At 45.9% G+C, this 57,671-nt stretch carries 33 protein-coding genes, 1 tRNA gene and 2 pseudogenes (1 of these 36 running past the window's edge); 9 read left to right on the top strand and 27 right to left on the bottom strand.

All coding sequences use genetic code 11. The annotated features are described in order from the left end of the window. Window positions 1-136: the end of a glutathione S-transferase N-terminal domain-containing protein gene (locus QT979_RS18195; protein WP_333311318.1), read on the top strand. The gene continues 473 nt to the left of window position 1, outside the view; only the last 136 of its 609 coding nucleotides appear in the window; its start codon lies off the left edge, out of view; its stop codon occupies window positions 134-136. A gap of 182 nt (window positions 137-318) precedes the next feature. Here the strand turns inward: QT979_RS18195 and QT979_RS18190 are convergent, their stop codons facing one another. From QT979_RS18190 to ahcY, 3 genes are all read right to left on the bottom strand, one after another. Next, window positions 319-1,743, bottom strand: a complete 1,425-nt coding sequence (locus tag QT979_RS18190; protein ID WP_333210758.1) for an NADP-dependent isocitrate dehydrogenase — start codon at window positions 1,741-1,743, stop codon at window positions 319-321. A gap of 174 nt (window positions 1,744-1,917) precedes the next feature. After that, window positions 1,918-2,520, bottom strand: coding sequence for a DedA family protein (locus QT979_RS18185; RefSeq protein ID WP_333210756.1), 603 nt, complete (start codon window positions 2,518-2,520; stop codon window positions 1,918-1,920). Between the two features lie 168 nt (window positions 2,521-2,688). After that, window positions 2,689-3,966, bottom strand: a complete 1,278-nt coding sequence (gene ahcY / locus QT979_RS18180; protein ID WP_333035008.1) for an adenosylhomocysteinase — start codon at window positions 3,964-3,966, stop codon at window positions 2,689-2,691. Between the two features lie 401 nt (window positions 3,967-4,367). Here ahcY and QT979_RS18175 point away from each other — a divergent pair. Beyond that, window positions 4,368-6,124, top strand: a pseudogene (locus QT979_RS18175) (IS1634 family transposase). Between the two features lie 374 nt (window positions 6,125-6,498). On the opposite strand, the gene QT979_RS18170 reads toward QT979_RS18175, so the two are convergent. The 15 genes from QT979_RS18170 to QT979_RS18100 all read right to left on the bottom strand — a co-directional run bounded on the left by QT979_RS18170 (window position 6,499) and on the right by QT979_RS18100 (window position 28,537). Continuing rightward, window positions 6,499-6,580: transfer RNA gene (locus QT979_RS18170), tRNA-Leu, on the bottom strand. 223 nt (window positions 6,581-6,803) lie between these two features. Beyond that, window positions 6,804-7,514 carry a peptidoglycan-binding protein gene (locus QT979_RS18165; RefSeq protein ID WP_333311317.1) on the bottom strand — a complete coding sequence of 237 codons (711 nt, stop codon included), beginning with the start codon at window positions 7,512-7,514 and terminating at the stop codon, window positions 6,804-6,806. 609 nt (window positions 7,515-8,123) lie between these two features. After that, window positions 8,124-10,544 carry a sucrose synthase gene (locus QT979_RS18160; protein WP_333311316.1) on the bottom strand — a complete coding sequence of 807 codons (2,421 nt, stop codon included), beginning with the start codon at window positions 10,542-10,544 and terminating at the stop codon, window positions 8,124-8,126. 133 nt (window positions 10,545-10,677) lie between these two features. Continuing rightward, window positions 10,678-12,201 carry a carboxypeptidase M32 gene (locus QT979_RS18155; protein ID WP_333230442.1) on the bottom strand — a complete coding sequence of 508 codons (1,524 nt, stop codon included), beginning with the start codon at window positions 12,199-12,201 and terminating at the stop codon, window positions 10,678-10,680. 79 nt (window positions 12,202-12,280) lie between these two features. Then, window positions 12,281-13,483 carry a tetratricopeptide repeat protein gene (locus QT979_RS18150; protein WP_333311315.1) on the bottom strand — a complete coding sequence of 401 codons (1,203 nt, stop codon included), beginning with the start codon at window positions 13,481-13,483 and terminating at the stop codon, window positions 12,281-12,283. A 355-nt stretch (window positions 13,484-13,838) separates the two neighbouring features. Next, complete coding sequence (locus tag QT979_RS18145) at window positions 13,839-14,234, bottom strand: type II toxin-antitoxin system Phd/YefM family antitoxin (RefSeq protein WP_333311314.1); 396 nt, start codon at window positions 14,232-14,234, stop codon at window positions 13,839-13,841. A gap of 147 nt (window positions 14,235-14,381) precedes the next feature. After that, window positions 14,382-16,265: a tetratricopeptide repeat protein gene (locus QT979_RS18140; RefSeq protein ID WP_333311313.1), complete on the bottom strand. Its 1,884-nt coding sequence runs from the start codon at window positions 16,263-16,265 to the stop codon at window positions 14,382-14,384. Continuing rightward, window positions 16,262-17,605, bottom strand: coding sequence for an ATP-binding protein (locus tag QT979_RS18135; protein WP_333311312.1), 1,344 nt, complete (start codon window positions 17,603-17,605; stop codon window positions 16,262-16,264). Before QT979_RS18135 ends, QT979_RS18140 begins: the two co-directional genes overlap by 4 nt. Before the next feature lie 170 nt (window positions 17,606-17,775). Further along, the gene (locus QT979_RS18130) at window positions 17,776-18,294 is read right to left on the bottom strand and encodes a Ycf51 family protein (RefSeq protein WP_333082593.1); all 519 of its coding nucleotides are present in this window, start codon (window positions 18,292-18,294) and stop codon (window positions 17,776-17,778) included. Window positions 18,295-18,371: 77 nt separating this feature from the next. Continuing rightward, window positions 18,372-19,430 carry an adenylate/guanylate cyclase domain-containing protein gene (locus QT979_RS18125; protein ID WP_333210738.1) on the bottom strand — a complete coding sequence of 353 codons (1,059 nt, stop codon included), beginning with the start codon at window positions 19,428-19,430 and terminating at the stop codon, window positions 18,372-18,374. Next, window positions 19,427-19,801, bottom strand: a complete 375-nt coding sequence (locus tag QT979_RS18120) for a response regulator (RefSeq protein ID WP_015177895.1) — start codon at window positions 19,799-19,801, stop codon at window positions 19,427-19,429. The genes QT979_RS18125 and QT979_RS18120 overlap by 4 nt, the downstream gene beginning before the upstream one ends. Beyond that, window positions 19,794-23,513, bottom strand: a complete 3,720-nt coding sequence (locus tag QT979_RS18115; protein ID WP_333311311.1) for a response regulator — start codon at window positions 23,511-23,513, stop codon at window positions 19,794-19,796. The genes QT979_RS18120 and QT979_RS18115 overlap by 8 nt, the downstream gene beginning before the upstream one ends. Before the next feature lie 296 nt (window positions 23,514-23,809). Further along, window positions 23,810-26,323 (bottom strand): MASE1 domain-containing protein, encoded by a 2,514-nt coding sequence (locus QT979_RS18110; protein WP_333210736.1) that lies wholly within the window; start codon window positions 26,321-26,323, stop codon window positions 23,810-23,812. A gap of 547 nt (window positions 26,324-26,870) precedes the next feature. After that, entirely contained in the window at window positions 26,871-28,211 is a 1,341-nt protein-coding gene (locus QT979_RS18105; RefSeq protein ID WP_333311310.1) for an ABC transporter substrate-binding protein, read from the bottom strand. A gap of 182 nt (window positions 28,212-28,393) precedes the next feature. Beyond that, the gene (locus tag QT979_RS18100; protein ID WP_333311309.1) at window positions 28,394-28,537 is read right to left on the bottom strand and encodes a hypothetical protein; all 144 of its coding nucleotides are present in this window, start codon (window positions 28,535-28,537) and stop codon (window positions 28,394-28,396) included. Between the two features lie 802 nt (window positions 28,538-29,339). Between QT979_RS18100 and fmt the strand changes: the two genes are divergently transcribed. Then, the gene (fmt, locus tag QT979_RS18095; RefSeq protein ID WP_333311308.1) at window positions 29,340-30,353 is read left to right on the top strand and encodes a methionyl-tRNA formyltransferase; all 1,014 of its coding nucleotides are present in this window, start codon (window positions 29,340-29,342) and stop codon (window positions 30,351-30,353) included. Here fmt and QT979_RS18090 read toward each other — a convergent pair. The 5 genes from QT979_RS18090 to QT979_RS18070 all read right to left on the bottom strand — a co-directional run bounded on the left by QT979_RS18090 (window position 30,343) and on the right by QT979_RS18070 (window position 35,945). Beyond that, window positions 30,343-31,221: a DUF4435 domain-containing protein gene (locus QT979_RS18090; protein WP_333311307.1), complete on the bottom strand. Its 879-nt coding sequence runs from the start codon at window positions 31,219-31,221 to the stop codon at window positions 30,343-30,345. The genes fmt and QT979_RS18090 overlap by 11 nt on opposite strands. Next, entirely contained in the window at window positions 31,218-32,543 is a 1,326-nt protein-coding gene (locus QT979_RS18085; protein WP_333311306.1) for an AAA family ATPase, read from the bottom strand. The genes QT979_RS18090 and QT979_RS18085 overlap by 4 nt, the downstream gene beginning before the upstream one ends. Before the next feature lie 105 nt (window positions 32,544-32,648). After that, window positions 32,649-33,890 (bottom strand): exonuclease subunit SbcD, encoded by a 1,242-nt coding sequence (sbcD, locus tag QT979_RS18080; RefSeq protein WP_333311305.1) that lies wholly within the window; start codon window positions 33,888-33,890, stop codon window positions 32,649-32,651. Between the two features lie 109 nt (window positions 33,891-33,999). Further along, window positions 34,000-34,575 (bottom strand): Uma2 family endonuclease, encoded by a 576-nt coding sequence (locus QT979_RS18075; protein ID WP_333311304.1) that lies wholly within the window; start codon window positions 34,573-34,575, stop codon window positions 34,000-34,002. 92 nt (window positions 34,576-34,667) lie between these two features. Next, on the bottom strand, window positions 34,668-35,945 hold the full coding sequence (locus QT979_RS18070) for an ATP-dependent DNA ligase (RefSeq protein ID WP_333311303.1): 1,278 nt from the start codon (window positions 35,943-35,945) through the stop codon (window positions 34,668-34,670). Between the two features lie 328 nt (window positions 35,946-36,273). On the opposite strand from QT979_RS18070, the gene QT979_RS18065 reads away from it, so the two are divergent. The 3 genes from QT979_RS18065 (at window position 36,274) to QT979_RS18055 (ending at window position 43,991) form a co-directional block, all read left to right on the top strand. Further along, window positions 36,274-36,579 (top strand): glutaredoxin family protein, encoded by a 306-nt coding sequence (locus QT979_RS18065; RefSeq protein WP_333311320.1) that lies wholly within the window; start codon window positions 36,274-36,276, stop codon window positions 36,577-36,579. A 199-nt stretch (window positions 36,580-36,778) separates the two neighbouring features. Next, complete coding sequence (locus QT979_RS18060; protein ID WP_333311302.1) at window positions 36,779-38,305, top strand: UDP-N-acetylmuramoyl-L-alanyl-D-glutamate--2,6-diaminopimelate ligase; 1,527 nt, start codon at window positions 36,779-36,781, stop codon at window positions 38,303-38,305. Between the two features lie 169 nt (window positions 38,306-38,474). Further along, window positions 38,475-43,991: an AAA family ATPase gene (locus QT979_RS18055; RefSeq protein WP_333311301.1), complete on the top strand. Its 5,517-nt coding sequence runs from the start codon at window positions 38,475-38,477 to the stop codon at window positions 43,989-43,991. 172 nt (window positions 43,992-44,163) lie between these two features. Here the strand turns inward: QT979_RS18055 and QT979_RS18050 are convergent, their stop codons facing one another. Further along, window positions 44,164-45,780, bottom strand: coding sequence for a HAMP domain-containing sensor histidine kinase (locus QT979_RS18050; RefSeq protein WP_333311300.1), 1,617 nt, complete (start codon window positions 45,778-45,780; stop codon window positions 44,164-44,166). Window positions 45,781-46,182: 402 nt separating this feature from the next. Here QT979_RS18050 and QT979_RS18045 point away from each other — a divergent pair, with 402 nt between their 5' ends. Then, entirely contained in the window at window positions 46,183-47,589 is a 1,407-nt protein-coding gene (locus tag QT979_RS18045; RefSeq protein ID WP_333210718.1) for a TldD/PmbA family protein, read from the top strand. Between the two features lie 311 nt (window positions 47,590-47,900). Here QT979_RS18045 and patX read toward each other — a convergent pair whose 3' ends face one another. Continuing rightward, window positions 47,901-48,101: a heterocyst-inhibiting protein PatX gene (patX, locus tag QT979_RS18040; RefSeq protein WP_333210716.1), complete on the bottom strand. Its 201-nt coding sequence runs from the start codon at window positions 48,099-48,101 to the stop codon at window positions 47,901-47,903. Between the two features lie 808 nt (window positions 48,102-48,909). Continuing rightward, entirely contained in the window at window positions 48,910-49,647 is a 738-nt protein-coding gene (gene coaE, locus QT979_RS18035) for a dephospho-CoA kinase (protein WP_333210714.1), read from the bottom strand. Window positions 49,648-49,852: 205 nt separating this feature from the next. Here coaE and QT979_RS18030 point away from each other — a divergent pair, with 205 nt between their 5' ends. Then, entirely contained in the window at window positions 49,853-55,000 is a 5,148-nt protein-coding gene (locus tag QT979_RS18030) for a CHAT domain-containing protein (RefSeq protein WP_333311299.1), read from the top strand. A 490-nt stretch (window positions 55,001-55,490) separates the two neighbouring features. Here QT979_RS18030 and QT979_RS18025 read toward each other — a convergent pair whose 3' ends face one another. Beyond that, on the bottom strand, window positions 55,491-56,915 hold the full coding sequence (locus QT979_RS18025) for a diguanylate cyclase domain-containing protein (protein ID WP_333311298.1): 1,425 nt from the start codon (window positions 56,913-56,915) through the stop codon (window positions 55,491-55,493). Between the two features lie 419 nt (window positions 56,916-57,334). Here QT979_RS18025 and QT979_RS18020 point away from each other — a divergent pair. Then, a pseudogene (locus QT979_RS18020) lies at window positions 57,335-57,592 on the top strand (sensor histidine kinase); the annotation flags it as partial. Window positions 57,593-57,671 lie beyond the last annotated feature (79 nt).

The raw sequence follows: 57,671 nt of genomic DNA, 5'->3' as shown, positions 1-57,671 counted from the left end.
TGCTATCTATCCCTGGGTTGCTATTTACGAATTTCAAGGATTAACCCTCGACAACCACCCCCACCTCAAACGTTGGGTAGAAACCTTGCAGAAACGTCCCGCAGTTGAGCGCGGAATGGCTGTTCCATCATTATAAACCCCCCATCTAAATTGTATTTTCGGGCGGGCTAGAAGCCCACCCCACAAGCAAATGGACTTTTGTGGAACCGGCTTCTAGCCCGTTCTTACGAAATAGCGGGCGGGCTAGAAGCCCACCCTATAAGCAAATTGACTGGTTGTGGAACGGGCTTCTAGCCTGTTCAAAAAAAGCCCTCAAACTCAATCGGCGAAATGCTTAATAATCGCCTCAGCAAACTCCGAACACTTCAACTCAGGCACCGGAGGCTCCATCAACCTCGCCAAATCGTAAGTAACTTCACCATTAGAAATTGCCGCTCCCAAACCCTTCTTAATCAAGTCTGCTGCTTCCTGCCATCCCATGTATTCTAACATCATCACCCCGGACAAAATCAGGGAACCGGGATTGACTTTATCCAAACCAGCGTGTTTCGGTGCAGTGCCGTGAGTGGCCTCAAAAACTGCACATTCATCACCAATATTCGCACCGGGGCCCATGCCCAATCCACCGACAATGGCGGCGGCCGCATCGGACAAATAATCCCCGTTTAGATTCATTGTCGCCAAAATCGAATACTCGGCCGGTCGGGTTTGAATTTGTTGGAAAATACTGTCAGCAATTCGGTCGTTGACCATGATTTTTTCTTTCCACTGGCCGCTGCCGTGACTGTCCCAAATTGCAAACAGAACGTCGGCTACTTCTTGACGAATTTTGGCTTGTTTTTCGGGGGTCAAAGCATCGTATCCCGGGTCTATTTGGCGAGCATTATCTTCTAAGCTAATGTCGGATTTTTTTTCTTTGTTTCCCAGAATCCAAGACTCTCTTTCCGTTACGCACTGTTCGCGAAATTCGGTGGTTGCTAATTCATAACCCCAATCTCGGAAAGCTCCTTCGGTATATTTCATGATGTTGCCTTTGTGCACCAAAGTCACTTGCTGCTTATCTTTCGGCAACCGTAAAGCGTGGGTAATGGCGCGCCGTACTAAACGCTGAGAACCTGTTTTGCTAATGGGTTTAATTCCGATTCCCGAATCGAGGCGAATTTGTTTTTTGCCATGTTCTGGTGTTGCTGGAATTAGCTCATTATTGAGGAATTCAATCAATTTTTTGCCAATTTCGCTGCCTTTAGCCCATTCAATTCCGAGGTAAATATCTTCTGTATTTTCCCGGTAAATAATTACATCTAGGAGTTCAGGAGTTTTGTGTAGCGATGGTGTTCCAGCATAATATTTGCAGGGCCGCACGCAGGCGTAAAGGTCAAAGATTTGCCGCAAAGCTACGTTTAGCGATCGAATTCCGCCCCCGATTGGGGTTGTCAGTGGCCCTTTGATGGCGACTCCGTATTCTTTGATGGCGTCTAAGGAATCCTGGGGCAGATATTGGTAAGTACCGTAGACATCGCAAGCTTCGTCGCCTACATAGATTTTAAACCAGTTGATTTTTCGATCGCCACCGTAAGCCTTTTCTACCGCAGCATCCATGACTTTCTGGGATGCAGGCCACAAGTCAACGCCGGTACCGTCGCCGCGAATGAAGGGAATAATCGGGTCATTGGGGACAATCGGCGAACCGTCTTTGAAAGTAATTTTAGAACCTGTTGTTGGGGCTACAATTTTTTCGTACATATCTTAACAGCGCGGATAGGAATGTTCCCTATTTTGCCACGATTGTCTGCCTAAACCTCAATCAATCCTAAATATTTGTATAAATTTTTGATAACTTGATTTTTAACCGTAGATAATAGCAGATAAACGCAGATAAACGCAGATAAACGCAGATGTCTGCATTTATCTATGATTTTATTCTTTTTGCATATTCTTCTTCACTATCCATAAAATACACCAGATGACTATAATCACCACAACTATTTTGGAAATCGGCCCGAGATAATCCTCTACAAGTGTATAATTTTCCCCTAGTTTATATCCGGCAAAGGTCAGAAAACTTACCCATAAAAGAGTGCCGCCTGTTGAGTAGATTAAAAAAGGAATTAAAGGCATATTATTGATGCCAGCGGGCAGAGAAATTAGGGTACGAACTCCCGGTACGAGGCGACACAAAAACACGGCTTTGTTGCCGTGTCTATTAAACCATCTATTTGCTTTGTCAATATCGGCGCCCGATACTGTGATCCACTTCCCGTATTTATCGGCTAAATTCCTCAAGCGTTCTTCGCTCAATAATTTACCAGCATAGTACCAGGGAAGCGCCCCCAGAACTGTACCGATTACTCCTGCTGCGATCGCCGGTGAAAACTCCATTCTGTTCTGGAATACCGTGAATCCTGCCAGCGGCATAATCAATTCTGAGGGTATGGGGGGGAAAAGATTTTCTAAAAACATCAACAGCCCTATTCCGAAATAGCCCATAGACTGCATTGTGTTAGTTATCCATTCAACCATTTTGATTCCCTAATTTGGTAAGAAGAAGTCATTAGTCATTAGTCATTGCTCGTTCCCAGGCACAGCCGCGGAACACATATCTAAAGGCTCTGCCTCGACTCCCCTTGAGGGAGGCAGAGCCTCCTTGTATTCATTCCCAGGCCGAGTCCGGGAACGAGAATACTATGATTAAGTGCCCGAAGTCCAAGAGTTTGTGTACTCAATTTGTTCGGCAGTCAAAGTATCAATGTGAATACCCATTGCTTCCAATTTGAGACGGGCAATTTCTTTGTCAACTTCCACGGGAATTGAGTGAATACCAGGCTCTAGTTTGCCTTTGTTAGTAACTAGATATTCGCAGGCTAAAGCTTGGTTAGCAAAGCTCATATCCATCACGGCACTGGGGTGTCCTTCGGCTGCTGCCAAGTTGATCAAACGACCTTCGCCCAACACAATAATCGATTTGCCATTATTGAGGTGATATTCTTGAGTGAAAGACCGGACTGTTTTCACGTCGGTGCTTTTTGCGCCGAGGGATTTGAGGTCAATTTCAATGTCGAAGTGACCGGAATTGCAAACAATTGCGCCGTCTTTCATTGTCTCGAAATGTTCGGCACGAATGACGTGTTTGTTGCCGGTAACGGTAATGAATATATCTCCGACTGTTGCTGCTTCGTCCATCGGCATGACGCGGAAACCGTCCATCACTGCTTCGATCGCCCGAATCGGATCAATTTCGGTGACAATTACGTTAGCACCCATACCACGGGCGCGCAGTGCCGTGCCTTTGCCGCACCAACCGTAACCTGCAACCACAATATTTTTACCGGCTAACAAAATATTGGTAGCGCGGATAATGCCGTCTAGGGTAGATTGACCGGTACCGTAGCGGTTGTCGAAGAAGTGCTTGGTGTCGGCGTCGTTGACGTTCATCGCGGGGAAAGTCAGCACACCGTCTTTCAACATGGCCCGCAGGCGCACGATGCCTGTGGTAGTTTCTTCGGTAGTTCCGATTAAGTCGGAAATTTGGTTGGGGCGGTGCTGGATTAGTGCGGCTACAACGTCGCTGCCGTCGTCGATGATAATATTGGGGCGGTGGTCTAGGGCTGTGTAGACGTGACGTTCGTAGGTAGCCGCATCTTCTCCTTTGAGGGCGAAGACGGAAATGCCGTAGTCTTGAACTAAGCAAGCTGCTACGTCATCTTGAGTGCTCAAGGGGTTGCTGGCGATCAGTACGGCGTCGCCACCGCCGAGTTTGATGGCGATTGCCAAATGAGCGGTTTCTGTGGTTACGTGGCAGCAAGCGGCCAAGCGAATGCCAGCGAAAGGCTTTTCTTTAGCGAAGCGTTCTTGAATTTGCCGCAAAACGGGCATTTCCCGGCCTGCCCACTCGATGCGTTGCTTTCCCAAGGGGGCGAGGGACAAGTCTTTGACTTCGTGTTTAATCTTGACGGATGTAGCAACCATGTATGTTATTTCTCAGAAATCATCAAACTTTGTTAGTTTTAGCAGATTAACCCATCGGGGGGCAAGTGCTGTGATTTTACTCGATCGGGGTCGGCGCGGCTAATCTTAAATTTTGATTGTGTTTTAATGATTAGCGAGCTAGTCGATGGAGTCACCCGCACAGTGATAGTCAAACATCCTTGTCGGGCGATCGATCTCAATCTTTTGTGTTAGCGTGGCGTTCTGGAATTATTTGACACTCTCACTTGGGCTTCTGGCAGTTTGAGCCCAGATTCCGCAGGTCTTTAAATACAATTGAGGGTTATAAATTTTAAAAATTAAAGCCTGAAGTGATTGCCCCGTAATCACTTCAGGCTTTTTTGAGATACAATGAACGAACTAGGAGCCAAGAGGAAAAAACCATGAATGAGCATCAAGAAGCCATAAAAGTCCTAAATTTAGACCATTTAGGAATAGTAGCAGGCATAATAGACGAGATGGAATTAGTAGAAGAAGTCAATAAAATAGTAGGAATAACAACCCAAGAAATGCTCAGCCCAGGACAAGTCATGAAAGCAATGATTTTGAATGGACTAGGATTTTTAAGCGCCCCATTATACATATTTGAGGAATTTTCCGTAGGAAAAGCAACATCACATCTAATAGGAAAGGGAATATTACCCGAACATCTAAACGACGATAGACTGGGAAGAACCCTTGATAAATATTATCAAGTGGGAACCACAAAACTCTTCACAACAATCGCCATAAAAGCCGCCCATAAATTCCAAGTAAAAATGAACAGCATCCATTTAGATGGAAGTTCAATGTATGTACAAGGAGAATATAAAACTCAAGTTGAAAACAGCGACCAAACAGAAAAAGAGCCCGGACCAGAAACATCACAAATGAAACCAATAGAAATAGTTCACGGATACTCGAGAGACCATCGACCCGACCTCAAACAATTTATCATATAGCAAGTCTATTTGAGTCGTGAATGTAGAACAACCTGAAACGCTTGTGATGATTGAATCGATTGTTTACAAATCAAATGGTTTTGCTATAGACATGATTGTAACAGGAGACGGAGACATACCACTATATCTAAAAATAGATTCAGGAAACATCGACGACAAAAGCGTATTCGTATCAAGACTAAAAAAAATCAAAAAACAGTGGACATTTGAAGGAATCTGCGTAGCAGACAGCGCCTTATACACCAGGAAAAACCTATCAGCAATGACAGGAATCAAATGGATAACAAGAGTTTCATTAAGCATAAAATCAGCCCAAGATCAAATCGTAGACATCCAAGAAAGCGAATGGCCATCAAGCTCAAAAAAAGGATATAAGATAGCCGAAATAGCTAGCGAATATGGAAACATAAAACAAAGATTGTTAGTCATAGAAAGTGAACTCAGGAAACAAGCAAGCATCAAACAAATAGACAAACAAGTAAACAAACAAGAATCAAGCGCCCAAGCCGCACTACGCAAGCTGTCCCGGTAAAACTTTGCCTGTGTTGCCGACGCAGAAACCGCAATAAAAAATCTATCAGACACATGGAAATATCACCAAGTTACCGAAATTGAATGTCAAGAAAAAAGCCATAAAAAACAAAAACAAACCACCAAAAGAGCTAGTAATATAGACAAAATATCCTATGAAATAATCGGTAAAATAGAAACCAGACCCGAAATAATATCAGCCGAAAAAATCAAAGCAGGGAGAGTTATACTGGCAACAAACATTTTAGATAAAAACGAAATAACCAACCAGCAAATATTAGAAGAATACAAAGCTCAACAAAGTAACGAAAGAGGATTTATATTTTTAAAAGACCCATTATTTTTCACATCAAGCGTCTTCGTGAAAAAACCCCAGAGAGTAGAAGCAATTGCCATGATAATGGGAGTATGTTTATTAGTATATAATCTCGCGAATAAGAAAGTTGAGACAAGAATTAGAATCAGCCAATGCCAGCATCAGAAACCAGGTCAAGAAATTGACAAATAAACCGACGATGTGGTGGGTATTTTAGAGGTTTCAAGCCGTACATTTAGTCAACCTAAATGGAGCCGAACAAATAAGCAACTTAACAAAGGAACGTCGGGAGATATTAAATTATTTAGGAAAGGTTTGCGGTCAATATTATTTAATAGTTGAAGATGGGTAACTCGGAAAACAAACCGGAGAATATTGTTAAATAAATTCAAATAAGTGGCAACCGAACACTCATGTTGCCGGAATTGTGATGGCTAATTTAGGAAGAATGAGTTCAGATATTGCCGAAGGAATATATTAGAAAATATCTGTGAATTCAAATTTCTTATATGTCGCCAAAATCGGGAAATAATGATACTAAAATTAGAAAAGATAGGCACAGACATTTTTCCTACACTGAATGTATGAAAATCCTTAGTCATCAAAGCCAGAACTGCGGAATGTGGGTTGTAATACAACCTTCAATTCCGGGATGCCGTTCACAAGGCAGCACAAACTCTGCTAAACCAAGGGTGGGGGTTTTTAGTTTGGGAATACAATCTGTTATGCGGATAAAAGGACTTGAACCTTCACTCCTCTCGGAACCAGAACCTAAATCTGGCGCGTCTGCCAATTCCGCCATATCCGCATTTTGACATTTTAATACTATAGCACACAACAGAGCGATCGGTCAATCGATTTTAGATTTTAGATTTTAGATTTTAGATAAAACACAGCGACCCACTGATAAATCCGCAGGCGGATGACCAAATTGCTCGATCGCCCAACATCGAGAAACCCGGTCATTTTGGCACACCGGGTTCAATCATGAGTTATCGCCACAGCAATTTTCCGTATGTTTCACTCGTCGCTTACTTTTGGCCCAGCGCCTTCCAGGTTGTTTCGTCAACCATGCCGTCAACCGTCAAACCCTTAAATTTCTGAAAGTTCTTGACAGCCGTAGCAGTGCGAGCGCCAAAAATGCCGTCGATCGGGCCCGGATCGTAACCCTGCATTTCCAAACGCACCTGTAGCGTCTTCACCTTGGAACCTACAGCGCCTTTATTTAGAAGAGTTGGAGGATTGCCAGCAACAGCAGCATTGCTCAGAATTGGAGCATTGTTCTGCACAGTTTCAGGAGCAGGCACCGGATCTGCTGCTAAAGCTGTCCAAGTTTCTTTGTCCACAATGCCGTCTGAGTTCAAACCCTTAGACTGCTGAAAGGCACGAACCGCCGATGTAGTGCGAGAGCCATAGGAACCGTCGATCGTCCCCACCTTGAAACTGTGCACCTGCAACCGTTGCTGTATGGCAGCAACTTCTGGCCCATCAGCTCCCGCCGAGATAGTTTTTTCCTTTCTGACTGGCGCCTGCTCGCCCGCGTAAAAAGGCTTGTTAAACATATCTGCTTCGGACTTTCCCTCGGGCGATGCTGACGCACCCGGATCGGCGGGAGCCGTAAAGTCTCTGCGGTACTGTTCCTGCACCAAAGGCTCGGAGTCAAAAGCAGCAATTGCCTTTCGGGTTAAGCCGGGAGCGAGCAGAGCGATCAAGCTGAAAATCGTAACAGTAGTCACACGCATAAATTTCATCCTGTTAGTAAGGTTTGACAGGGTTTCCCTGTTTTCAAGTTTCTAAATCTAATTGTATTACCCGGACAGCTTTCTGAGACATATAGCAAAAGCAAGAGGGAAGAATGCCCTTCTACTTCGCCATCGGGTAAGAAGAAGTCCGAGGGAAGGGGTAATAGACCGCATTGGTTTGAGCCATTAAGAAAGTTCTAAGCGTCTGGCGCGGTTGCTATATCTGCCCCGGTCTCTAGAATTTCAGCACTCGGGACACCAGCACTCACAACTTACCTGTTAGAAGTAGGGGCCGGTTCGCACTATTCCTAATAAACCCACTTGATTCCGAGATGTTTCGTTACCAAAGCTCATATTTTCGTATAAACCACGTCTTTTAGCCTCAGTCTTATGGTACAAAACCTGCCGTCATTCACAAATCTTTACAGGCGAATTTTCTACAAAGTTGATCTATGAAAAGCGAAGTTTTTTCCTTCAATCTCCCCGTAATATCAATTTCGGTTGTATGGGAATTATTAAACCCCTCTTGACGCAGAGGATACAGAGAAAGGGAAGAGAGAGATGAATAATGGCGATACCAAGGGATTTGATATAAGCAAAACTCGCGACTTATCGATTTGCGTGTTCTGCCAATAAAGCCTTTGCTCTTGGCTTGTAAATGAGATAAAACAGCGATTCTACGTAGCGGAGCATATCTTCGCGGTTTTCCTTGGACGAGTAGTTCCAAAAACCGTAAGTCCGCGCCAGAGTCAGCAGCTTGGTAGTATGAATTTTCCAGGTATACGTGCTGTAAACTCGGTCAATGCCTCGCGTTGAAATTTCATACCAATAGTTGGGATCGTGTTCGCATTTCGATAAAAAAGCTAGAATTTTTTGGGCAGTCTCCTGGTGGTTGGTCGGGTTGATATAAAACCCATTTACGCCATCTTGAATAATTTCCCGCGGGCCACCAAACTGTGTCCCGAAAGTAGGAATACCGGTAATCATTGCTTCGAGAATTGTCAAGCCGAAAGCTTCAAATAAGGCTGGCTGAACAAATATACCTTGGGTGTCGGCGATTACCCGGTAGATTTCGCCGGACAGGCTTTTGGAAAGCCTCACTCCCAGCCAGCGAATTTTACCGTGAAGGTTGTATTGGTCGATAATTGCGTAGAGTTTTTTAATTTCTTCTGCTTCTTCGTAGTCTTCGGTTTCTTCGACCCGCAGCTTGCCGGCTACTAGAATTAAGTTGCATTTTTCTTGCAATTCCTGGCTTTTTCCAAACAATTCTGCTAAGCCTGTCATGTTTTTAATGCGATCGAGCCGGGCCATCGAAAATAAAGGGCGCTTGTGCGGAGCGTCGAGTTTTCCAAAGACTTGTTCCGGGTCTTCTAGAGTAAACAGCAGTTCGTTGAGCCGATCGCGATCGCCTTGGACCCGGTCTTCGATCCGCGTGTAGGGAAAGTACACACTTTCGTTAACTCCCGGCGGCACGACGTTGAATTTAGGGCTGAACAGTTCAATCCCGTTCACAACGTGGTACAAATCCGGCATGGTAAAACACTTGTAAGATTCGTACTGACCAACACTATCGGATTGGCCCACAATCTCTTGATAGGTGCTGCTAACAATACAATTAGCTGCATTCATGGCAATTATATCGGCCGTAAATTGCAGCGAAAAATGGTACTTTTCCTCTGATTCTTGCCAGTAAAGATTGCTGAGCAAATATTTGGATTTTTCCAGCGCATGGGCAATATTGCACTGAGTAACCTTGAGTTTTCTAGATAGCAAAAACGCTACCAAGTTGCCGTCTGAATAGTTGCCGACAATTAAATCTGGCTTGCCCTCAAGCTCAGCCCACAGTTCTTTTTCTGCATCGATCGCGTAAGTTTCTAAATAAGGCCAAATCTCGAACCTCGAAATCCAATTTTGAGTCAGTTTGGGATTGAACTCGCGGAAGGGAACCCGCAAAATCCAAGCATTGTCTGTGCCGTGAACTTTTTCCAAACGTTTGTTGCAGGGCGTGCCGTCGCTGTTAGGAATTAACCGGGTGAGAATAATTACTTTAGGTTTGACTCCTAAACTATCGAGACCGGCAAGATGAATGTCTTCTTGCAGTTGTTTCTCTAAACTCTTGGCTTGATCGAGGACATAAACTACCTGACCTCCCGTATCCGGTCGCCCCAAAACTCCTTCTTGGCCGAACCAGCCGTGAGGAGAAACTAGGACGATTTTGAAAATCATCGGGATGCGAGAAATAAATGCTTCTAGGGTTTGTGGATCGGGGGCATCAATTAATTCGTCAAGAAGTGCTAGGGTTTCATGCACGCGGGCGGCGGTATTTCCCCAACCTGCCTCGAAACCCATCATTTGCAAAACCGCTCGAAATCTCTCGTAGGGTTCTTCTTCAGAAAGTTCGCTAACAAAGGTGAGGGCTTTTTTGACTTGTTCTGAAAGTTGTTCTTGGGATTTTATGCGATCGTTAATTAGTAATTGTACGCCGTTGTAGCGGTGAATCCGCAAGAAATTAAATAGAGCTTCCTGCCACTGTCTGGCGTCTTGAAATAGTTTGCTAGACAGGTATCGGTTGAGGAATTGCACTCCTTTGCCGATGTTTTTGGGGTCGCGAATTGTGGGGGAATAATCGTAAAAAGGGCCGAAATCTAGTTCGAGAATGTCGCCTTCTTGGGGGTGAAAGTGGTTGACGAAGCGATCGCGCACATCGAGCAAGTCTTGCACTGTCATCTGCTCAACAGTCAAGTCGTCTGCAACTCGCACTATTTCCATACTAGCAATTTTTGGTCGCAGCAGGACGCAAAGGCTGCCATCTTCGAGGATAATTTCCTGAACGTAGTAAATTAATTTGCTTAAATGAGAAGATTGATGGAACTCTTCAGGCTTTTCGTATTTGGTGCAGTAGGTGGCAAAAGCGTTAACTATGTCGTTTCGCAGTAAATATTTGTTTCCCAAAGCGCGCAAATCGCTGACAAACTGACGGAAGTCGGTTTTTTCGTCGCTGGCGATAACAGCCTGAAAGAGTTCCGACATACATACTCCCTTATTTAGAATTTTTGATTTTCGTTGTAAAACAGGGCGATACTTTGTGAGTATCGCCCTTTATTTTTAGGGGGCTACTTTTTTTAATGCCATTTTAAAATCTGCAAAGTGAAGTTGCTATCCCTCAAATGACATAAAACTCCCCGTATTTATGGCGAATGTAACGGACAAAGGGATCGATAGTTAAAGGTGAACCTGTAACGCGATCGATCAATTCGACAGCAGTGTATTTGCGGCCGTGCTGGTAGATATTTTGTTTGAGCCAGTCGTGGAGTACGCTAAAATTGCCCTGTTCTATTTCTACGGGAATTTCAGGATTGATTTTTACTGCTGTTTCGTAGAATTGGGCGCTCATCAAGTTGCCGAGGGTGTAACCTTGGAACATTCCGCCGATCGTACCAACATACCAGTGAACATCTTGCATCGCGCCTTCGCTATCGGTGGCTGGGACAACGCCGAGGTCGGTTTTATAACGTTCGTTCCAGGCTTCGGGGAGGTCTCGCACTGCTAGTTTTCCCTCTACCATTGCCAATTCTAGGTCAAAGCGGATAGCGACGTGGAGGTTGTAGGTTACTTCGTCGGCGTCGGTGCGGATGAGCGATCGTGAGACTTTGTTAATTGCCCGGTAAAATGCGTCAGTGGATACGTGTCCCAACTGTCGCAAAAATACGCCTTGGAGTTGCGGATAGAAACATTCCCAAAAACCGCGGCTGCGCCCGACCAAATTTTCCCAAAGTCGCGATTGACTTTCGTGGACGCCGGAGGAAATGCCGCCTGCCAGAAGCGTGCCTTCAAATTCCGGGGAATTTCCGAGTTCGTAGAGGGCGTGTCCGGCTTCGTGGATGCTGCTGAAGAGTGCTTGATCCAAGTGGTCTTCATAGACGCGGGTGGTAATTCGTACGTCGTCTATGGAGAAGTTGGTCATGAACGGGTGCAGGGTGGTGTCTTGCCGTCCCCGTTGGAAGTCGTACCCCATTCGTTCTACGACTTTACGGGTAAATTCTAGTTGCTGGGATTCTGGGAAGTCTTGGTGCAAGCAGGAGTCGTCGGCGGGAGGTTGCGAGGTGATGGCTTCGACTATCGGCACTAATTCTTCACGCAGTTTGGCGAAAAGCGGGCGCAGCAGGGATACTTTCATGCCGTAGTCGCTACGATCTATCAACGGATCGGCAATGTGTTCGTAGCCGGGGAAAAAGTCGGCGTATTGCCTGCTTAATTCTAGGGTTTTTTCGAGATACGGCTCAACGGCTGCGAAATTGTTGGCTGCCCTGGCCGCAGCCCAAGCTTCGTAGCTGTCGGCTTGGTGGCGGCAGAGTGCGGACATAAAGGTTGCGGGGACTCTGGCGGCGCGATCGTAGTCTCTGCGGGCGATGCGGATCAGGCTGGCTGCGGTGGAGTCGTAGGGGAGGGTTTGTTCGTAGAAACGCAAGTCTTCTAGGAGTTCACCTATTTTGGGGTCGGTAAATTTTTCGTGGGATATTTGTTTGAGAGTAGCCAACTGGCGGCCTCTGGCATTTGCACCTTTGGCGGGCATATAAGTTGATTGATCCCAATGCAGCAGCGACGAGGCTGATTCGATGTCGTTAACTTCTCTGAGGTGGGCTGCCAGTTGAGCGAATTTTGCTTGAGTTTTGTCTAGGGTTTGCATGATTGGGGTTTATGGTGCTGTTTTGCCTACAAAGGTTGCAGTGCGGCATCCGTCTCCATCAATCATTGCTACCCTGAAATCAAGCTAAAAACCGCACTTCTTCCCGTATTGTACGCAATTTAGAGTCATTTTTGCACAATTTCCGGTATTTATGCGGATTGAGTTCGATCGCCTTGGATAAGTTTTCGATCGCCAGCCGGATGCTGCTGGCTACAAGTTCGGGGCTGTTTGTGAGTTCGCCTGCTGCTTTTTCCAGGGCGTAAACGCAAGCTTTTTGATAGTACAGGTTGGGATCGTCGGGTGTGAGTGCGATGATTTTATCGTAGGAGGCGATCGCTTCGGTAAATCGTTGAATTTTTTTGAGGGCTATGGCGCGGTTGTACCAGGCTTCGGTGTTGTCTGGCTGCAACTCTAAGGTTTTGTCCCAAGAGGTGACTGCTTCTTCAAAGCGTTCTAAGTTGGCAAGGGCTAAGCCACGGTTGTACCAGGTTTCGCTGTTGTCTGGCTTGAGTGCGAGGGCTTTGTCCCAGGATGCGATCGCTGATTCAAATTGTCCCATTTGTGCGATCGCCCTGCCGCGTTTGTTCCAGGCTTCGGCGGAATTCGGCCGCAGTTGCAGGGTTTTGTCGTAGGAGGCGACGGCTTCGGGGTATAGTTTTTCATCGGCTAGGGCTAAGCCGCGGTTGTACCAGGCTTGATGCAAGTCTGGTTTGAGTTCGATCGCTTTGTCGTAGGAGGTGATCGCCGCTGTATTTTGGTCGGATTTTCTTAGGGCGAATGCTTTGTTGTACCAAGCTTCGCAGTAGTCTGGTTTGATGGCTATAGCTTTCTCGTAGGAGGCGATCGCTTCTGATAATTTCTCTAAGCTGACGAGGGTGTTACCGCGGTTCGTCCAAGCTTCGGGGTAGCTGGGGTTGAGTTGGAGCGCCTTTTCGTAGGATGCGATCGCTTCTGAGAGTCTGTTGATCTTCCGCAAAACGTTGGCCCGATTATACCACGCTTCGGGATTGTTTGGTTTGATTTTTAGGGATTGGTTGTAGGCTGCGATCGCTTCTTCTAGCTGGCCCAATTTTTTGAGGGCTACGCCTTGGTTGTACCACGCTTCATAAAATTTTGGTTCAAGTTCGATCGCTTCTTGCCAAGATTCGATCGCAGCTTGGAATCGTCCCATTGCTTCTAGGGCGTTGCCGCGTTCGTATAAGGTTTGAGCCTTTTGGGTGTTGACTGCTATGGATTTTTCCCCTGAGTCGATCGGCTTTTCTATGCTGGCTAATTTTTGCAAGGGGTTTCACCTCTTTATTTTCTGTCTAATTGATTCTTTTCTTTTTTATATGCGATATTTTTCGCCTGTGAGTGCTTTTGATCGCGACTATTTGGTTATTTATGGCAATTTTACAGGAATTTGGGGACTTTTTCAATTTTTTTCATTATAATTCTAGATATGGGATTTGTAGGTATAGATTAATACTATTTTTTTTATATGACTGCGTTGAAAATAGGAAAGGGCGATCGCGCTGAGGTGTGACAAACCTCACCCAAGATATCATTTTAACGTAACCCTTTTGAGCGATCGGCGGTTGAAACCGCGTCGATTCAAGCGAAGTCCGCCTTTGCAGACTAACAAATAAGAGGGATATTTAAGGTAGATATGGTTTACCGTCAGCTATAGTATAAATGTCTTCTTCTGGGTCGAGTATCGAACGAAAATTAGGATTGATCGCTACTGTTTTAATCCATTCAGGGTCGTGGAATGGCACGCCATCAGCTAAAGTGTAGATATCTTCTGCTGAGTCTCTCAGAGAATCAAAGGCTGGATTGCGGATCGCAGCTTTTAGCGATTCATATTCTTCTAGTTTTGCTTTGTTAATTAGGGCGGCTTCTAGTGCTTCTAGTCGCTTCAGATCGGCATAAGTAATGATAGCAGCGATCGCCCTTCCTTCCTGTTCTATGACAATTCGTTCTCCAGTATCCTCGACACGGGCGATGAGTTCGGGAAATCTGTCATTGGTTACGGTTACATTTAGTTGAGTCATCTTTTACCTCGCTACTAATTCTTATATCATATCGTGTCCGCTAGCTTCGGTTGAAAAGTGTTTTTGATGCTGTAGCGGCGGGTTTTACCAACAATAACTGCCTAAAACCGACAATCTCGTAAACCCGCCCCGCCCAAGGGCAAATCTCTATTCTTGAATCAAGGCTTGAAACCGAGTATGCGATCGAATGCTGTCAAAATCCGAGTCAGTTTTTGCCATTTCTCGCCATTCGTCAGGGTTCAGATTGATGGCTTGCTGCAAATTCTGAATCGCTTGGTCGATCTGACCTTGGAGCGCATAGCAGACAGCTTTATTATAAAATGAGTAGTCATCATCTGGTTTGATTTCTAAGGCTTTGTCGTAGGAAGCGAGCGCTGCTTCTAAGAAGCCTAATTTACCCAGTGCATTGCCCCGATTGTTCCAGGCTTTGTCGTCATCTGGTTTGAATTCTAAGGCTTTGTCGTAGGAGGCGATTGCCTCTTTTAACCTACCTAAAGTAACCAGTACATTGCCCCTATTGTACCAGGCTTTGTGGTCATCTGGTTTGAATTCTAAAGCTTTGTCGTAAGAGGCACTCGCATCTTCTAATCTTCCTAATTTACACAGTGCAATGCCCCGATTGTTCCAGGATTCGTGATAATCTGGTTTGAATTCTAAGGTTTTGTCGTAAGAGGCGACCGCAGCTTCTAAGAAGCCTAAATTATACAGTGCAATGCCTCGATTGTTCCAGGCAACATGATAATATGGTTGGAATTCTAAGGCTTTGTCCCAGGAGGCGATCGCAGCTTCTAATCTTCCTAATTTACCCAGTGCATTGCCCCGATTGTTCCAGGCGTCGTGATAATCTGGTTTGAATTCTAAGGCTTTATCGTAGGAGGCGATCGCAGCTTCTAAGAAGCCTAAATTATACAGTGCAATGCCCCGATTGTACCAGGCTTCGTCTTTATCTGGTTTGAATTCTAAGGCTTTGTCGTAGGAGGCGATCGCTTCTTCCAATCTTCCTAAATTACGCAGTGCAATGCCCCGATTGTACCAGGCTTCGTGGTCATTTGGTTTGAATTCTAAAGCTTTGTCGTAGGAGGCGATCGCAGCTTCTAATCTTCCTAAAATATACAGTGCAATGCCCCGATTGTACCAGGCTTCGTGGTCATTTGGTTTGAATTCTAAAGTTTTGTCGTAGGAGGCTACCGCATCTTCTAATCTTCCTGCATTATACAGTGTATTACCCCGATTGTACCAGGCTTCGTGTTGATCTGGTTTGAATTCTAAGGCTTTGTCGTAGGAGGCGATGGCCCTTGTATATTGTTCGGCAAAATTATACAATAAAGCCTGTTCGTAAAACAATTGAGCTTTTCGTTCTGGTGTTTGCCCATCTTCATCAATTAAAGTTTGAATCCTCACCAATTCCCGTTTCCGTTCTTCAGGAGTTAAAGATAAATAATCTTCTGATTTCCATCTTTGCGAACAAGCTTGCATTGATTCGGTTTGCAAGCTTTCTTTATCCATCGACAACTTAAATAAGCTCGATCGCCAATCAAAGAAATCCGGGGCTCGCTGGATCAAATAATTGACTGCAAAACGAGGCAAAATAAACACAAAACAAATTTTAAAATCATCTCTAAACCTTTCCCGCTGCTGGTTTAAATTAATTAAAACAGGCGGCACACCCCGCCAACTATAAGAATAAATATCCTTGCTTTCCCATCCGATATCTTTTTTTTCTTTCTCATATTCATAAAGTGAATATTCTAAGCCTTTCACAAACAGGATATTAATTGCATCTCGTTCTGGCAAATCTTCAATTATCTTATAAAAATTATAAACCGACTCATCCAGCGCCAAAACTTCAATCTTTTGCGGCACATCTGCTTGAACTTTCGCAATCAAGCGTTCACCTTCCGCGGGCGAACACTCAACAAACAACAACCGGAAACCATTTGTCCGTTTGAGAGTCCGTACCAGAGTTTGATATTCTTCCTCTGGTTCTGCTTCTGGTAAATCCGCATCCCAATCAATTATTTCGGCTGTCATGGCTGAAGTATAGCGACTGCTTCCGTAAATTCCTGAATGCCTTTAATTAGGGGGTGAACGTCATACCAATTCTGCATTTCTTCATCATCATCATAGTATCGATATTCCAAAATACAGCGGTTAAATAGCAACTTGCGGTGCAGTTCGTCATTGACTATCCGGCGAGAAACAGATACTTTCGCTAAAATTGACCAGTCATCTTTGTCGGCGGTTCTGCGGTAAATATTCCGCAAGTTCGTAATCGCCCTTTGCGCCGCTTTTGCAGTAATTGGCAACTCTTGGGTGCGATTTATAGCTTCTTGCAACATCGACAGTAAATTCCTGACGTGACCCCCACTCATCAAGCACAGCTTTTCTAGCGTTTCTCTGGTGTCAAACCATTCTGTTTCTAATTCTAAAGATAAATCTGGAGCGACTTGTTTCACCCGCTTCTCAATAACCTCTTTCATTTTAGCAAGTCCCGCTTGATTAACTTCACCGCTGGGATTGCGTAGCATAATCATCGGCAGGACTTGCGGAGCATTATTATAATTATTGCTCAAATCGGCCGCGCGGTTGGAATGCACCATCGAAATCGGTACGGTGTAAACGACATGACAATCTAAAGCTTTGAGTTGTTCGCTGCGGTCTAAAAAAATTTCGTCAAGATTGCTGCGCGCCCCTCCGTCTTTAGAAAACGGCACAATCTTATCTAAATTATCGGCAATTATTGCCAGTTGCGAATATTTATCTGGCAACTTTTTTTTAGCATCGCGAATAAACTGATTCAGCGCATCAATCAGGGTTGTGGTGTAGGGATTAACTTTTTCTCTAATTTTTTGGCGCAGACTCGGTTCGGTTCTCACATTCGCCGTCAGTTTGGAAAACTGAGCAATTTGCATTTCTAAGCTCAAGGTTTCAAAAGACACTTCTGTCAAAGCTAAATCTTTTAAATCGTTCCAGCGGTTTTTCATCCAATCGAGCAAAGGTTTGGAGTCAGCATCTTTAATTATTTCTAACAAGTGTCTGGTGCAAGCCAGTAAAATATCTGTATATTCAGTATCTTCGGGATTAATATCTTGTTCGTCAGCCGCGAAATAAACTACAAAATAGCCTTGTTCTTTTAAATATTTTTCTAGCCTCCGCAATTCGGTTGATTTTCCCCCACCGAAATGTCCAGCATACAATTGACACGTCATCTCTTGGGAACGCTGAATAGAGCTACCCAAGTCTAAAGTAATATTGTCATCTCCCCGCACTTCTCGACAGTCAACATATCGCGGGTCGCCTGCAGGCAAAGGATAATATGGGTTGCAAGCATTGAAGAGGTTTGTTAGTAATTTTTCGGAATTTTGAGTCATAATTTGATATTTATTTTAAAATATTTAATTTTGGTTTCACCACTTACACAACACCACCAAAGAAACCGGGTTTTTTACCGAATCTGCGCGTTACAACGAAGTTTTTTCGTAAAAAACCCGGTTTCTGATCCCCCATGCGTAAGTCCTAAGAATGCTGCTGCACCCTACTTTTAAGCTTGGTATTTTTTCAGAATAGCAACTTTTTCGGGGAAGATTTCGATCGCCATTTTGTCATCATAACGAGTCGCGAGCGATCGCCTCACCTCGCCCAAAAACAGTGGCTGCGACAGCCCAGGTTCAGGATGTACCACTGTACGAACCCGGATTGTCATGTAGTCTCTGCCCCGCCCAGAGCGCCCTGGAGAGTACAAATCCGCAGCCGCTTGCTGCATCGTTGCTTCTAATTCCGATTCGGTGATCGTAGGTGGCACAGTAACTACTGTTTGAGCGCCGCCAGTATCGTAAACTAAAGAATAGCGAACTGCACCCGGAATTTCTGTACGAGAAAACAGTCCCAAACCCAGACCAAATATACTCGCAGCAATTACGCCCATAAAGCTTGTCACTCCTACCAATCGGAAGCGAAAACCCCATTTGAAGATAAATGCTATAACTGTTAAAATAGCCAAAGCTACTGTCAGAATTCCCGCCCATTGGGCGTACATTAAAAGGTTAGAATTTACGCTCATTTGATGATTTGTTGACTGTTGACTGTTGACTGTTGATATTAGTTACCGCTACTCGATGCCCAATGCCCAATGATTAATTAAGCGTTTCGGGCCACAAGCAGATAAGTCATCATATCGCCTTTCCCCTTCACGGGAATCACGCCACGCTCCTCAAAAACGTACTTACCCCGCAAGCGTTCGTAGGTAGCAACTGTCACCTGAATGCTGCCGGGGACGCCTTGAGATTCCATCCGGGAAGCTGTATTTACCGTATCTCCCCACAAATCGTAAGTAAATTTTTTAGTACCGATTACCCCAGCTTCTACCGGGCCTGTGTGGATGCCGATGCGGATGCTGAGTGGCTGACCTCCCTTGGTATGTATCTTAGTCATTGCTGCTTGAATTTCCAGCGCCATTTCGGCGATCGACTCGGCGTGATCCTCGCTGGGCGTCGGCAAACCGCCAACCACCATATAAGCATCGCCGATCGTCTTAATTTTCTCAAGTCCGTAGCGCTCGGCCAACTCGTCAAAAGCCGAAAAAATCTCGTTGAGCAACTCCACCAATTGGGCCGGCGATAAATGAGCCGAAAGCTTAGTAAAACCGACCAAATCGGCAAACATCACTGTTACCTCAGCGAAACTGTCGGCGATCGTAATTTCCCCGTGTTTGAGGCGCTGTGCGATCGCCCTCGGTAAAATATTTAACAGCAAACGCTCAGACTTTTCCTTTTCCTGCGCCAACTCATGTAAATATGCCTGTTCCTTATCCCGCAGTCGCTTCTTTTCCAGACAAGCGCTAATCCGAGCCTTAAGCAATACCGGATTGAACGGTTTAGAAAGATAATCCTCCGCGCCCAACTCTATACACCGGACGATACTGTCGATATCGTCCACCGCCGAAATCATAATCACCGGGATATGGCGCAACTTTTCATCCGCCTTCAGACTTTCGAGCACTTGATAGCCGTTCATTTGCGGCATCATAATGTCTAGCAGAACCAAATCAAAAGGCTCTGTTCGCAACATTTCCAGAGCTTGGAGACCATCTTCAGCAACAGTCACCAGATGGCCTTGACGCTGAAGTCGGCGGGCCAGCAAATCGCGGTTTACCTCATTGTCGTCAACAACCAGCACGCTGCCCTCGTCACCTTTCATGTCAGGGCCTCTTTCAGAAGAGTTTCAATTTTACCCAAAAGTCGGGGAAACTCGACCGGTTTAGTGTCATAGTCATTGCAGCCTGCAGCCAGACACTTTTCACGATCGCCCGCCATTGCGTGAGCCGTCAGCGCAATCACCGGAATCCTGCTAGTTTCAGGAGCCGCCTTAATTTGCTGCGTTGCTTGCCACCCGTCTAGAACCGGCAGACTCATATCCATCAGAATCAAATCCGGTACTTTCGCGAGCGCCATCGACACTCCCTCAGCACCGTCAACAGCAATAAAGACCTCGTGTCCCTTGCGGGCCAGACGCCTGGAAAGCATATCCCTATTCATTTCGTTATCTTCGACCAACAGGATTTTAGCCATTGGTGTTCTCCTTGCCTTTCGAGTCGTACCTGCGATCGAACCTGTCATTCACTATAGAGCGAACATCGCGCAACAAACTATCGCAACTGTAGACTCCCTTTTGTAGCACCCGCTCGACGTAGCCGTTTAGCTGCTGGCTTTCAGCCGGTGTCAAGTTTTTCCCCGTGATCACAACAATCGGTATAGGATCTCCCGAATGAGATTTGCGAATTTCGCTGAGCAACTCAAAACCATCCATTTCTGGCAACATCAAATCCAGTAATATCAGGTGCGGGCGAGCAACTTTTAGCCGATCGAGAGCAGCGCGTCCGCTGTCAGCTTCCGTTACTGCCCAGCCTTGTGTTTCTAGTACGCATCGCAGTATTTCGCGCGTGGCAACGTCGTCTTCCACAATGAGAATCTGACAGGTCAAATTGTTACTTGCAACGCCGTCTTGGTCGCGTCGGTACTTGTTCAACAAGGCAGCCAGCCGTTTGCCGTCCACTGGTTTGGTGAGGTAGTCCGAGGCACCCAATGCAAAGCCGAGGCTTTTGTTGCCCACAAAGGATAGCAGGATTACGGGAATTTCGGCAAGGTCAGGGTCTGCCTTCAGCGCTGAGAGTACCGCCCAGCCGTCCATTCCGGGCATGATCACATCCAGGGTGATGGCGTCTGGCCGTAGTTGCTTAGCGAGCCGGAGAGCTTGCTCGCCACCGCCGGCGACTTCTACGTGCAGTCCTTGGCGACTGAGGGCGCGCTCGATTAAATCCCGCGAGATCGGGTCGTCGTCAACTACCAGCACCGTGCCGACAGCGGGGGCATCGGGAGGGCTAATGCTGTCGTGGACTTTGTTGGGGATTTCCGGATGTGTGATGGCTTTGGGCAAGAGCACGGTGAAAGTGGTGCCGGAGCCCAAGGTGCTGCTGACCTCAATGCTGCCGCCCATCATTTGACAGAAGCGCTGGCTGATTGCTAGTCCCAAACCGGTGCCACCGTACTCGCGGGTAGTCGAGGCATCACCTTGGGTGAAAGGTTGGAAAACTCGCTGCAATTGCTCTTGTGTCATGCCGATGCCGGTGTCGGCGACGCGGAAACTTAAAAATTCGGAGTTGGAAATTAAAATTTCGGAAGATTCCTCTTGATTTTTCATTTTTAATTGTTCATTTTTAATTCTTTCCACTCCGATCGCAATTTTCCCGTTTTGTGTGAACTTGGCAGCGTTGCTGAGCAAATTAAGCAGCACTTGCCGCACTTTTGTCATGTCCGCGTGCATGGTGTCGAGGTTGTCTGGACAGTACACTTCTAGGGTATTACCGTTTTTCTCGACCAGCGGCCTGGCCGTGGCAACAGCACTTTCAATTAAGGTATGAATGTCGAATGTTTCTAAGTAGAGATCCATTCGGCCTGCTTCAATTTTAGAAATATCTAGGATGTCGTCAATCAGGGACAGCAGGTGTTTGCCGGCGCTGCAGATTTTTTCGAGGTCGGGGACGGATTCGCAACTGCCCAATTCTTCGGCTTCTTCTTTAAGCATTTCGCTGTAGCCGATGATGGCATTGAGGGGTGTGCGAAGTTCGTGGCTCATGTTGGCGAGAAATGTGCTTTTTGCCCGGTTGGCTGATTCTGCTGCTTCTAGGGCCAACTGCATGGCGGATTCTGCCTGTTTGCGATCGGTGATGTCTTGGACTGTGCCTTCGTAGTACAAAACGCTGCCGTTTTCGTCGCAGATACTGCGCGCGTTTTCGGAAATCCAAATCGTGCTACCGTCTCGGCGGTATATTTGGGATTCAAATTTTGACACTTGGTGGCGCGCGCCCAATAGGGCCATAAACTCGGCGCGCCGATGGGGGTTAACGTAAAATTGACGGTTGATATCGGTGAGTTCCGCGAGCATTTGGGTACAGGATTCGTAGCCGTAAATTCGGGCTAGTGCGTTATTGCCGCTGAGGTAGTGCCCGGTCGGCGTTGTCTGGAATATGCCTTCGACTGCGTTTTCAAAGATGCTGCGGTATTTTGTTTCGGATTCTCTCAAGGCTGCTTCTGCTCGCTTGCGCTCTAGGGCATTGGCGAGCATTTCTCCTACCATTTTTAGCTGTGTGGATATTGTGGATATTTCGGTGGCTCGACCTGCTGTTTGCTGTAAGCCCTCGAATCCGATAAATCCTACTAGGTTTTTACTACAAATTAGGGGAATAATTATCAAGGATTGAATATTTCTTAGCTGTTCTTTTAATTCTAAATTATTTAGGGAAGCGTCACTCGAAGGTATTAAGGCGGTTGCTGTTTGATTGATTGTTTGGGATGGGGATTCTGTCTGGAATTCGCCTGAATTGTGACCGATCAAATAGCCAATTTCGGCGATTGCTGGGGGCGGGAGTTCGCCGATTTCTGGAATATAGAGGCATTCGGCGCGATCGAGTTTTTCTGCGATCCAAGGGATTTGTGCGATCTCTATTGGTTTGTCGGTGCTGTTTTTGACTGCCGGAATGCTTTCGCCGCACCACTCGTAGGTTTTGTGGGCGCGGGTTTTGTCGAATGATAACAGGTAGATGTAACTGCGGTCAAACCCGCTCAAGGTGGAGATCGATTGCAGGGTTCGATCGATGCTTTTATCTATTTCTGATAAGGGCTGGCTGATGAAATGGGTTGACAAACGGGCAATCAACTGAGCGAATTCTATTCGATACTGCAAAGATTGTTCTACTTTTTTGAGTTTTGTAACGTCTCGAAAGCTCCAGACCCTACCGACTGTTTTCGCTCCGACTTTTGAGGGCAACGAATTTAATTCAAGAATTCTTCCGTCTTTAAATTCTAATAATTCGCTGATTTGAGTATCTGAATCTGCCGACACTTTAATCACGTTTGGGAGAAATCTTTGCGGGTATTTTAATTGTTCCCTGTCGAAGGGGAATCCTGTTTTGAGCGTGTTTTTGAGTATGGCTAAGGTCGATCGGCTCAACTTTCCTTGGCTGGAGGACAAGCCCCACATCTCTATAAATTTCTGATTATAATTACATATATTGCCGTTTCTGTCAACCGCCAGAATTCCTGCATCTGTAGATTTTAGAACTGCTTGCAGTATCGAGAGCGATTGCTTGTATTCTCTAATGTCAAAAAACATCAAGACTGATATTTCGCTGCCCTCAACTGCGGGATAGAAAAAATAGGAAACTGGTAACATCTTGCCGTCGCTACACAAAAACTCGTCGTCCCAATTGTTGCAACGTTGACTGGAAGCGATCGCCTGTTGTAAATCTAGTGTAGGTGCGATCTTCCCATCTTCAGTATTGCTGGGTGACTGTTTCGTAGCCATCAAAACTTGGGATTTGTTACCTTTCTTTTGCTTCCCGATGCGTTCTAGCAGAGAAATGCCTGCAAGTTCCGACTCTCGCCACCCCAGCAAGCGTTCTGCCTCTGGATTCACCGAGATTACACAGCCCTTCGCGTCAAGGATACATAATCCCGCTCCCAAGTTGTTGAGACTCATCGGCAGTCGATCGAATTCTGAAGCTGTTGGAGAGTCTTTAGGGGACTGGGGCGAGGAGGCAAAATCCTGCTGCGCCATCGACTGGGAACTCAAACAAGCTTGCAGCAGCGGTTCCTGCTGGCTCCGGGTTCCGTCGTAGCTACAACTTACCTGCTCTAAGAATAGCTGCCACTGCTCGGCAGTGGGAGGGGGAGACTCGCTGGCTAAACCGAGCTGTTCGAGTTGGCGCTGGAGGTCGGGATGCATAATTTCTGGCGCTTTGTAGGCAACTTTCTACAGTATATCTTTTTAATTAATAATATTATATATACGCAGCTATACAGTTAGTCGAAAGCTACGGGATCAAGCAAATCCTAGGTTTGATCGAAAAGCCTATTGAGCATCTCTGCTCTCCAAAAAACTTTAAACTGCGCTAATTATATCCTAACGGCTTTAATGATTTGGCTATATGTTTAAAATCTCGATACCTGCTAGCGAAAGAATCAGCGAATTGCGGAGGCTAATAAAACTGGCAACGCTCGAAAAGAAATGTCAATAAATTATTATTTATCAGAATTTTCGGTTAAAATTGAAAGGTCGGTGAAAATAGCTGGCAGTCGAATGATAAAGGTAGAACCTTTGTCCACCTCGCTGAATGCGGTAATGTCTCCGCCCATCATTTCGCAGAATTTCTTAGTAATCGTCAGCCCCAAACCAGTGCCGCCGTACTTCTTAGTAGTTGAGGAATCGGCTTGGGTGAAAGGCTCAAAGATTCTGGCTAACTGTTCGGGACTCATGCCAATGCCGGTATCTTTGACCGTAAAAATGATCCAATCTTGAGCGGAAGATAAGAGAGACAAGCTATTTTCAGCTTGGCCACCTCCTCTATACGCTCCCAGTTTTTTGCCTTTGTTTGCAGCGTCGGCGGGGATTTCGCCGGATCGGGTAACGGCGAAGGTAATCGCACCGGAGCAAGTAAATTTCGCGGCATTGCTGAGGAGGTTGAGCAGAGACTGCCGGAGTTTAGTCAAGTCTGTCTGCATCGAGCCAATATCCTCGGAGCATTGTATTTCTAGGATATTGCTATTTTTGTCTGCCATCGGCGCGATCGTGGCAACTACTTCCTCAACCAGAGTTGGAATGGTGAAGGTTTCGACGTGCAAGTCGGTGCGGCCTGCTTCAATTTTGGTCAAGTCGAGAATATCTTTAATCAGCGCGAGTAGGTGCTGACCGGCCGTGTTAATTCTCTGGAGGTCGTCGATGAACTCTTCGGCACCAAGGTCTCGGGCGTCTTCTTGCAGAATCTCGCTGTAGCCAATGATGGCGTTGAGGGGGGTTCTGAGTTCGTGACTCATGTTGGCGAGAAAAATGCTTTTAGATCTATTTGCAGCTTCGGCGGCTAATGCGGCCCGGCGGAATTCTTCGGAACGCAAGCGTTCGGTGATGTCGGTGGTCATGATTAAAACGCACTGAGTGCTGCCGAGGTGGATGAGTTCCACTGACAGCAGCCAGTCACGCACTTCGCCAGCTTTGGTGCGAATTTTGATTTCTTGGTTGCTGATCGAATTTTGTGATTGCAAAATCTGGGCGAGCCTCCCCCCGTCTTCTGAATTGAGAAATATACCTAAGTCGCTGGGAGTGCGGCCGATAAATTCGTGCCGCAGCCAGCCTAATGAGCGCAAAAAGCTTTCGTTGGCATCGAGGAAGCATCCATCTGTGAGGGTGCAGATGCTGATCCCGACTGGGGAGGCGTGAAAGGCCTTGGAAAATCTTTCTTCTGAAGAACGCAGCGCGGCTTCGGCTTGCTTTCTGTCTGTGATGTCTTGGACGGTGCTGGTGATGTAGAGGGAGTTGACGTCGGCTTGTTCGTAGACTGTGCGGTTGCTACCGTCGGGGAGTATGAGCCTGTAATCGATACTGTAAGGTTGTTGCTGAAATAAAGCGGCTTCGATCGAGGTTTTGACTAATTCTCTGTCTTCAGGGTGTACGTATTCCAAGAAGGCTTCCAGGCTGGGTTCAAAAGTTCCCGGTTGCTGTCCCAGGATGCGGTAAATTTCCTCTGACCACCGCAATTGCTGGCCGTTGCGGTCTAAGTCCCAGTTGCCTAGCTGGGCGATGCGCTGGGCGTTGGCGAGGCTGGCTTCGCTGGCGCGCAGGGAGGCTTCTGCTTGGTGGCGTTCGGCGACGGTGGCGGCTAAGACTAAGCCGGTGACGGCGATGACGGCGATGAAGGCTTGCAGGGATAACAGCGCTTGGGGGATACTGCTGGCGTGTTTGAGGAAGGGGCCGCTGCCTCGGGCGATACCCCAGATGGCGAAGCCGCAGAGGATGAGGTTGGAGAGGGCGGTGTAGCGCTGACCGAATCGAAAAGCAGCCCAAACTACTAGGGGAAATGGTAAGTATTCGAGGGGATAGCGGGCGTAGGCGGCGCGGGTGCGGGAGCAAAAGACGAGCCATCCGACTGCTAGTAGCAGCAGCAGCCAAATCGCTCGTTCAGCTATCTGTTTGCGATGGGTGGGGACTTTGGGCAATTGTTGCCACGTCAGCAGCAGCGGGGCGACGAGCACAATTCCCATAGCGTCTCCGACCCACCAAGTCCCCCAAATCGTGCCAAAATCGCTCCAGCTAGATATACCACTCAGGCATACGAGGATGCTGCCGATGGTGGAGCTGATCAGGGTAGATCCCAAGGCTGCTAGCCCGACTATTCCTAAAACGTCTTTGAGCCGATCGAGCCCGGCGCTAAAGTTAAGGCCTTGGAGTAGATAAGTTCCCGTCCACGCTTGCAGGCTTCTGGCGCCTGCCGAGATCAATGCCGTGACGATGTTGGCCGACGGTACGTTCATGCTGAACAGGAAGCCTCCGATCGCGATTCCCGGCCACAGTTGTCGCCCAAACAGCAGCAGGGCGACTTGGGCAATTCCTGCTGCTGGCCACATCGGGTAAATTTCTGAACTGAGGGTGAGGGTGGAAATGGCGAATTGTGATGCCCAATAGTAGACCAGGGCGATCGCGCCTACTGCGAGGAAGTACCGCCAGGAATGTCCTTTGATTGCGTTAAGGAACTTTGTCTGCATTGTCGTTTGGGGAAAAGGTGGACGGTTGTTGGGATCTCAGGATGTGGCACGGGACAGGCACAGGGTAGAGAAAATGTTTCTATTAGGTGATAGTAGGTCATGGGTGGTAGGTAGTGGGAGAAGCTTTTGAGCTAACTTTTTGTGGTGCCGTTGAGGGAGCGGTTTTTTTGTTTGATCAAATCTGCCCATGAATTTCGGGAGTATCGCTTTTTTGTAAATATATCTCTAATGGCTAAGCAATTGGTTTGTAAATTTTGGTTTTTGTTAAAAATTTATTATCGAGCGAGAGCGGGTGTCTTTTTGTATCGGGCCATCGTAACTCAATTTACCCTAACATCTTGCACCATGATCAATAATACCTAAAATACCAATAACAGCGACGTAAAATCTCTGCTTTTAGGTAAGTTTCGGGCAATAAACACGGTTTCTGATTAGAATTGCAGGCTGTAGTGATTTTCACTAGATTTTTAACCATCAATCGAGGTTTTAAGTTTTTCGATCGAATACAGTGAAAGCGGATATATTACAGGAAAAAAAATTTTTTTGTCTATTTCTCTTTGGCTGTTGCAATATCTAAGGTTAGTGTCAAACGCTCTTGAGATTCTTTAAGCGCGTCTTGGGGGTTGCGGCCGAGAAGGGTTGCCTCTATGGCGCGACCGAGGTTTTCTGACAGGCGGGAGTAACCTGATATAATGGGTCGCGCTCTGGCTGACTTCATTTGTTCTAAAAATACTCGCAAAACAGGGTTTTTTTCCACAAAGCTTTGATAAGCTTGGCTCTGTCTCGATTTTAAGTTAATGGGTAAATAACCTGTTCCCAATGCCCATGCTGTTTGGAATTCTTCACCTATAACGTATTCTAAGAATACTAGGGCTGCTCGCTCTCGTTCTGGCGAGGTTTTCATTAAAAATATGTTTTCACCCCCTACGACGGCTGCAGGGCGTTTGAGGAGCGGTAAAGGCATTGCTGCGTAGTCGATCGCGCTTTGCTGCAACTGTGCTAGCGTCCACGGCCCGGTGATTTGCATGGCGACTTTCCCGGCGATGAAATTGTCGAGTTCGTAACCGCGTTCGGGTGCTGACAATATTGCTGAACCTTCTTTTAACAAGTCGCTCCACAATTCTAAGGCGGCGTGAGAACCGGGATTATCTATTTGGGGTACAGGATTTTGAGGTATTTCGCCTTTGAGTTCGCCGCCTGCGCTGAACATGAATGGCAGCCAGGTAAATACTGTCCATTCTCCTTTGCCTAGGGGGAGCACTATGCCGTGTTGGTCTGTGCGGCCGTCTCCGTTGGTGTCTTGGGTGAGCGATCGGGCTACTTGCTTTAATTGCGCCCAATTCTGCGGCACTTTTTTGATTCCTGCTGCTGCAAATAAGCTGGGACGGTAAAATATGGCGACGTTGTTTGTGCCTAGGGGAACTGACCAAGTATGTCCGCTGAGTTCCATTGACTCGAAGAGTGCCGGGTCAATTTCGGCTTTCCGGGGCGATTTGTCGAGCCAGTTTTCTAAGGGTTCAATTGCGTCGAGTTCTGCTAGTTTTCCTGCAATTGAGGGGCCATTCCACAGCAAATCAGGCGGTGCATTTCCAACTATTGCTGTTAGTATTTTTGGTAGTTGTTGGTCGGGCTGACCGATGTAAACTGGTTTGATCTGGATATTGGGATGTGTTTTGTTGAATTGGTCTGTGAGGGTTTGAAATACGTCGCGGTTTGGCGGGGGATTGATGCCGTGCCACAGTGTGAGTTCGAGCGGCTCGCCGTTTTTTGATGCGGGTGTGATGCTGTTTTGACAGCCGCTTAATATTAGCAGATTTAAGGTAATTAAAATGCAGATCGCTAGTTTGAGTTGTCTTTTAGTTGCTTTGAATAATTTGGATAATATCATTTTTTATTTAGATTCAGGGAAGAAATTTTTTTTAACCGCAGATGAACGGGGATGGACGCGGATAGTTAGAGGTTGGTAAAAGGAGCTAAATCTTGAAAATCTGCTGGTAGCTGATTTCTTTCTCCATCGGAGGTGTTTTGAAACAAAACGGTGAAAGCTCCTGCTCCTAGTCTATCTTGCGGTCACATCCGATAGCAAGGAATTTCTGTCAGGTGCGATCGATCTTTTACTAAATGAGGAACTGTAACAGGCGGAAATTCTGGCAATTTGCTTAATAGCGATTCGCTGACTTGTTCCTGTTCTGCGCTCGAATCGTTGCAGGTCATGTAAGCACGATAACTTGGCAGCGCAACAATTTTACCAGAATTAGCTAAAATTATTATTTTTTGAGGGTGGGCATTGCTTATGATTAAAGCCTCGGGGTGCTTTGTATCCTTGGGCTAAGATTGATTGACCAGTACAAGGAGCGTCTACTATTACTAAAATAGCAGTTTTTGGGAAATTTTTCCAGAGTATTTTTGAATCGAGGTTCGGGACGACCCATGATTTAATTGAGTAGCGCCTGACGTTGAAAATCAGGATTCATGCGCTTGCCTATGACTTCGTTGCGAAAGAGTCATAAGAGTAATTCTGGGTTTAAAGTTTTCCAGGTAAATACACTTTTTTTTTTGTTTTATATAAAGAATGGATGTGAAGTGATGGGCGAAGTTAAAGCAAAGGTAAAGTTAATTAATGCAGTAGATGAAGTCCTTGTGTGTCGCGGACTGTTATCTGTTGAGTCTAGTTTACCTGAGTGCCAGTCGATTTTAGATTTTAGATTTTAGATTTTAGATTAAAGAATTGAAGCATTGACCCCACGGATGAATTTGGGGGCTTGTATCCTAGATGATTCCGACTTGTGCGATCGGCAAAAAGGCGATCGCACAAGTCGGAACTATCGTCGATGTGTATAATTGAGGAGGAAACTACCATGATTGGAGTCCTAGACGCATTGGGAGCTATAAACCCGCTTGATTGGTAGATTTCTTGTTTTGACAATTCAAGACCGTATCTAGAGGAATCACGGTTAATTCACGCCTACACGCTCTAACTGATGACTGCTAACTACTTACTAATAACTAAAAATATATGAAAATTGTCTTTTTTGGCACTCCCGATTTTGCTGTTCCTAGTTTATCCAGTTTGCTAAGTCACCCAGAATTTGAGGTTGTGGGTGTGGTGACTCAGCCGGACAAACGCCGGGGAAGAGGGAATCAATTGATGCCTTCACCTGTAAAAGATGTGGCTTTAAATCACAGTCTCCCGGTTTGGCAGCCGCAACGAATCAAAAAAGATGCGGAAACCATTGCCAAATTGCGGGAAACGGAGGCAGATGTGTTTGTGGTGGTGGCTTACGGCCAAATTCTTTCTCAAGAAATTCTGGATATTCCTAGTTTGGCTTGCGTTAATGTTCACGGTTCAATTTTGCCGAAGTATCGCGGTGCCGCGCCGATTCAGCGCTGTCTTTTTGACGGGGAAAAGACAACAGGAATTACTACTATGCTGATGGATGCTGGGATGGATACTGGGGCGATGCTGTTGAAGGCTTTTGCTGGTATTTCACTGTTGGATAATGCTGATTCTTTGGCGGATAGGTTGGCGGAAGTTGGGGCGGATTTGTTGGTGGAAACTTTGGTGAAATTGAGGGATGACCAAATTGAAGCTGTTGTTCAAGATGATGCTGAAGCGACTTATGCGCCGATGATTAAGAGTGCAGATTATGTGCTGGATTGGTCGAAAAGTGCGATCGACCTTCACAATCAAGTTAGGGGCTTTTTCCCGGATTGCACGACGACTTTTCGCGGCAATTCTTTGAAGGTGATAGCTACTGTGCCCGTCGGGCCGGAATATTGGCTGCAAATGCCAGCGGATTTGAGAGTTTTGGAACGCGAATGGCCTGTTTTGGATCAGTTATCGGGCGCGAATGGGGAAGTTGTCAAGGTTGTAAAGGGGTTGGGAGCGATCGTCCAAACCGGTGATGGTTTATTATTATTGCGGGAGGTGCAGTTAGCGGGGAAAAAGGTGCAGTCTGGGGTGGATTTTGCGAACGGAACTCGGTTGGCTGTAGGGGAAGTTTTTGGGAATGCGGGAATTACAGATTAGATAGAACCTGGAAAGGTTTATTAGTTTGTTCCCATGTCTGAATAGATCTATAAAGTTTTGTCTCTCGGAAATGAGCAGACTCATAGGCAACCCTTAAATATTTTTCTAGTACATTTGGCTCGACTTCCTTAGAGTTACAGGAACCTAATGCTTTACAAAGTGCGATCGACAAAATAGAAATCATATCGTGACCGCAACAAACGTGCCACATATCTTGAGTATCTGTTTTTAAGTTCTCCATATTTGCTCTAATTTCTTGCTCGTCAAGTCCCGGCTTTTGAGAGTGGTTTTTCACAGTTTGAATCAACTTCGATTCATTTAATATTAATGTGCGATCATCCACAAATTTATTAAAAGCTAAATCTTCAAATTTTAAACAATAATTAAACTTTAGCGAAGCCCATCGCAAATAACCAAGAATTTTGGCACTCTGCAATAAAGTCTGGCGGATATCTTGAGCAAAACGCTCAATTTTTTCTGTTGAACCGTGTTCCCTAAGCACCTTTTCCAGTGCTGGCGACTTCAGCAGCATAGTTTCAAGATCGTGAGTATCTGTTAAAAGCAAGTTTTGACTGAGTAGAACAGTTTCTTCTAATATATCAAAATCAGCATCAACAACAGCCAAAACACCAGCAAAGTTACCTTGTTCAAGGATATTTAGCACTTGCACAGCTTTATATTTATTGTAGGCATTCTCTACACGACACTTTGTGGAGTGTACCAAGTTTGTCCATACCCGCGCATCTGTATCTCCCTCAACAATTAAAAAAGATCCAGTGTATTGAGATTGAGTTCTCAGCAGGCGAATTCTGTTGGCAATGCGATCGGGCTTAAGGTTTTGTGGATCGAGTTTAAGGTTTTGGGTCATTCAACTGGCCCTTTTAATTCCACTGTCAAATTCCAGCTATCGTCAATAATATCTGGAGAATGAGTTGCTAATAAAACATCAAAGTTTGCCAGCTTAATAATTGCTTGCAAATCTTTGAGAAACTCAACTTGCCATGCTATATGCAGCGAAAGTTCGGGTTCGTCAATGAGAACAAGCGAGTTAGCTTGAACTTTGAATAACAACTGGTAAAGCATTACCAGTTCATGCTGTTCTCCAAAAGATAAGTCTGTCGGCGACAAAGGCTTACCATCCGCCGTTGTAAAGGTAAAACCTTTCTCTTTACTGATGCTCATGTTTTTATAGAGAAATCGCTGTTTAATAATTCCTTTGAAAAGTTCTATTTTAGTAGCAAGTTCCTTGAAAACCATGAGTTTTTGTTCTACATCTTCAACATAAACTGACAGAATGTTTTTTGTGACTCCATCAATATTTTGTTCTACTTGGAAATCCGAATTCTCGTCTTTATCTAAAAGACCAGTTTCTCTGAGACGAGAACGCTTTTCCTCAATTTCATTTAATTTGTTGCGAAGTGTTTCCTCTGTTATATCCGAGGGTGCTTTGTTGTTGAAAATTCTCGCAGGAAACGTTCTTTCAAGAGACTGAGACAATGCACCGTATTCAGCTAGTTTTGCTTGAATCTCTTCTACGAGTTCCTGAGAATATATATTAACTGAGGGAATCATTAATGGATGTTTTGTGTCTACCGCTGCTTCAGGAATATTTGAGGGAGTTAACAAGCGCTGAGTTTCTATAAAACGAATATCAATCGAGCTTTTTAGTTCTGATAGCCACTTTGGTTCTTTATTAACTTTTCTTGAGATTAAATGTTTAGTCAAGTCAGTCAAGGCCTTGGCAAGATTTTGAAAGGCGATTGATTCCGAATTTTTAGTTTGTGTTTCTATACCACCTGATGACTGTAGTCTCTCCTCTGTGATATCCAAAGAAACATTTGTTTCTGCCAATGAATCTATTAATAGATTAGGTAAAAATATCTCTGCTTCTGCACCAGGCTTAGAAAAATAAAATGTCAAATTTTTATCTTTTTTATCTTCACTGGTATCAATAGATTTAGTTATTTGCAGATAACTGCCATCATCAAAGTCTATTCTAAATTCTTCAAATGGAATAGTCCGAATTTCTGAGTAACGTGAATTAAAGAATCCATTAATCAGCCTAAGTAATGCTGTTTTACCAAATCCATTCGGACTATGAATAATCGTGATTCTATCTTCCATATTGAGCGAAACCGGATGGTTGAACACTCCAAAAAGTTTAGTGACAAAAATTTTATTGATTCTCATTTTTCCCTCTAGTTATATCAAATCCGTTAGTATTGGAATTATTCATCTCTCTCTTCTCTTCCTCTGTGCTCTGAAGCGTTCTCTGCGGTTAAATCATTCCCATACCTAAAATTCTACCACAACCTCCTCTTTCCCTCCCAACAAACCCTGCGCCGCCTCCAACATACTCTCCGCAACATCTTTCAAATCTTCGCGACTTGCCAGATAAGTTTTTAAAGCTTCTAACGGTTCTATACTATTATTAGCATTCAATTCTGGCAACCGCGGCCTCGCTAACTGACTGACTAATTCCGGCTGGATTGTGTAGCTGTGCGCTTCGCCCAGAAGTATGTGCAATTCAGCATTGTCGATTAAATCTAATTGTTCCGATCGCAATTGGTAAATCAATCTCACAACTGCGTCTTGTATCTCTTTCTTGCCAATAGCTTTAACTAACTCGGCTTGCGGGTTTTCCGATTCTGCCACATTCACTTTAATAGTCTGAAACACCCGCACGGGCAAAGTGCAAAATTCCCACTCAGCTTTTCCCCGTTCCAAATTAACTAACACAAAACCTTTATCTTCTTTCTCTTCGCTAAAATCAACTCGTTCGATACTTCCGGGATAAATTACGGGCGGATTGTTGGAAGCATTGAGATTTTGGTGTTTGTGAACGTGGCCGAGAGCAACATAATCAAAACAAGGGCGAGTTAGCATGGAAACGGGAATGTTAAAACCTTTGCCAACTGCTAAAAAACGTTCGGCGCCCAAACTCGCTTTATCTGCCATTAAGTGCGCTAAAAGTACGGTTGGTATGTCGGGGTTTAGGCGGCGAATTTCGCCTTCCATTGCGATCGTCAGTTTTTCGGTTAATAATTGGTTAACATCGCCCATAGACAGGCTTTCAGTCTCGGAACGTGTCATTAAGGTCGATCGAGTCAACCAAGGTAATGTTACCACCTGTACGGGCCCGCTGCGGGTTTGAATGAGGTGAGTGTCCAGGCGATCGCCTACAATAAACTTAGGTATTCCCAAAGTCCGATAAATTCCCAAACTCGCGCCGCCTTGTCCCTGGGAATGTTGGTCGTGATTTCCTACCAGCAAAACCGTCGGAATTTGCGCGTCAACCAAGCGGCTGAATTGGCAAGCAAAAGCCTCTTTGACAAACGGTGGAGGCGTCGAATCCGGGAAAGCATCGCCACCGAATATGACTAAATCTACGGGTTCAGAAATTGCTCTATCCATACATTTACTCAGCGTCGCCGCGAAGTCTTCCAGCCGCGTATTTAAACCTGTTTCTGGATTAATCCGGCCGTGGGAAAAGCCGCTACCCATGTGAATGTCTGAAAGGTGTAAGATTTTAATCATTGTTTTTTCTATTTGTTAGCTATCGTTTCGGTTCGTAGTGAGGACGGAAGTCCTCAGAAGAAGGACTTGCATTCCTCACTACGAAGCAAAGAAATTTTTTTTGCATACATCACAATATGATGCCGGGGACTTTTTGATAAATTTCGCTAATTGCACAACTAAAATTCGCACTAACAAATTCTACTCTATCTCCTTGTCGGTAAGTCTGAGAAACCCAATTTCCCTCAGCCTTGAGTCGAAAACACTCAATTTTAATCTCAGATTGAGTGATGAGTACGTATTCTTGCAAACTCGGCGAAGTTTGGTAATCGGCAAATTTATCGCCCCTGTCAAAAGCTGCTGTTGAGGGAGACAATACCTCAACTACTAAGGATGGATATAAAATGAAATCTTCAGTAGTTGAGGTATCCCTTTCGTCGCAAGTCACCGCTACATAAGGATAGTAATAGCAATTTGCCTCTTCCAGTCGGACTTTTATATCTGATGAAAGAACTAAGCAGGAACTCTCGCGGAGATGATTGTTAAGCAAACTTGCTAAATTTACTGAAATAACAATATGAGGTTTTTTTGCCCCTGTCATTGCATAAACGTGTCCGCGTCTGTATTCGTGTTTGATGGGGCTTACTCGTTCGCCTTCTAGGTACTCTTCTGGGGAGATGTAGAAATTATTTTTACTAACAAACATTGATGTGTCCTCCGATATTTTTATTTATTTGACACTATTGGTTAATAATCGCATACCCGCCTGGGAAACGGCAGTGCCGTTTCCCTACAAATTTAACAAAACTCCAAAAATCGTGCGTGCCACAGTTTGCCACTTTCTGTCAAACCCTGCGATCGCACTTTAATTTTGACACTTTTGGGGTTAGCCTCGTAGAGTCGGGCAATTTCCTGCATTTCCTCCCCGCTAAACCCGGTTCCCACGGTTCCTACTGGGACTAATTTGCCATCAATTTCTTGCGCTACTTTGACGGCGCTAAACGGCCGGCCCGCAACTTTTGTCGCCGTCAAACCCACAATAAATAAATCGTGTTCTTGACAGTATTTAGTCCTAACTATCGGATATTTCTTAACATCTTTTCCGCCGACATAGTGACAGTTGTTCAACACCCAAACTTCGCCTTCTTTATTTTCAGATTCCTGCTGATTTGCCAGGATGACTTTTTCGGCTGCGGTGCGAAATGTCGGTACAACTTCAAAGGCTGGGGATAAATTTGCCAGCATTTCGCCAACTTCAACTCCCGCTGCAATTCGTTCGGATTCTGCCACGGTAGTTAAATCATTGCCTTTGAAAAACAAACTTTTAAAAATGGCATAAATTGCGCTGGGCTGGATTGTCGGAAAACCGCTTTCAATATTAACTGTAGCAGCTTGCGCGCCGGTGCGGTGTTCGCTGCCCGTACAGCTTTTGTAATACAGTTCGCCGTCTAAAACAAAGGTGCCAATTTTAGCGGCTGTGTCGATTAATGTGCGATCGATCTCAATCGATGCTTGTTGCCGCAGGTTAGTCGATCGCGATTGGTAGTATACTTTATCGGGCGTCGCGATGACAACTACTCGATTGCCGTCGCGCTTTGGCTGTCCCCAATAATCGGGATTTTCGATGTAATAAGAACGATCGCTCGGCGCGTCCACCGGCTGCATCGTGACAATCCTTCCCGGCTGTAAGTGCGGTGGTAATTCGGGAACAATCGGATTGTAAACAGTCTCTATTTTGGCAGCGGTAGTTGATTTTGCAGCAGGAGCAAGATTGGTGCTAGATTTGTTTGGAGTATTGATGGCGATCGGCTTTTCTCCAGTTTCCAATTCAAACGCTCTTTTCCAAAAGCCGATCGCCATTTCCGGGTATCCTTCTGACTCCGCACACAGTGCAAAACCAATAACTTTTGCCGTACCGATGCCGCGCCCGTAATCAGCCAAATACTGCACTGCCCCCGCTTCACCCATCAAGTGCAATCCTCGCGTCACGATGCGATTGTTCCAGCGTTCTCGAATGTCGGCGCTAATTTTTTTAGCTGCTTTTCGCTTGGCTTCTGCGTATTCGGTGCAGTCCATACTGCCTCCTTTATGTAGGGCTATTTATATACTATACTAAAGATTGATTTATTAGTCAAGGTAAAGTTTACAATTAGGTTATGTGAATAAATTTAACTTTTTCATTGGTGAACCAGATTTATTTTTTCACCGCAGAGGCGCAGAGGGCACAGAGGGAGAGAAGAAAGAGATAGTCAAGCGCGGTAATCTGTTCGCCGCCAATGCTAAGATAACTTCGATCGCGCATTGCGACCAATAAAGCCGTGAGTTGCGTCTTACTCGCGTTGAGTTCGCCCACTGGCGATCGCAGGTTTGAGAATTTAAGATCGAGTTTAATCTTACTGTTATGATGCGATTGATTTTGTACAGCAAACCCGGATGCCACTTGTGTGAAGGGTTGCAAGAAAAACTCGAACAGATTGAAAGCCTGAACTTTCAACTCGAAGTCAGAGATATTACCGAACGCGATGATTGGTTTCAAGCTTATCAGTACGAAGTTCCTGTTTTGTTTAAAGTGCAGCCCCAGCCCAAAAATTCTGTTGGCGAGGCTGCATTCTCCGCTGAAGAACTGTTACCCCGTCCTTCTCCCCGCTGTAGTGTCGCCCAATTGGAGCAAATGTTACAGAAATATTTGCAAATCGATCGATCACAATAATACGATTTACCCAAAAACTCAGGTTTTAATCCTGGCTTCGGGGTGCTCGGTGTGCAGCTTACTCTAGGCCGATAGGTTTTACACCGCAAATAAAAAAAACCTAGGGTTTGCACCGCATACAGCAAAAACCTGTAGAGAATGGCTCAAACAATGTGTTGGGCCAGTCATATTCAAGACATTCAAGCGAGGAGTTTTTCAGATGAAATTGAAAGAATTATTAGCAGCAGTTCCCAGCATTTCCTTTGACGCCAAACATCCCGCCCTCGATGCCGAAGTCAAGGGTTTATCCACTAATTCCCACGCTTGTCAGGCGGGCGATTTGTTTTTGGGAATGCCGGGAACTCGGGTTGATGGGGGAGATTTTTGGCAAAGTGCGATCGAATCTGGTGCAGTTGCTGCCATAATTTCCACCCAAGCAGCCGAGAAGATACCCCCCCAACCCCCCCTTGCTAAGGGGGGGCTAGAAGAGGTTCCCTGCGTCATCGCAGCAGCCGATATGGCTCAAGTTTGCGGTCAAATAGCAACTGCTTTTTACGGCAATCCAGCTAGCAAATTAAAACTTGTCGGCGTTACCGGGACTAACGGCAAAACTACAACCACTCATTTAATCGAATTTTTGCTCAATGAAACGCAGTTGCCGACGGCAATTTTCGGTACGCTTTACACTCGCTGGCCGGGCTTCCAACAAACTGCACTTTACACCACACCTTTTGCAGTTGACCTACAAAAACAATTAGCAGAAGCTGTAGCAGCCGGATGCAAACATGGCGTGATGGAAGTCAGTTCCCACGCTTTAGCGCAGCAGCGAGTTTTGGGGTGTAGTTTTGAAGTTGCTGTGTTTACAAATTTGACTCAAGATCATCTCGATTATCACCGCGATATGGAAGATTATTTTGAGGCAAAATCGCTTTTATTTGGTTCTGATTACCTCAAGAAGCGCGCTATAATTAATATTGACGATCCCTACGGGCAGCGGATAGTTGAAACCCTCAAATCTGACCTAGTTTGGAGTTACAGCACAGTTCTGAAAACGGCAGATTTGTATGCTTTTGATTTGGAGTATCAGCCCAATGGAGTTAAGGGAATGCTGCACACTCCCAAGGGCGAAACTGCTTTTTCTTTGCCTTTAGTCGGTCAGTTCAACTTATCAAATATGTTGGCTGCTGTCGGTGCTGTTTTAGAATTGGGTTTAGATTTGTCCGCAATTGTGGAGAAATTATCTCAGTTTTCGGGAGTTCCGGGACGGATGGAACGGGTGCAAATTAGTCCCGACCAAGATATTAGCGTTATTGTGGATTACGCGCACACTCCAGACAGTTTGGAGAACTTGTTGAAGGCGTCGCGGCCGTTTATTCCCGGTCAGATGATTTGCGTGTTTGGCTGCGGTGGCGATCGCGATCGCACTAAGCGGCCGATCATGGGTAAAATCGTTGCAGAATTAGCCGATTTAGCGGTTGTTACTTCCGACAATCCGCGCACTGAAAATCCCGATCGCATTTTGGAGGATGTTTTAGCAGGAATTCCCGCCGCAGTAAAGCCGATCGTGATGTGCGATCGATCCGCTGCAATTCGCACTGCTATTATGGATGCTAAACCCGGAGATGGCGTGCTGATTGCAGGGAAAGGACACGAAGATTATCAAATTTTGGGCACAGAAAAAGTCCATTTTGACGATCGAGAACAAGCGCGAGATGCCTTGAAAGCCAGAATGAATTCAGTTAAGTAAATTCAGTTAACTGTTAACGGTTAACCGAATTCGGTTAACCGTTAACGCTTAGCTGTTCGCGGGCTGCGAAATTTGTTAGATTTTTAAGTATTAAGACGAAGCAAGAATCTGATTTGCACTAGATTATAATAGTCATACAAAATATTTTAACAGCAAAATAATTATTGTTATGATAGAACTAACTGGCTATCAAATTCTCGCTCGAATTTATTCAGGCACTCGCACCCTAGTTTATCGCGGAATTCGCCTCTGCGACCAAAAACCGATCGCCATCAAAGTCTTGCGAAACGAATATCCCAGCTTCAGCGAACTCTTGCATTTTCGCAATCAATACACGATCGCCAAAAACCTAAATTTGCCCGGAATCATCGAAACCTACAGCTTGGAACCCTACCGGAACGGCTATGCGCTGATTGTGGAAGACTTCGGGGGAATTTCTCTGAAGGAATGGACGGGGAAAGGAAAAGCCGTGCAATCTCTGGTTGATTTTTTCCAAATTGCGATCGACCTGAGCAATACATTAGATATACTGTACCGCCACCGCATCATTCACAAAGACATTAAGCCCGCCAATATTTTAATAAATCCTGAGACTAAACAAGTCAAACTCATTGACTTTAGTATTGCATCTTTGCTGCCACGAGAAACTCAAACACTGATGAGTCCCAACGTAATCGAAGGAACACTCAGCTATATATCTCCCGAACAAACAGGAAGGATGAATCGCGGCCTTGACTACCGCACAGATTTCTATTCATTAGGTGTAACTTTTTACGAATTGCTGACAGGAAAATTGCCATTTCAATCCACCGATCCAATGGAATTGATCCACTGTCATATTGCCCAGCACCCAACATCTGTACGTGAAATTAATCCCGAAATACCCCTTGTCCTCTCGGAAATTGTCAGCAAATTGATGGCAAAAAATGCCGAAAGTCGGTATCAGAGTGCATTAGGGTTGAAAGCAGATTTAAAAACTTGTTTGCAACAACTCAATGAGACAGGTAAAATTGAGAGTTTTGCCATTGGGCGGCGGGATTTTTGCGATCGCTTTATCATACCCGAAAAACTCTACGGCAGAGCAACCGAAGTCGCTGCATTATTAGCAGCATTCGATCGAGTAGCAAACCCCTCTAAATCTCCTTCCCCAGAAAAGCCTGGAACCGATAGAAACGATGTAAAAGAAGACCTCGCCCTGATTAAGGAGGACTGGCGAGACTCGAACTTATCCCGCAGCGAAATGATGCTAGTAGCCGGATTTTCCGGCATTGGGAAAACCGCTGTAGTCAACGAAATTCACAAACCCATAGTTCGGCAACGTGGTTATTTTGTCAAAGGCAAATACGACCAATTTCAACGTAACATTCCCTTTAGTGCTTTTGTGCAAGCCTTCCGAGATTTGATGGAGCAATTACTCTCAGAAAGCGACGCTCAGCTAGAACGATGGCAAAGGAAAATTATCAAGGCTCTTGGCGAAAACGGTCAAGTTATTGTAGAAGTGATTCCCGAACTGGAACGAATTATTGGGAAACAACAGCCTGTCTCTGAACTTTCGGGAAGTGCCGCCGAAAATCGTTTCAATTTACTATTTCAAAAATTTATCTCTGTCTTTGCTACAAAAGAGCATCCCTTAGTGATTTTTTTGGATGATTTGCAATGGTCAGATTCAGCATCTCTAAAGCTTTTGCAAGTGTTGATGAGTGAAAAAGATACTCAGAATTTGCTGGTAATTGGGGCATATCGAGATAACGAAGTATCTCCGGCTCATCCATTTATGTTGGCAGTAGCAGAGATGGAAAAATCCCAAGTAACGGTAAATACTATTACCTTGGAACCTCTGAGTCAAGTCGATATTAACGATTTGATAGCAGATACGCTCTCGTGCGAGATCCTTCTTGCTCAGCCATTAACCGAGTTAGTTTATCAAAAAACCCAAGGCAATCCATTTTTTGCCACGCAATTTCTCAGGGCGCTACAGGAAGATGGGCTGATTGCGTTTAACCCCACCCCCCTTACCGAGGGGGGAGAGAAAGGGGTAACAGAGGGGTGGCAGTGCGATATTGCCAAAGTCAAAGCCCTAACTATTACCGATGATGTAGTGGAATTTATGGCGGTGCAATTGCAGAAGTTGCCGCCAGAAACTCAGGATGTGCTGAAGTTGGCTGCGTGCATTGGAGCGCAGTTTGATTTGAATACATTGGCGGTAGTCAGCGAGAAGTCGCCGGAAGAAACTGCTGCGGATTTGTGGAAATCCTTGCAAGAAGGATTCATCTTACCAACCAGTGAAATTTACAAGTTTTATATAGGAAAAGAAGAGCGGATCACCAGCCCCGCATTGCCAACAACAGCCGCTCAATTACCTCACTACAAGTTTCTCCACGATCGGGTTCAGCAAGCTGCTTATTCATTAATTCCTGATGACCAAAAGCAAGCCACCCATCTCAAAATAGGACAGTTACTTCTTCCGAATTTCTCAGAAGTTGAAAGAGGAGAAGAAGTGTTCGATATTATTAATCATTTTATTCTTAGTTCCGAGCTAATAACGCAGCAAGAAGAACGAACAAAGCTTGCTAAAATTAGCCTCTTTGCAGGGCAGAGAGCCAAACTATCAACAGCGTATGAATCGGCGACAAAATATCTCGCTTTCGGTTTAAGTTTCCTACCCAGCAATAAATGGCAGTGTGCCTATAAATTAACATTTGCAATGTATTTAGAAAGCCTGGAATCTGAGTTTTTGGCAGGAAACTTTGAAGAAGCTGAAAGACTGATAAAAATCGCTTTTAATTCTGCCCAGTTTAGTTTAGACAGAACAAAAATTATTGCCATTCAGCTAACTCATTATCAAAATAATGCCCTGTATCAAAAGGCGATTCAGGTAGGAATTGAAGGGCTGAAACTGTTAGGCTTAGAACTGGCGATTATGCCAAATGAAGCAGAGTTAGAAGGGATGGCTCTGGAAGTTAAAAAAACCTTAAATCAGCGCGCAGTTGCACGACTAATCGACGCACCACTCATTGTCGATGAAGAACGCCAGATGCAGATCAAACTGCTAATGAACATGGTACCGCCCACTTACCTAACTAATCAGGAGTTGTTAGTGTTGGTTGTGCTACACATGACCAATCTCTGTTTGCAATACGGGAATACCAATGTGGCGGGTTTTGTTTATGTTTGGTATGGAACAATTCTCTGCCAACGCTTTCAAGACTATGAACTGGGCTATGAGTTTGGACTTTTAGGGTTGAAGGTGAATGAAAAATTTCATAACACCACCCTGAATGGCAAAATTTATATGTCGTTTGGCAACTTTATCAACCATTGGCGCAAGCACGTCAGTTCCAATCTTGTTCTGCAACAAGCTGCTTATCAGGGGGCAATGGAGGTAGGAGATTTTTCTTGGTGTCATCACAGTGCTCTGTTCAGTTTTTGGCAGCAGGCGATCGTCTCAAGCGATATTCACATTTTGCTGGCTCGACATGAAAAGTACATCAGCTTTGCGGAACGAACTGAGATTACGACAGCATTTGCCCTAATTCTTCAGTGCAAGCTCCTAGAGAACTTGCAAGGGCTAACGATAGGGAAGTATAGCCTGAGTTCTGAAACATTTGATGAAGAGTCGGCGCTAGCGACGTTCAATGAAATTGGCTATGGCTATGGCAGTAGTACATACTATTTCGCTAAAGCCTTTTTGTTTTTCACCTATGGTGAGTATGCTAAGGCTTATGAAATGTTAGTAGCCGCGACCGAGTTTTCTAATGCACTATATGGACAATTTCAACGTGTTCTGCATTGTTTTTATCAGTCTTTGACCGTCTTGCAACTTTATGGGGAAGCACCGGAAAAACAACCCAAAGATTATCAAGAAGTTGTTCAGAATAATCGGCAACAACTTCAAATTTGGGCACACAACTGTCCTGAAAACTGTTTGTCCAAATTTCTGCTTTTAGAGGCGGAGATGGCTCGCGTTGCTGAAGAAAAATGGCCGGCTGCTGAGTTGTACGATCGCGCCATTCAACTGGCTAAAGACAACCAATTCCTCAACGAGGAAGCCCTCGCCCACGAACTCGCCGCTAAATTCTACCTCGGCTGGGGCAAAGAAAAAGTCGCTGCAGGCTATATGCAGGAAGCCTACTATTGTTACGCCCGCTGGGGAGCAAAAGCCAAAACCGATGACCTAGAAAAACGTTATCCCGATCTGCTGCGCCCCATCTTACAACAGTCCGGCCAACCCGTCACTATTTTAGAAACCCTATCCACCCTCACCAATCCCACCTACTCAATTCATTCGAGTACCCACCACACTACCTCAAGCACCTCGATCAACCATGCTCTAGATTTTACGACCCTGCTGCAAATCTCCCAAATGATCTCCAGCACGATCGACCTGGATGAGTTGCTCCAAATTCTGAGCCAAACCATGTTACAAAACTCCGGAGCCGATCGCTGTGCACTGATGCTATGCCAAGATCAACAATGGCAAGTGCGGGCGATAGCTACGTGGGAAAACATTAGCCTGCAAACGCAGCCCCTAGAGAATAATCCCAGCGTTCCTGTTAAATTAATCCAGTATGTCAAAAACACCCTAGCAGCAGTTGTCATCGATCACGCCAAAACTGATCTGCCTGTGATTGACGATTATTTAGACCACCACCAACCAGAGAGTTTGCTGGGTTTGCCAATTCTAAATCAGGGGAATTTGGTCGGCATTTTATATCTAGAAAATCGGATAACCAGCGGGGTGTTTAGTCGCGATCGCCTCCTAGTGCTGAATTTTCTCTCTAGTCAAGCGGCGATCGCTCTGGAAAATGCCCGCCTCTATCACCAAGTGCAGCAGACTTTGAATGAACTTCAGCAAACTCAGATGCAAATGATCCAAAGTGAAAAAATGTCAGCATTAGGTAATCTAGTGGCCGGGGTTGCCCATGAAATCAACAACCCCATTGGTTTCATTGCCGGCAACATTAATGAAGCTCATGCTGGAGTCCAAGACTTAATTGATTATTTGCACCTCTATCAAGAAAAGTTTCCTCAACCCGGAGCAGAATTAATTGAGAAAGCAGAGGAAATAGACTTAGATTATCTAGTAGAAGATTTACCCAAAATGTTGAGCTCTATGAAAATAGGATGCGAGCGCATCAAGAACATCAGCACATCCCTCCGCACTTTCTCTCGTGCCGATACGGCCCATAAAGTTGAGGCCAATATCCACGAAGGTCTCAATAGCACTTTGATGATTTTACGGCATCGCCTGAAAGCGAACGACAAGCATCCTGAAATTAAAATCATTAAAGAGTACGGCAATATTCCCCAAGTAAACTGTTATTTGGGACAATTAAACCAGGTATTTATGAATTTGTTAGCAAATGCGATCGATGCCTTAGAAGAATCAAATCAAGGACGAAGTTTTGCCGAAATTAAAGCCCATCCCAATCACATCACTATTCGGACAAAAGTAGAAAGTGAAAAGGTAAAAATTTCCATCGCCGATAACGGAAAAGGAATGTCAGAAGAGGTAAAAAATCATATTTTCGACCATCTATTTACCACTAAAGATGTGGGCAAAGGAACTGGGTTGGGACTGGCGATCGCGCGTCAAATTGTAGAAGAAAAACACGGGGGCAAACTGAGTTGTTTTTCTACACCGGGAGAAGGAACGGAGTTTGTCATTGAGATTTTAATTGATTAAGAATTAGTTATCAGTTGTCCGTTGTCCGTTGTCCGTTGTTGACCGATATTATTAATCTCTCTCTTCTCTTCCTCTGCGTTCTCTGCGTCCTCTGCGGTTAAATTATTCCGATGCAACCGGAATTGATATAATAACAACCGACAACTGACAACCAACTACGGACAACTGACTACTATTGCAACGGCAAAAATACCGTCATCACCTCACCCTTTTGCGGTCGCTGGCGAATTACCAACTTCCCGCCAGCAGCCCGAAATAAATTCTTAGTCACGCTCAAATTTAAACTCAAACTTCCCGTCTCCGGCTGCACCATCAACAAAGGCCCGATCGATCGCAAAGGACCATTCGCCTTAGCTGCAAAAGTCGATGCGCCATTATCTTCAGGTAGGTGTTCCGATTCCAACTGCAACTTTAACTGATTGCCCGCTAATGTCACCTCCACCTGAATGCGACTCCCGGAAGGCAAAGTTCGAGTAAAATTCTCAATCAAATTAGTTAAAACCTGATCCAGCATCGTCGGATCGCTGACTACCGCAGGCAACTTTTTCGGCACAATAACTTCCAAAGTATGGTTTCGCACAGCGGCCTGTTTTTGCCAGCGGGGAATGCTATTTTGTAGCACTTCACCGAGGGACATTGCTGTTAGCTGCACGCCAGAATTTTTAGCTTGCGACATTTCCAATTCCACGGCGCGGAAAATTAAACCGAAGCGATCGATCTGAGCGGTACACTCAGCATCAATCATTTCCAAACGCTTGATCACCACTGGTTCAAGTTTGGGACGTTTCAGCAGCAGCCGAGTCAGCGTGCGAATAGTAGCCAAAGGAGTGCGGACTTCGTGGGCGATCGCCTGTAGCAATTCCACCTCTTTAGTAGCCAGAGGCATGGGAGATTTGCAGTGGATATCTGTAGCAGATAACTTGTGATGTCTATGGTTCAAACCATCATCAATTCTTTCATCCTTGATCCTGCCTGCTTCATCTTTCCCAACCGGCAAATTATGCAACAGCAAGCGGCTGAACTGCATCACTGTTTGATAATTTGGCTCCACAGGCAAAAACTGCTGGAACAGCGCGTCTAATTTAGTAGAATTATTAGTTAATTGGCTAACTGGTAAATTGAAGCTACCGTCAGAATTGGCAAGCAAACATTCGCTTTCAGTCACCCTGCGCCGCAAAACCTCCCAAGCTTTCGCCACTACTTGCGGATCGAAAGAAAATAGAAAAGCCGGAATTCCGGCAGAATTTTCACCCAAAACCATCACCAGGCTAAAACTAGCAGTTAAAACCAAACAAAACTGCTCGTTGGCTAAGGGATCGCCACTTGCCAAAGCCAAAGCCGGGGCCGCCGCAGGCACTGATGTTTGCACATCAGCCGCCGGCATTAAAGCTAAAGTTTGTCTAGCCCGAAAAGACCACAAAGCTGCATCGTTGTCGGGAATACTGGTAAAAATCCAATTGGCAAAGCCGTTGGCCAAAGCGGGGTCAGTCAAAACCGAAGACGGGCCGGACAAAACCAATCCCTGACAGGAATTGGGGATTGTCGATCGACCATTTGCTCGATCGGCATTTGTTTTTTGTCCTGCTTTGTGCCGATCGAGCATTTGATTCAAAGCTGCGATCGCCCCGTACCATTCCTGTTCAGCTTTCAGGCGAGAAGCCCCACGGCTTGCAGGACACCGATGGCGGTTGTTTTCTCCCGCCAACTTAGCATCCAAGAGACCGAGGTCATTTTCTTGGCCTTCGGAGGCTAAAATTTCGCTTATTGTCGGTAAAAAGTAAGTATTCACAGTTATAAACCCACCTTCGGAGGCATGAAGGGTGAAGTATTTATGTATAGGAAAGTTCAGGAGTTAGGAGTCAGTCGATTTTAGATTTTAGATTTTAGATTTTAGATTTACCCCACAGATAAATCTGGGAGATTGAACTTTGGTCTAAAATTTTTATCTTTCCACGACTTAAGTACGTGGCACGGTATCCGTTTTTGGGCTGGGTCAAGCACCAGCACAATCGAAAAATCCCGCATAATTTCTTGCGCCTTCCTCCTAACTCACAGGATATCCACATTTGTCAACTAACGATATTGGCAGAACCGTACCAATAAGTCGCAATCTCCGCGCTTGCGGCGGTATTTTGGACGATCGCCCTGACAAAAGTGCAAAATGAAGTAAGTTAAACACCGTGCTTTCCTTATGCCCACCTCGATCGCCGACTCGAAAAATCTGCTGTCCGACTTAATGGCACGCTACCGCCACCAAGTCGATTATCTGGCAATTCGACTGGAAGAAGCCGAAGGCACCGACATCCTGCTGCGGGGCGAAAAAATTGAAACCCTCAGCGAAGGAGTCTCAATTGGCGGCCAAGTCAGAGCTTGCCACAAAGGCGGTTGGGGCTTTGCCAGTTTTAACCGACTTTCCACCCTCGCCGAAAGAATCGAAGAAGCCATCGCCGCGGCAAAACTGATCGGCGAAGAAGAAACGATCCTGGCGCCAGTCACCCCAGTACAAGACATTTGCTTGCTGCCGCTGACAGGAACAGACCCCCGTCTGGTTCCCCTAATTGACAAAAAGCAATTGTGCGATCGCTACGCGGCCATTCTCCGCAGCATTGACCCCCGCATCGCCACCATCTCCGTGCGCTACGGCGACAGCACCCAGCGCATCATCCTCGCCACCTCCGAAGGCACCATGCTCGAACAAGGTTGGGCAGACATGGAAATGCGCTTTGCCGCCACAGCCCGCAGCGGGGAAACCGTACAAACTGGCCGAGAAACTACTGGTTCCCGCAAAGCTTACGAAGATTTAACCGATCTCGATATTCAAGTTCGCAGCGCCGCCCAGCGCGCTGTAGATTCTCTAGCCTTACCCCCCGTCCAAGGCAACACCTACACCGTCGTCATCGACCCAATTTTGACCGGATTATTCGTCCACGAAGCCTTCGGACACCTTTCCGAAGCCGACATGGCCTACGAAAATCCTGACATTTTGGAAATTATGACCCTCGGCCGCCAGTTCGGCCCAGAAAACTTGCAAATTTTCGACGGTGCAGCGCCAGAGGGACACCGGGGCAGCTATTTCTACGACGATGAAGGCACTCCCGCGACTACTACTCAGTTAATAAAAGACGGCGCTTTAGTCGGGCGATTGCACTCGCGGGAAACGGCGGGCAAGTTGGGAGAAACGCCTACTGGCAATGCTCGGTGTTTGAATTATCATTATCCGCCGATCGTCCGCATGACGAATACTTGGATCGAACGCGGTGACACGCCAGTTGCTGACTTATTTTCTGGTATCAAAGAAGGAGTTTATGCGCGCAATTGGCAAGGCGGCATGACTAACGGCGAAATGTTTACTTTCAGTGCCGGCGAAGCTTGGATGATCCGCGACGGAAAATTAGACAATCCGGTGCGGGATGTTACTCTTTCGGGTAATGTTTTCAGCACTTTAGCTGATATTGAGGCGATCGGCGACGATTTCTACTGGGATGAATCCGGTGGCTGCGGCAAGGCAGGGCAAAGCGGTTTGCCCGTGGGCTGCGGCGGTCCGAGTTTGCGGATTCGCGATGTGGTTGTTGGTGGCGAAGCTGCAGAAGAAGATTAAAGCTGCAAAAGTTTAAAAAAGAAAGGTAAAGCGCCACATTCCTACTCGCGCTTTACCTTTCTTTTTTTTTTGAGTGCAACATTTCGCGCCCGTTGGTGGTGTCTGATATCTTGAGGACGCTTGGCCAAAAAACCGGAATAGCGAACAATTATGCTTTGAGTCGTCAAGTACCGCTAAAAAAGCGGTTTTTTGCTACGCAGTACGTAAGTCCCGAATTAATAAATCGAAATCTTCAATTTTTCTTTTCTTCTCCCCATTTTCTATTTTCCCATTCTCCCCCTAACTCCCTGCAATTATCGCTTTTTTTGGCTTTATCTCCCATCACCTCGTCCTGGCGCCGTATCTTTCTCGTTATCGTACAAGCTCTGAGTTTCAGGTAGAGCGGTTAAAATTTCTGAAGCAGAGTTGTCTTGAGCAGAAAAGGTCGATCGAGTTTCTAAGCTTTGAGCATTAACTGCGGTACTACTCAGTAACAGGCTTGACATCAGGATGGAAGAGTAAACGCGCATCATAAATTTTGGTGTTTGTATTTTCCCCTTCTTGATACGCAGTCTGTACTCTGCTATCAGGATAAAAAAAATAATTGTGGCGAAGTCATCAATTAGTAAGTGAGGGAACCTACAATTTTTTTGAGTTTTGGTTAAAAGCGGGTTAAATCCATCCTCTAGCTCCCTTGTTCGCGGACAATTTCTAGTTATCTGCTACTTACGGGCAACCAGCATAATTCAAGACCATGTTCAAAAAAATCATGCTACTCTTATATGCCCGTCTTGCCAACCCTGGTAGTTATAAATCATTCCCCAATCTAAAATCTAAAATCTAAAAGGGTATCGCCCCTGGAAACCTCTTGAAACAGTCTTCCAACAAGGAAATAAAACGCCAATTGTAAAGTTTTACTACTTTTATGATTAACTTCATAATTTATTGAGGTGAAGCGGCAACCCTAGGATGAAAGACACAACAAGAGAGTACCGAGGCGCTCCATCCGCACGTTACATATAAATATCTTGTTGAATAATGAGATTCCTTAAAGCGGGCAAAACTTAATTTTCACATTAACTTCATAAATGGTTGCTATTGTATGTTTAAATAAATTGTGAACCTTTGATTTTTTATGATTTTTTCTGATCTTTTTTGATCTTGCTTTGTGACAAGAGGGCTTACGCGCCACTTTGAAGGAGGAGTCGAAAGCGGTTGGGAAAAAAGCCCGTTGACAAAATCGTGGATTCAATCTCAAATCTCAACTCTCAAATCGAACTGGCGCGCAAAAAGTAAAAAAACCTGGTTTTAAAACCCATATCGCGGATTCAATCTCAAATCTCAAATCTCAACGCGATTGACTTGCACATCTACCTGCTGGAATAGCGAGTCGAGCGTTGACGAGTTGTCCAAAATAACATCAGCTTGTTGACACTTTTGAGCCAGCGGCAACTGGGCGTTAATGCGGGCATTAGCTCGATCGTAACTCAAGCAGTCTCGCTGCATTAGTCGTTCTAACTGCACTTCGTGTGAACAGTACACTACCCAAATTTCGGTACACAAGTCAGTCATGTTAGCTTCAAACAGCAGCGGCACTACCAAAACCAAAGTCAACGTGTCAGCCGGCGCGCTGAAACCGGGTTTTTTTTCAACAATACTTCGTTCTAGCTTTTGATGAGGGTGAAAAAAGCCGGTTTCTTGAGTCTTTGTACCTAAATCCTGTGTGCCTTGGGATACCAAACTCGATGCAGCAATGCAGCTTTGAGTTTCCTCAACTAATCGGCGGCGCACGTAAGGGTGAATCTGTTGTTCCAACCACTGCCGCTCGTCTGCGTTACAAAAAATAATACTTCCCAACTCTGGCCGATTTAAATTGCCATCCGGGAGCACAATACCGGCACCGTATCGTTTTACAATAGAGTCAAGTATTGGCGAACCGGGGTTCACAGCTTCGCGGGCGTAAATATCGGCATCTAAAATCGGAAATCCACAGGCATCTCTCAGATAATTAGATATAGCGGTTTTACCGGTGGCGATGCCCCCAGTTAAACCAATCAGACGGACAATGCGATCGTTCATAATTTTCTCTGTTTAAACTTCCTGTGTTTCGACACTTACTGTCAGTCTTTGCTATGTTGGTGACACAATCAAATTTAGACTTAAATTTTAAGATTTGCGATCGAGAGTTCGCGTTAGGAAGTGTCAGCATTGGGGTGCGATCGACTCTTTTTTACCTAAAATCTCAATTTTAAACTCGAATTAAGGTCTAGACCGAGGCAAACTTATGAATGCTCAACGTGCTGTGCGGTCGATTCTGGCAGCAATTCCCCTTGCTGGATTTTTGATAGTAGATTTTTTACCCAACCTGGTTTTCCTCAAGGAAAACAGCAGCGGATGGGTACTCGTGGCAATTTATCCCCAATCTCAAATTGCTGCGGCACAATCTATTACTCCAGCCCCAGACCGCACCGGAACCGCTGTCACCGGCCCAGGTACAGGGTCGCCTCCTCGCTACGACATTAAAGGCGGCACTCCCTCCAGAGACGGAGCAAATTTGTTCCACAGTTTTACTCGGTTTAATCTGAATCCTGGCGAAACTGCCAATTTCATCTCCAACCCAAGCGTTAAAAATATCCTCGGTCGTGTTGTCGGCGGGGATGCTTCCTTAATTAACGGTTTAATTCAAGTTAGTGGCGGCAATTCTAATTTGTTGCTGATGAATCCCGCAGGGATTATTTTTGGAACGAATGCCCGACTCGATGTGTCCGGGTCTTTTTTTGCTACCACTGCTAGCGGTATCGGTTTTGACAACGGCTGGTTCAACGGTACTGGGGCGATCGACTACGCCGCCCTAGTCGGAACGCCGAATGCTTTTGTTTTTGGCTCACAGCCCGGAAGTATTGTCAATGCCGGTAACTTGGCTGTCGGAACCGGGCAAAATTTGACTTTGCTGGGCGGTACGGTCATCAGTACAGGGCAACTTTCAGCCCCAGGCGGTCAAATTACTGTGGCGGCTGTCCATGGTGAAAATCTGGTGCGGTTGAGTCAAAACGGACTTTTGCTGAGTTTAGAAGTTTCTCCAGCAGCCGGAGTGTCGGGTTCCGAAGCGGTTCCCTTCTCTCCGCTGACTTTACCTCGGCTGCTTTCGGGCCCCGGCGTGGCTAACGCTACGGGTATAACTACGAACGCTCAAGGTGAAGTCGTACTCACAGGCAGCCAAACAGTGCCTGCAGGTGCTGGAACTGCGCTGGTAGCGGGTTCTGCGGACGTGTCTGCCAGGGGGGGCGCGGGAGGCAGCGTCAACGTGTTGGGTGACAAGGTAGGGCTCTTGGGAGCGAAGATTGAGGCTTCGGGGCCCGACGGCGGCGGAACGGTGCGGATCGGGGGAGATTACCGAGGCGAGGGAACTGTGCCGAATGCCAGGATGACTTACGTGGATGGCAAAAGTTCGATCGCAGCCAACGCAACTGAATCAGGCAATGGCGGCAGAGTTTTTGTCTGGGCTGACAACACAACAGCATTTTTGGGCAGCATTAGCGCAAATGGCGTTTCTGCAACGGGAACCGCAGGTGTTGGCGGGTTTGTGGAAGTTTCGGGCAAGCAAAGATTGATTTTTAACGGTACTGTTGATACCTCTGGAACAAACGGTTTGGGGACTTTGCTGTTAGATCCAGAAAATATTTTAATTACAGATTCCCCAGAAGCTGCGGGCGATGCGGCAATAATTGCCAACAATAATATTTTGTCAACAGGAACGGTACCAGGACAGGAAAACAATTCTGAGCCTTCGCTGACAATTTCGGCTACAGCTTTGGAAAGTATGTCGGCGACGGCAAATGTGGTTCTCGAAGCGCTCAATGATATTACAATTGCTGATTTGGCGGACAATCTGTTGAGCTTTCAGGCAACTACTGGTTCGGTAACATTTAGAGCGGATGCCGATCGCAGTGGTGCGGGTGTTTTTTCGATGAATTCTGGAGATACAATTAGCACGGCTGGCGGTGCGATCGCCATTTCGGGAAGTCAAATTACGGCAGGCAATTTGTCGAGTAACGGCGGAAATATTAGTTTGATTAGTCCGGGAACAACCGTTGCAAACAATATTTCTTCATCCAATCCCAGCACCGGCAGCAGCGGGAATATTTTGCTTGAAGGCCTGAACGTAACGGCCCCAAAAATTGATGCCAGCGGCTCCAAAGCGACGGGAAATGTAACTGTGACGGCTCGGAATGTTCTGGGAGTGAGCTCGATCGCTGGGGGTTCGGGAAACATTACTTTGACTGGTAATGAAATTAATTTGACTGGTGCCAAAAATTCAGTCAGCGGTACTGGCTTTTTGGTACTGCAACCTTGGAGTCCCGGTCAAAATATTGCGATCGGCGGTTCTGGAGATGTCGGTACTAATATTTATTTGAATCTGACGGCAAGCGACCTCGGAAGTTTGGAAAATGGGTTTGCTGGAATTACGATCGGGCGCAGCAACGGTATCGGTTCAATTCTGATTGCCAACGATTTCACATTTTATGATCCGCTAATTATTCAATCGCCAGCGGGTTTGGGAACAATCACTACCACAAATTCCTTGACAGCGGCCGACAATGCCTCAATTACTCTCAAAGCTGACGGCAATATCAGAACCGGAAATATCACTACCAACAATCAGGAAATTCGCATCGCCAGCACCGCAGGCAATGTCACAACCGGTCAGCTACTTACTGGAACTGCCCGCACCATCAACACTTCTGTCAATCCTTCCGAAGATATAGGCAATTCGGCGGGAGATGTTAGTGTTACTGCACAGGGCACGGTGACTGCCGGGGCGATCGACACGAGGGGCGATCGCGCGGGGAAGGTGACGCTGACGGGGCGCAATGGAGTCACTGCCGGGGCGATCGAAGCTGGTGGCGCCCAAACAGGGGGAGATATTACCCTGACGGGCAACGAAATTGACTTGACGGGTGACAAAAATTCGATCGCCAGCAACGGCAATCTGGTGCTGCAACCGGCTGATCCTAGTCAAAATATTATAATTCAAGGTTCTGGCGATACAGAAGCTCTGAACTTGACTGCTGCTGAATTGAACACTTTTCGGAATGGGTTTGCTTCGATCACGATCGGGCGCGCTGACGGTAGCGGTGCGATCTCGATTGGTTCTCCAATGCCAGATTCAACGCCAAATTCAACGCCACTGGCGTTGACATTTCAAGATCCGACGACGATCCGATCGCCCAATGGCGCAGGCGCGATCCTGGGAACGGGTGCGATCGTCGGCACTGATAACGCTACGATTTCTTTGATGGGCGGTACTGTAGCCGTCGGAGACGTTACCTCGATTGCGGGGATTAACATCAATAGCACCCAAGGCAAGTTGACTGCTGGTACGGTTTCATCTCGCTCAACTTCCGGGGTGGCGGGCCCTATCAATATTCGCAGCGCCGGTGCGGTAGAAACTGGCAACATCGATGCTTTTGGTGCCAGAAGCGGGGGAGATATTTCGATTGCGGCGCCGGGCCGGATCGTTACAGGGGTGATCAACTCGAGTTCGCAATCGGGAAGTGCCGGTTCGAGCCAAATTATCGGACAGAAAGATGTTGAAGTTGTTTCGATCAAAGCTCGTGGCAATACGGGCGGCGATGTGGCAATCGAGGCTGGGGGAGCGTTTCGGGCTGCGGGAACAGGAACTAATGCTGAGCGCGCCCAGGTCAGCATTTCTACAGACGGGCTGGCTCAATCGGGTTCACAGACGTTGCTGCAAAGCACTTGCTCGTCGGGAACCTGCACGGTGGCGACTGTTGGGGCTGGAAACTCGAAGTCGAACACTGCCACCTCCTCAACTGCGATCGGGCCGCTGGCGATCGTGCCGAGTCCGGCACCAACTACCAGCGTGGAACTGCAAACTACAGACAATTCTCAACAAATTGTGACTCAGGTGATTCTCGGTCCCACAGCGTCTGCGGCAAAGATCAGTACCACAAATGTCTCGCCAGAACCTGCTGCTGCGCCTGTTGAGGCTCAGTCTAACCAGACTGCTGCGGGCCCGGTACTGCTGTCGCCGTCGGTGTTAAAAGGCAATTTGGGTACGCCTGTGGCGACAGAAAACGCCAGTGTGGCAACAACTCCACAGAAGCCGGCGAGTGCGGTGACAGCAGAAAGTATGGGGAATGTGAGGGTTCCTGAGATTTCTCGATCGAACTCGATCGCGCAAATAAATCCGATCGACGCAGTGCAGCAAAGGGATAGAACTCAGGGCCGGGAATTTGAACGTTACTTTGGGGGGACTGTCACTGAAAAGTCAGTTACGCAGAAAAGTATTCGAGATACTCTCAACAGCGTCAATCAGTTGACTGGGGTTAAACCCGCCATCCTTTACGTATGGGCAAAAGACAAACATTTAGAACTTGTGTTGTTATTGCCAGACGGCAAAAATGTTTTTAAAAGTGTGCCTGCAAGCCGCGAGACAGTCTTGCAAGTTGCTAAAGAATTCACTAATGCTATCAGAACTCCCAGGAGATTGAATGCTGCTGACTACAAGCAACCTGCCGAGGAACTTTACCAGTGGTTAATTGCACCGCTGCAACCGGAATTGGATGCTAACAAGATTGACACTTTGGTGTTTTCTATGGATGTCGGTTTGCGAACTTTGCCTTTGGCTGCTCTTTACGACGGCAAGCAGTTTTTGGTAGAAAAGTACAGTTTGGGGCTGATTCCGAGTTTGAGTTTAACTGATACTCGCTATGCCGATGTTAAGGGTTCTGAAGTGTTAGCGATGGGTGCGTCGAATTTTCCCGCTAAATACGATCAAAATCCTTTGCCTGCGGTGCCTTTGGAAATATCGACAATTGTGGGCAAGATTTGGCCAGGTTCGTCTTTTCTCAATGAAGCTTTTACTTTGGCAAATTTGAAGCAGAAGCGCAATCAATCGCAATACAAAATTATTCATTTAGCTACTCACGGCGATTTTCAACCTGGGGGTGCCCAAAATTCTTACATTCAGTTTTGGGATACTAAGTTGCGGTTGAATCAGTTGGATCAGTTGAAGTTATCTAACCCGCAGGTGGAGTTGTTGGTTTTGAGTGCGTGTACTACGGCGGTGGGAGACGAACAAGCTGAGTTGGGGTTTGCGGGGTTGGCGGTGCACGCGGGGGTAAAATCGGCTTTGGCGAGTTTGTGGTATGTCAGCGATGTCGGTACTTTGGGGCTGATGACTGAGTTTTACCAGCAGTTGCGTACAGCGCCGATTAAGGCGGAGGCTTTGCGGCAAGCGCAGTTGGCGATGTTGCGAGGTGAAGTGCGGCTGCAAGATGGTTATTTGGTACGATCGGGCAACAATCAAGCTCTGCCTTTGCCGTCGGAGTTGGCCGCCCGGGGCGATCGAAATTTGTCGCATCCTTATTATTGGGCTGCTTTTACCATGATCGGTTCGCCGTGGTAATTCTGAAGGAAGAGGGTGCGATCACCTAAAAAAACGGGAGAGAACAAGTCGCAAAACTCGGAGGATTGGAATACCTAAAAAAGTGCGGTAACTCACACTAGAAACCGCGACCTCAACATCGAAAACGGGATAAAATGGAACAAGAAGAATAAAAAAAAACTCGACTGCTAGCGCCGAAAATATTGATTGTAGACAAGTGTTTACTAAAAACTTTTAGCCCAGATAAATTAGGATAATTTAATCAAAAAGTTTCGCTTGTGCAACAACAATAGCTCTTGGTTATCAAGCCATAACGCTCGGCGGTGAGAATAAACTCATTGGGAGCAACGCTTTCTCCGTTTTGGTCAAGCATTCTTAACAAAATTTCATAATGCTCTAATGATGGGTTACGAGGTAATAGAGCGAATCTTTGGAGAGTAGAGACAAAAACGATTGGTTTCTAACGCACGGCGGATGTTGGAAATCTACTGCCTCTCACCACATTGTCTAATTATATTAGTTCGCCATCATCTAAACGATAAACATGAACACAGTTGCGACCTTTGCCTTTGGCAGCATAACAAGCTGAATCAGCCGCCCCCATAACCTCCATCAAGTCATGGCTGTCTTGGTTAATGGCAACAACTCCAATACTGACCCCGATGATAAAGGTTTTGCTATCCCAAATAAACCGAAACTGATGCACTATATCTTTGAGGTTTTCCGCAATTAGAGTGGCTTTAGAGAGGGAACATTTAGTAAGCAAAAGACCAAATTCATCACCTCCCAAGCGAGCCAGTGTGTCATTAGCGCGGACTCCCTTTTGTAAAAGTCTAATGATTTGGCGCAGTAGCTCATCGCCAGCAATATGACCAGCGGTATCGTTAACGACTTTGAACTTATCTAAATCTAAATAACAGAGAGCGTGCTGCTGATTGCTATCTTGAACAGAGGCGATCGCCTCCATTAGTCGCTGCTCAAATCCTCGACGGTTGATTAAACCCGTCAGAGCATCGTGACTAGCTTCCCAAGAGAGTTGACGAGCAAAATTGCGCGCTTCGGTAACATCATGAAAGACGATGACTGCCCCGATAATTTGACCTTGGCAGTCTCGAATCGGTGCTGCTGAGTTGTCAATGGCATACTCCGTCCCATCGCGCGCAATCAGTATAGTATGGTTAGCTAAGCCCACAATTCGCTTCTCCAACAGAGCCTTGTTGATCGGATTCTGTACTGGCTTTCGCGTTACTTCATTGACAATTTCAAAGACTGTAGACAGGGGGAGTCCCTTAGCCTCATAAGCCTTCCAGCCTGTCAGTTGCTCAGCGATAGGATTGAAAAATCGCACATTACCTTGAGCATTGGTAGTAATAACTGCATCACCAATCGATTGTAGAGTCACTTGAGCGAGTTCTTTTTCGGCAAAGAGGGATGCTTCGAGACGTTGGCGTTCTTCCATTTCTCTCAAGAGACGTAAGTTCTGCTCTTGGAGGCTTTGTTGCAACCGTCGGATGGTTAGGTGAGTTTCGACACGAGCTAATACTTCTTCGATTTGAAACGGCTTAGCAATATAATCTACGCCACCAACAGCCAGCCCCTGAACCTTATTGAAAGTTTCATTGAGAACACTCAAAAAAATTATCGGAATGCTTGTGGTTTGCTCGTTAGATTTTAATTGTTTACAAACTTCATAGCCATCTAAATCCGGCAATTTAATGTCTAGTAAAATTAGTTCCGTCCATGGCGATTGGGCGGCTCGGATCGCCTTTTCACCTGTTGTGGCACAGCGAACTTTATAACCATGTCTCCTCAAACTACGGCTCAGAAGACGCAGGTTGTCAGGCAGATCGTCAACAATTAAAATATTGCCGCGGTAGTTGGTAGCTGGATCGCTCACTCTATCGCTAGTTCTATCGAGAATCCTACTCCTTTCCATAGTTTCTTGCCAGAGGACTACAAGCCTATGAATAAGAGTATAGTTGAATTATTAGGTTATAAACTCACTTTACGCAGGAAGAAATCCTGCGATCGCAGAGTTCGAGGAATGGCACGCTGCCACAGCCCCTACAAAATCTGACTTGTTGAGGTAGGGATAATCCCTCCGTAGTTGCCCTTCTTCGTTTCGGTTAACATTAGGAAAACATTTTTTCAACGCAATCTGCTGTATGAACAAGCACATTTCTGAAAGGGCAAGTCTACTCGTCATTGCAATCGGATGTCTCGTGCTGCTAGGTTGGCCACTTGACATCTCTCTACTCACAAGTGGTTTTCCCGGTAAGACTTCGACTATGAAGCGGGCAATGGCAGAACTCAATCGATCAGCACTTCAGCACTCATGAATAATGCAGGTTAGATATGATTACACAATTTTTTGAAAGTGGAGGATTCATTCCTCATGGTCACTGCTATCTCTGGCAAACAAACTTAGTAGGATTACATATTTTATCCGATGGTTTAATTGCGCTCGCTTACTATTCCATCCCCATCATGCTAATCTATTTTGTGCGACAGCGCCAAGATACTCCATTTCAGAAAGTATTTTTTCTGTTTGGCGCCTTCATAATTGCCTGTGGTACAACTCATATTATGGAAATTTGGACGCTTTGGTTTCCTACTTAGGGCTTGCTGAATAATCGATCGCACATCAAGAATAAGAGCGATCGATATCTTCAAGCCGAGTTAAATATAAGTT

The sequence above is a fragment of the Microcoleus sp. w2-18bC1 genome (assembly GCF_036700365.1).
Taxonomy (GTDB): Bacteria; Cyanobacteriota; Cyanobacteriia; order Cyanobacteriales; family Microcoleaceae; genus Microcoleus.
This window is presented reverse-complemented; position numbering and strand designations above follow the sequence as displayed.

Bases quoted from the DNA above. Each gene is read 5' to 3' on its own strand.
- QT979_RS18190 (WP_333210758.1), bottom strand. From the start codon at position 1,743: ATGTACGAAAAAATTGTAGCCCCAACAACAGGTTCTAAAATTACTTTC.
- QT979_RS18185 (WP_333210756.1), bottom strand. From the start codon at position 2,520: ATGGTTGAATGGATAACTAACACAATGCAGTCTATGGGCTATTTCGGA.
- ahcY (WP_333035008.1), bottom strand. From the start codon at position 3,966: ATGGTTGCTACATCCGTCAAGATTAAACACGAAGTCAAAGACTTGTCC.
- QT979_RS18165 (WP_333311317.1), bottom strand. From the start codon at position 7,514: ATGCGTGTGACTACTGTTACGATTTTCAGCTTGATCGCTCTGCTCGCT.
- QT979_RS18160 (WP_333311316.1), bottom strand. From the start codon at position 10,544: ATGTCGGAACTCTTTCAGGCTGTTATCGCCAGCGACGAAAAAACCGAC.
- QT979_RS18155 (WP_333230442.1), bottom strand. From the start codon at position 12,201: ATGCAAACCCTAGACAAAACTCAAGCAAAATTCGCTCAACTGGCAGCC.
- QT979_RS18145 (WP_333311314.1), bottom strand. From the start codon at position 14,234: ATGACTCAACTAAATGTAACCGTAACCAATGACAGATTTCCCGAACTC.
- QT979_RS18140 (WP_333311313.1), bottom strand. From the start codon at position 16,265: ATGACAGCCGAAATAATTGATTGGGATGCGGATTTACCAGAAGCAGAA.
- QT979_RS18135 (WP_333311312.1), bottom strand. From the start codon at position 17,605: ATGACTCAAAATTCCGAAAAATTACTAACAAACCTCTTCAATGCTTGC.
- QT979_RS18130 (WP_333082593.1), bottom strand. From the start codon at position 18,294: ATGAGCGTAAATTCTAACCTTTTAATGTACGCCCAATGGGCGGGAATT.
- QT979_RS18125 (WP_333210738.1), bottom strand. From the start codon at position 19,430: ATGAAAGGTGACGAGGGCAGCGTGCTGGTTGTTGACGACAATGAGGTA.
- QT979_RS18120 (WP_015177895.1), bottom strand. From the start codon at position 19,801: ATGGCTAAAATCCTGTTGGTCGAAGATAACGAAATGAATAGGGATATG.
- QT979_RS18115 (WP_333311311.1), bottom strand. From the start codon at position 23,513: ATGCATCCCGACCTCCAGCGCCAACTCGAACAGCTCGGTTTAGCCAGC.
- QT979_RS18110 (WP_333210736.1), bottom strand. From the start codon at position 26,323: ATGCAGACAAAGTTCCTTAACGCAATCAAAGGACATTCCTGGCGGTAC.
- QT979_RS18105 (WP_333311310.1), bottom strand. From the start codon at position 28,211: ATGATATTATCCAAATTATTCAAAGCAACTAAAAGACAACTCAAACTA.
- QT979_RS18100 (WP_333311309.1), bottom strand. From the start codon at position 28,537: ATGACCTGCAACGATTCGAGCGCAGAACAGGAACAAGTCAGCGAATCG.
- fmt (WP_333311308.1), top strand. From the start codon at position 29,340: ATGAAAATTGTCTTTTTTGGCACTCCCGATTTTGCTGTTCCTAGTTTA.
- QT979_RS18090 (WP_333311307.1), bottom strand. From the start codon at position 31,221: ATGACCCAAAACCTTAAACTCGATCCACAAAACCTTAAGCCCGATCGC.
- QT979_RS18085 (WP_333311306.1), bottom strand. From the start codon at position 32,543: ATGAGAATCAATAAAATTTTTGTCACTAAACTTTTTGGAGTGTTCAAC.
- sbcD (WP_333311305.1), bottom strand. From the start codon at position 33,890: ATGATTAAAATCTTACACCTTTCAGACATTCACATGGGTAGCGGCTTT.
- QT979_RS18075 (WP_333311304.1), bottom strand. From the start codon at position 34,575: ATGTTTGTTAGTAAAAATAATTTCTACATCTCCCCAGAAGAGTACCTA.
- QT979_RS18070 (WP_333311303.1), bottom strand. From the start codon at position 35,945: ATGGACTGCACCGAATACGCAGAAGCCAAGCGAAAAGCAGCTAAAAAA.
- QT979_RS18065 (WP_333311320.1), top strand. From the start codon at position 36,274: ATGCGATTGATTTTGTACAGCAAACCCGGATGCCACTTGTGTGAAGGG.
- QT979_RS18060 (WP_333311302.1), top strand. From the start codon at position 36,779: ATGAAATTGAAAGAATTATTAGCAGCAGTTCCCAGCATTTCCTTTGAC.
- QT979_RS18055 (WP_333311301.1), top strand. From the start codon at position 38,475: ATGATAGAACTAACTGGCTATCAAATTCTCGCTCGAATTTATTCAGGC.
- QT979_RS18045 (WP_333210718.1), top strand. From the start codon at position 46,183: ATGCCCACCTCGATCGCCGACTCGAAAAATCTGCTGTCCGACTTAATG.
- patX (WP_333210716.1), bottom strand. From the start codon at position 48,101: ATGATGCGCGTTTACTCTTCCATCCTGATGTCAAGCCTGTTACTGAGT.
- coaE (WP_333210714.1), bottom strand. From the start codon at position 49,647: ATGAACGATCGCATTGTCCGTCTGATTGGTTTAACTGGGGGCATCGCC.
- QT979_RS18030 (WP_333311299.1), top strand. From the start codon at position 49,853: ATGAATGCTCAACGTGCTGTGCGGTCGATTCTGGCAGCAATTCCCCTT.
- QT979_RS18025 (WP_333311298.1), bottom strand. From the start codon at position 56,915: ATGGAAAGGAGTAGGATTCTCGATAGAACTAGCGATAGAGTGAGCGAT.